This window comes from Pseudanabaena sp. UWO310 (assembly GCF_006861605.1).
Taxonomy (GTDB): domain Bacteria; phylum Cyanobacteriota; class Cyanobacteriia; order Pseudanabaenales; family Pseudanabaenaceae; genus Pseudanabaena.
In genome coordinates, this window is sequence record NZ_SELU01000030.1 from 1 (window position 1) to 57,671 (window position 57,671).

Genomic DNA, 57,671 nt, shown 5'->3' on the forward strand with positions numbered 1-57,671 from the left:
TCTTGTCCCACCAGTTCATCATTTTTCTTCCCTACTTTTACTTGCTTTTTACTACTTTAACCCCATCCGTACCATCTACCTGAAACCCCCTTCTCGTTTACCTTTCAAAGATGACGTGAAAAGTAAGAAAAGCCTATCTATCCAAATAAGTTCCCCAACGGGGCAAGGTGGCGCTTTGCGCCACCTTGCTCCCTTTGTATAGCTACAGTCACTTGACTTAGGACAAATCAAACCCCAAGAATTGATTGGCGGCGCGAAGCGCCGCCAATCAATTCTTGGGGTTTATGTCCTATTAGACTTGGCGACAGCTATAAACCTAGCGATCGCTACCATTACGAACATCTTGACAATATTGCTGGATCGCTTTGGTAATCGTGCTTTGCAGATCCGCATACTTACGGGCAAAGGGAGGTTGCCAATCGGACAAGCCCAAAACATCGTGGGTGACAAGAATTTGACCATCACAGGCAGTTCCCGCCCCAATACCAATCGTCGGCACAGAAATGATGTCTGTAATTTGGGCGGCTAATTCTGAAGGAATATTTTCTAATATCAGGGCAAAAATACCTGCCTCGACCAAAGCCTTTGCCTGAAACAGAATTTCTTCAGCAGCAGCAGGAGTGCCACCTTGAACCCGGTACCCCATGCGATGGACAGATTGGGGCGTAAGTCCTAAATGTCCCATCACAGGCATTCCCGCCTGTACCAATTTGCGAATGGTCTCCACCATCTCGGGATAACCACCCTCTAACTTGATGCCCTTGGCATCCGTCTCTTTAAAAATTCGTCCCGCCGATCGCATGGCTTCTTCGATGCTGACTTGATAGCTGAGAAATGGCAAATCGACAACGAGCAAAGCATTGCTAATGCCCCGTCCCACTGCTTGGGCATGGTGGATCATGTGATCGAGGGTAATGGGCAATGTGTTTTTGTAGCCTAGCGCGACCATTGCCATGGAATCCCCTACCAAAATCATATCTACGCCTGCTTTGTCCAGTAGTTGAGCGATCGCGTAGTCACTTGCCGTCAGCGCTGCGATGGGCTTCTGCTGCTGTTTCCATTTTTGCAATTGGGCGATCGTTATGGGCATCGGGGCATTCCTCGTAAGTTAAAGCTTCGTGGCTTATCAAAAAATTAATAGGGCTAACATCTAATGTAAACTTTTTAAAGCAATTGAATAAGGTTAATTGAGTTCGGTACGAGAATCAAAAATTATGCAAGTTGGTCAAAAAGTTCGCGTTCGTGGTTTCAAGGATGGTAGTGGCAAAGCGATCGCCAGCAAAGTCGGCGAGATCGGAGTCATCAAAGAAGAAAAAATTATGGATGGCAGCAAATGGGGCTACATTGTCAAATTCTCTGACAGTAGTAAGTCTTGGTTTTTTGCGGATGAGCTAGAATCAGCCTAAAAGGATTAAGATGTCGCGCAAAGCGCGACATCTTAATCCTCAAATAAGCCCTATGGCAGATATTAACCGTCAAGATATCATTCGGGGCATGATGGCAGAGGTTGATGGGCTAACCTATAGTATGGCTTCCGCAAGTCTTGAGGCAGTTATAACCTGTCTCTCCCAAGCCTTAGCCAATCATCAGTCAATTATGTTGAGTGATTTTGGTAGATTTTCCGTGCGCTATCGTCGCGCTCGCTCTGCCATCCATCCACGCACCCATCAACCGATGACAATTCCCGAAGTCATTGTTCCCCACTTCACACCCAGTCCCCATCTTAAAAAGCTAGTGCATAAGCCCAATGAGCCTCATTCTGACATTTCTCGGTAAAGGTGGTGTTGGCAAAACGACAGCGGCGATCGCCATTGCTCGTGCTTTTGCTAACCAAAACAAACAGGTTCTATATGTTGGACAACAGGCTGGTGATGATCTCAGCATGAGACTTAACACCGAGCTAAGTATTGAGCCCCAACTGATTGCGCCAAATTTTACAGCCGTACATTTACAGTCAACGGTTTTACTAGAAAAGTATTGGGACAAGATGAAAGGGCTGGAAACGCAATACCTGCGTACTCCCTTTTTTAAAGAGGTATATGGTCAAGAGCTGGGGATTTTGCCAGGAATGGATTCAGCACTGGGGTTAAGCTTTTTACGCGAGCGCGATGCTGAAGGTAAGTATGACGTAATTATCTACGATGGTCTTGGCGATCTAGAGACATTACGGATGCTAGGAATGCCAGAAATTCTAGGCTGGTATCTGAGGCGCTTTAAACAGGTGTTAACAGGATCGGCGATCGGACAAGCCATATCGCCTTTTGTCGAGCCAATTTTAAGAAGTATTCTCCAAGTCTCTAGCAGTGATGATATTTCGCAACAGGCTGGGGAAATGTCATCGGTATTAACACGCGGTCAAAAAGCGGTGAACGATCCTAGCCGCGTAGCCGCCTATCTAGTTACGACTGGCGATCCCTATGCGATCGCCACTGCCAAATATCTATGGGGTAGTGCCCAACAGGTGGGATTAACCGTTGGTGGTGTCCTTTCTAGGGCTCCCATTAGTGACGAAATTTTTGAACCCCTTGGAGTATTGTCCATTCCCGATCAGGTTACTGAGTTAAGCATTCCCGATCACCTTGCCAATCTCGCCCCCAAGCCCATTGAAATAAATCCCGTAACAAAGCAAGTCAAGCTATTTTTGCCTACATTCAATAAAAAACAAGTCAAATTAATCCAGTTAGGGCCCGAAGTCACCATCGAAGCTGGCGATCAACGCCGTAATATTTTCTTGCCCAATGAATTAGCAGGCAAGCAAGCCACAGGCGCAAAATTTCAAGATTCTTATTTAATTATTTCATTCGGTTAAAAACTGAATTGTTAATATGGTAAGTAGTTCAGCATAATTAAAACCTAGAAGGAAGTACCGCCCGCTTAGCGGGCGGTACTTCCTTCTAGGTTTTAGGTTTTAATTAGCTACTTAATTAGTTAAGTAATTACAGAGTTTTAATCTAAAGATGACTACTAAAACTATATGGAATTGGGGATAGAAATAAGCTTATATGCAACTTAGCCCTCGTTTTAAATTATTATCACAGCCCCTCGATCGCTATGCCGTTGGCTTAGTTGTGTTACTTAGCATCGCGATCGCCATATTATTATGGGTAGGCGATCGCACGGCCCCTCAGGTGAAGGAATTTAGTTGGCAGGGGCAGTGCATTGATTCCACCAATATATCCTTTGCACTGACCTTCAATCGTCCAATGGATCGCGATAGTGTCGAAAAAAATCTTAAATTTGAGCCACCCCTCGCAGGCAAAATCAGTTGGTCTTCACGGCGGATGTCCTATACTCCCATAGCCCCAGCTACCTATGGCAAATCCTATCAAGTCAAACTAGAAAATGCCTACGATCGCTTTGCAAGTGAATCGGGACAGAAAAAGGCGATCGAACCCTTTACAGGGAGTTTCACAACTCCAAATCCATATTTTGCCTACATCGGTTCGCAGGGAGAAGACAAAGGTAGACTTATAATTTACAATACCTTACAGAAGGAGAAACGGGTTTTAACGCCCGCCAATCTATCGGTATTAGATTTTCGCGTTTATCCCGATCGCCAAAAAATTCTATTTGGAGCGATCGATGGGGTGGGACAAAACTTACTCGATCAAAAACTTTATGTGGTAACGACAGGAATCGATCGCGAAGATCACCTAACTTCTAATCAACCCACAATCAAACCTATTCTTGGTAGTGATGATTATCAAAACTTCAAATTCGATCTCTCGCCCGATGGCAAGAACATTTTGGTACAGCGTCTCAGCCGTCAACAGGTCGGGCGCTACGGACTCTGGCTCATCCAAGAGGACAAGCCCGCCCGATCCCTTGACAATCAACCAGGGGGCGATTTTATGTTCACGCCCGATAGCGCGTCGGTGGCGATCGCTCAAGGTGAAGGAGTTGCGATTTTGCCCCTTGAGCCGCAAGCCCCGCCGTTGGACTTTCTTCCAAGGTTCGGCACAGTCCTAAGTTTTGGGAGAAGTGGTACGCAGGCGGCTACGGTCAAATTTAATAAAGACTACACGCGATCGCTATATTTAGTGAATAACCAAGGACTACAAAAGGAACTCACCAAAATTAGTGGGTCAATCCTTGGCGCTCAATTCGATCCGCAAGAAAAAACGATCTATTGTTTGCTTACCGATGTCGAGCAGGATGCCACTAAAAACATCTTCCGTGAAAAGCCCTACCTTGCCGCGATCGATCTGGAATCCGCTCAATTAAAAAGGCTTTTAGAACTTCCATCCCAAAGGGAAATTCAATTCAGCATTGCCCCCGATGGACAATCAATTATCTTAAATTCCGCAATTCCCAGCAGCGAGACAACTAATTCTCAAAATAATGCCGATGATTCGGCTCAAGCTACCAGAAATCCCCGTACTCCTAAGGCTCCAACGCAGCTAATCATATTACCTCTTAACTCTTCCAGCACGGCTTCAGCACAACCCGAAGTTCTTTCCATGTTCGGTACATTTCCGCGATGGCTTCCTTAATATCGATGCAATCTGGGAATAGACAATCTGGGGATAGACGCTCTGGGGATATAGCCATAAATCCGCCCACAGTGGTCGTTACAGGTATTGGCATGATTACGGCGATCGGTCATAACCGTGAAAGTACTTGGGAACATTTACTGCAAGGTATTTCAGGAATCCAATCCGATCGCCAATTCCAAAGCCCAGTTGCCAAAATCGCGCAGTTGGAAATCGATCGCTATGCATCCCGATCTCAAAATCTCCTCAAAAAAGCCGTCTTAGAGGCGATCGCTGATGCCGATTTGTCTATACCCTTACCCAATTGCGGTTTGGTAATTGGTTCTAGTCGTAGTAATCAGCGGGAATTAGAATTACTGCTAAATGCGCCCCAACAACTCCAAAGTGAAAATCACTGGTGGGCTTGCCAGCCTGCCCATCTCTCCGCCCAAATAGCCCAGTTATTGCAGACCCATGCCCCAGTTTTAGCACCTATGGCAGCCTGTGCTACGGCAAACTGGGCGATCGCTCAGGCTTGTGAATTAATTCGTTCGGGTCAATGCGATCTGGCGATCGCAGGTGCAACGGATGCCGCAATTACCCCCTTAACGATCGCAGGATTTCAAAAAATCAATGTATTAACTAATTCAGGCGTACATCCCTTCAGTCAAGAACGTGATGGCTTTGCCCTAGGTGAAGGGGCGGCGGTAATGGTGATGGAGTCCCTAGCATCCGCAAAGCGGCGCGGCGCAAATATTTATGGTCGAGTGTTGGGCTGGGGCATTACCAATGATGCCTATCATGCCACCAGTCCCCATCCCGACAATCAGATGGCGATATGGGCGATCAAGGATTGCCTAAGGCGATCGCGTATCAGTGCCACCAACGTGGGTTACATTAATATGCATGGTACTGCTACCCCTATTAATGATGCCCGTGAGGCAGAATTAGTCCAAAAGATTTTTCCTGATTGCAAAGTTAGTGCGACGAAAGGGGCGACGGGTCATGCTCTGGGCGCAACAGGGGCGATCGAAGCCGCATTTTGTTTGTTAGCCTTGCGCGATCGCCTTTTACCACCCTGCGTGGGTATGAAAACGCCAGCCTTTAACCTCAATTTTGCCCGACAGGTCGAGCAAGCGCCCAATCTGTCTTATGCTCTCAACTTCAGTTTTGGGTTTGGCGGACAAAATGCGATCGTAGCCTTTGGTCAGCCATCCCATGACTAATCATGCCAAGTTAAGAAATGGCTACGCCATTTCTTAACTTGAAAACCCTTACTAGGTTACGTGAGTTCGGGATAATTTGAAACTGGCTTTGAGAAAGGGTTTGCTACGCAACCCCTTTCTCAAAGCCCAAAAGTAAAGGCGTTAATATACTTGACACACCAAGCCTAATTTTTTAGGCTTTTTTCGTTTTAGCCTGATAAAAGAAAGTGAATTTAATGTGATTAAAAAATCGTTTTAAGCTATGCTTCTGAGACAAAGCCTGAAAAACAAATAAAACATGAAGAATATCCCGTACATTCTTTTTACGATTCTTTTAACACTTGCTTCTTGCTCAACAAATGGAAGGTCATTTGCAGATAACCATCTGGGATTGATTAAAGCTAATAAATTAAGAGAAGCTAATTTACAGTATTGCTTTCCTACTGTTAAGTTGTGGCTACATAATCTAGGTGATTACAAAATCATATCTTCTGAAGAAAAGTCAGTATCTGAGCCTAAAACGCCCTTGTATTACACTGATGTTGTTGCAGAAATAGAAAATTCAAGCCAAGTCTTCATTTATAAAGGAAAAACCGTAGCAATATTAGGGTAAGGTCGTATCTCTATCCAAGTGTGGAAGTCTAATGACTTCTATCAATTGTATGCCCAAGAACAAAAAACAAATAAAAAATCACCACCTGACAGAAGTGAAGTAAATAAAGATGATTGGTGTGTGTATCTAAAGGAGGATCAGATACAACGATAACAGAGAGGTATACACCACTATCGTATATACTAAGCTTTATGTTTTTTTGCTTGGATAAACTATGGCACGACCAAAGAAAGAAAAAACTTTTGCTAGCGCTTGCCCTCACACCGATCGCGTAGCTTACTCAAAAGGTATGTGTAAATCTTGCTACAACAAGTCAAAATTGACGACTGAGGCGATCGCTAAGACTAATGCTAGTGATGCTGCCAAACAGGCTAAACAACTGTACGAAGACAAAAACAGAGAAGAGCGCAATAGTCAGCGTAAGGAGTACGCTAGGCGATCGCGCTCTTCTGAAGGTTAGCTTGCTTTGTATTCTTTTTTTAAGCGCTTAAAGAAAAACTTAAAAAATACAATGAAGTTAAAAACTTATATGACTATATCAAATGTATATATGGCTGTGATAAAAACTATTTTTACTTTAACCACTAAATGTAGTGATTTATTGCCTTGTCAAAAAACACGCTAAAAGTTTTTTCGTTGCAAACTAAAAGATATGTGCTAAGCTAAAAAACAATAAAGGAAGGTGCGCTAACACCTCCCTTTAGAAAAAAGAAAATCACTGTACAACTTAACTGTTTTAATTTGCTGGCTTAATTTCAGCTCAGTTTCTTGTTGCGTACATTATTTATATTGCCTTCTTATGGTATACGAATCCCCCCCCGATTGTCAAGATTCCGTGCTCTCCAATCAGCTAAATTCATTTAGCGTTACTGAAATTCGAGTTTTACCCCAGAACAGAATAGTAGAGATTTACCTTTCTTTACCTAAGCAATTTGCTCCAGAGTCAATTCCCAAAAGTTTAAAAGACGGGATTTTTACACTAGATGTTAACAATCTCCAAATTTTAAGATCTGTCAATGAAGGGAAATGGTTTACAAGTAAAGAGCTAGAAGAAGCGTGTCGTTTGAGTAGATCCGCCACTTTAAAAAGAGCTGAAGTACTTACTGAAATTGGCTTTTTGCAAAAAGAAGTGGCTCCCGGAACTGAAAATCGACATAAACCACCCTATCAATATACTGCGGGAAATCTACTAAAGGCGATAAACGCAGAAAACCTACTAAAGGCAATAAACGCGGGAGAAACTGAGAATGCCATTCCGCCCAATTTTTCGGAGTTTCCTTACTCTCCCGAAGAAACTAATAACTCAGAAGTGAATGTAGCTGCTGGTTTAAAGGCTGAAGAAACAACGCTTTTACCGCTTAAACAAGATATTGATACAGCATTACAAAATGAAGCATCACAACAAATTATTGAAGATGACGAAACTCAAAAATTAATAGAAATTGGTAAAAGCTCTATGTTGCACAAGACTATAACTCTTGATCAAATCTGGTCAACCCTGCAAGAAGTCTCAAAAGTCTTTATGGACAAAATCACCGAGCAAAACAATAGAATTAGTGAACTTGAGGAGATGCTAAAAATTAGCACAACCACTGATACCGATCCTCAAGAATTCTTGAATGATATTCGCTCTAAGCTCAAAAGAATAAGTGTTGATGAGAATAACGAGACTGAGGTATAAACCCTAATCTCGTTATTCCCTTGTCATGAGCAGCGCTTGGATACCAGTCGTGTTTCCTACACTCGGTGCTGAGGGAATCCCCCCTGACGTTCAACTGTTAATTTTACCCTAGCTATATAAATTTAACTGAATGATTAAAGTTCGTGTTTCAAAGGAGGATTTTGAAGAAGCTACTTCAAAAAGCATAATATATGGATTTTACAACGGAATAAGTGGCAATCATGTTCGATGCGAACTAGCTAAGGAAATTGAATATAATTGTAATAAAAACGATGACAAAAACACTTCATATAAGATGTTTTCAAACTGTACATTAAAATTTGCAGTAAACATACATGACTTACATAACAATCAATGGAAAGCCAAATTAGATGGGGAGATGGTAAAAATTTATTTCTAAGATGTCAAGCGGTATTAAGCACTCATTAGTTGAATAAGCTCATCATGTTCTCTTAGATAATCAAAGAGAACATCAAGACCAACTTCTATATCTTCACCACTTTTCAATCGAACTGTTGCAGTAGGGGATAGAGGGTTCTTCATATTTAATTCCTTAAACTGTTTTTCATAAAAAGCTTTCATGTCTTTGGGGAGAATTGGTTCTTTTGATGAATCTTGATGATTTACATTTGCCCTTTTTCGAGCTTCTTGCCAAGGAGATTCGTTATGGGTTTGCTTTTCCAATTGTCTTCCACTTAGATGTTTGTACTTATCCCAGACCTCTCTAATAATTAGAGCTTCTTCATCTCCAAAGTTAGGGTAAGCAATAGCAAGAGTGCTGATTTTTTTATAACCAAATTTTTTATACTCTTGATACACTTGAGAAACAACAGGCCCATGAGTCCAAGCTTCAATTACGTCGTCAAAAATTGGTTCGCCTTTAAAGACCAAACTCCACGATTGAACATAATAAACTAATTTCCCTAGCTTAAGAGGGTCAAGAGATTGACCTTCATGATTTGCAATATGCAATATATATTGCGCCACGTTTAACGCTGTATATTGGCTAGCCATATTTTCTCCATTTATTAAAGTCTTTTCGCTTTTTTGCCTTGCAAGTTTTAGCAAAACAAATATATTGACATTACATAGCGAAAGTGATAAAGAAATTTTCTTCGTAAAACTATATATCTATAATTATGCACAATATTGATAAAGAAATTTCAAATATGAGGCATTTCTTTATGCAAAAGACCAGCACCTTGTAGGTGTGCTTAATTTAAACAAAGTTATTTTTTTCTAAAGTATGCTAAGCGATTGCAATTTTTGTTATTTAATTTAGATTCTTAAGGCTATATACTTTGGGACGTACTCACACTTGCAATTAAAAAATGGACAATCAAGATAAAAACTTGGATAAGCCGTTGTCTGAATTTGATAAATTTGCTGAATTTACCAAGAAACTATTAGCAGTACCAAAATCAGAAATTCAAGCAAAAACAATAAAGGTAGTTAAACACAAACCAAATAAGGCATAAAGCCTTAAGCCTCTTTCCCAATCAAACTTTTATAAGTGAGTCTTTTGCCACTTAAAGAGCTAGCAGCAAAAACAAATCTTTCGCCATCGTTAGCTTTGCGATAGTTGAAGCGAAAGCATTGCTCATCCAAATAGCGGAATAAGTGAAAAGGTTCTACGCTGATGTAAGTACCCTTTAAAGCGCGTTTGAGTAAGCTCCAGAAGTTCTCAATTCCATTAGTAGAGATGTGACCATCTACATAAGCTTTAGCGTGATCAATAACCATGTGGATATATTCTTCTTGAGTTAGTAATTCATAGCCAGAATGAGCGTCTGTATAGACGGTAGAGCCTGTTTCTACAACTTCTTTAACTTCTTCTGTTAATACTTCTCTTTTGGTACTAGAGATGACTTTAGCCTTTACTTTGCGAGTAGTTCTATCTAGTACACCTAAAACGATAGTTTTACCAGAAACACCACGACCGCTGATCTTAGCGCGTTTAGCTCTGTGTATGAATCTAGATTTACCGCCAACATAGGTTTCATCAATTTCTACAGCACCAGACATCTTCTCAAAACTGCCTGTTTGCATTGCTAATCTAATTCTTTGTAATAGAAACCAAGCTGATTTTTGAGTAATACCGATCGCTCTATGGATTTCATAGGAGCTAACACCATTCTTACAATTAGCAATCATCCAGATAGCGATTAACCACTTGTCAAGACCTAATGGACTATCTTCCATTACAGTACCAGTCTTAATAGAGAATTGCTTGTGACATTCTTTATTCTTGCACTTCCAGATTTTACGAGTGCTAGTATATCCAATTTCTTTAGAGCCGCAATGAGGGCAAGTTACACCATTAGACCAACGAAGATTTACAGCCGTCTCAAATGCTTTTTCAGGATTTGCAAAGTAGATAATTGCTTTTTGCAAGGTTTGTGGTAAGTCGCTCATTTAATTCTTTTAACCCCTCGTTTATATAATTGATTATATACGATAGTGGTATTAAATGCAATACACTAAATGAGGGTTATTAGAATATTTAGCTTTTAATTGCCTACCGTCTTTTTCACTAAAATAGCAACTAATAAACCAGTCATAAGATATCCAATAAAAGCTTCTATCAAAGATAATAGTTTTCCTAGAACTGATACAGGCTGAATACTAAAAGTAACAGTTACAAATGTTAAAGCTGAAAAATATAGCGATTCCCAAAAGCTTTCTGTAGTCAATGATTTAGGAGTGATCCAGTATCCAATAGCAAATACAAAAACAATCGTTAAACACCAAAACAGGAATAAATTTAAAGAACGTCCGTAATCACATGAAATCCTTAGCAAAAAAGCTAAATTTGGTCGCGTTTTTTCTAAATTAATTATTCTTTGTTGCCCCAAAGCTAGATCTTGCAGCAAAACGGCTAAATTAAAATTAATAGAATTTAAATCGACACCTAAAAATCTTGTTTTACTATTGTATTCAACGCTATCTATTAAAACTTTTTCCATTAAACATCTATCAAATCTAGTTCCCTTAATATTTGATTCTGATAGCCAACTGCCAATCAATCTAGAATCTGTAAAATCTGTATTTTCTAAATTTGCACCATAAAAATCAATATTATTCAAGTCTAATTTAGTCAGGCTTTCGTTAGAAAGCCTAATACCTCGTAAATCAGTTTGTCCGTAATATTTGCCAACTAATCCATCTAAAACAGATCTATCAAACTTATTCCCTTTCCATGTATTTAATATTTGTTTACCTTCAGCCGTATCCCATCTCTCCTTGAGCTGGGTTTTACTAAGATTTACCATCGTAAGTAAATCAATTTTGTATTGAGGATCGTCTGTTAGATCTACATTAGGCTTGATAAATAAATTTTGAGTTGTATTCCCTGTTGACACCATGACACAATAGCTAAGAAATTTTAAAGATTAAGTATATAAAATATTAATAGCATCCTAACAACATTTTTCGCGGAATACGTCTAAAATATGATAAACACATGAGATTTTATGCTTGGTGTGCCAAGTATATTAACGCCAAAGTAAAAGCCTTGCTACGCAAGGCTTTTACTTTGGGGCTTTTAAAATTTGCCAGCTTAACCCGAACGGACGTTAATTATAAAGCTGTAGCGCACGCGCAGCGTGCGCTACAGCTTTTGGGTTTTATATTTAATTGCGCCTAGCTACTTAGGAGTCCAAATTCATGTACGATTCTATTCTGTTCTATTCTGCAAAATATGCAGAGCAATCACCTATTGCATCTATTTTCTGACTGAGATACTCGTGCCAAAAACGTTGCAGCTAATGTGGGCCTTATCTGGACTGTTGCTAACAATTGCTAGCACCTTTATTCGCCCATCCATGCTTTTGCCATCCCTCACCAATCAAGGAAATAATGTAGCGATCGAATCGATCAGCGTCACCATGCAGATCGGCGCAGTTCTCTTGACAGGTTGTCTGGGCGGACGCTCGGCAGCGCTCCTATCGCAAACCACTTACATTATCTTGGGATTGAGCGGTTTTGGCGTATTTTACCAAGGCGGCGGCTTGAGCTATCTCAAATCTCCAGCTTTTGGATATCTGTTAGGATTTGTCGCGGGTGGATGGCTCTGTGGGTTTCTCGCTTTTTTGAGACCACCGAGCTTAGCTCGTATGGCTATAAGTTGCTTTGGCGGGCTATTAGCAATTCATCTGGTGGGAATCTTCTATTTAGTTGCCATCCAAATACCTAATTTTAGTGCTATTCAAACTTCATTCTGGCAATATTCCGTCCAAGTTTTATCAGGACAGTTTTTAGTTGTATGTGCCACTATCGTGATCGCTACTATTTCACGGAAGTTATTATTCTACTAATTTTACTTATAGCTACAGTCCCTTGAATGAGGACAAATCAAAACCCAAGAATTAATTGGCGGCGCGAAGCGCCGCCAATTAATTCTTGGGTTTTATCTAGTACACTTGGCGACAGCTATAAGATTCAATTACAGCGATTTACGCTCAAATCCAAACCAAGGGAATTTTTGAAAGCGTTGCGAAGCAACGCTTTCAAAAATTCCCTTGGGGTTTGTTTGCTCGATAATTGCTGTAAGAAAAAACGCGGTGCTTAACACCGCGTTTTTATTGGATGACAATAGATTCAGTACTGAGGTTAAAATTGCTCTTAAGCAGCTACTAAGCAATCAGATACTAAACAATCAGATGCTAAGCAATCAGAATCTTGCCGTTGTTGGTTAGATTGGTTCATAAATGTTTCAATACTAGGCAAAACAGCAAACAACTGATCAACTCTGGTAATTTCCAATACAATTCTTACCGACGGCTGGAGAGAACAAAGCAGTAAATTACTCTTTTGTGAGTGCATTAATCTGAGAGATGCTAACAGTTTTTGCAGACCTTGACTATCGATAAATTCTACATTCTCCATATCGACAATCAGGACTGGAACTTTTTTATTATTCATCATCACATTGGCGGAAATCCATGACTCAACTTTGCCAAACAGTTCAGAGCCTGCAAGATGATCGAATTTACTATTTGTCAATTTGATAGTAAAAGCAGATTCGCTATTTGAGCCTTGATGAAAAGATAGCTGATTAACTTTAGTAATTGTATCCATTGTTCTACCTTTTAATTGCTTCGAGAGAGTAATACTCTTGTTTCCGATCGTGTCATCTACTAAAGCAATAAATGTGGATTGATTGACAACACAAACTACTTTCTTGCTTCATGTGCTCAATTATTCCCTTTTTTGCAACTTATGAAATCATTAATAGATATACAAAGGTTAGTAAAAAGAAGTGATAAAGTTATATAAAAGTTATTTTTATCATCTTGCTATAAATTTGGTAAAAACTATGTAGTGGCATATACCAAAAAGCATAAGTAATCATTATGGGCAATGGATCACCGTAGAAAATACCATTGCATTTTCTACGGTGAATTCCAAGGGCTTAGACGATTTCCCCAAAGAGGTCGTAGTGATCGGCAGCGGTAATTTTAACCGAAAACATCGTCCCAAGGGTTGCTTTACCCTGCGGATCGCGTACATAGACAACTCCATCGACATCGGGAGCAAATCTTGCCGATCGCCCAATTAGTTCGCCTGTATTGGGATTTTCCTGCTCGATCAGTACCTCCACGGTTTTACCAATTTCCAGTTGATTTTTTCGGAAGGAAATTTCCTGCTGGGCAACCATAATGCGATCGCGCCGCTCTTGCTTGACTTCTTCGGCAATCTGGTTTGGCAGATCAAAAGCAGGAGTGCCCTCTTCGGCAGAAAAAGTAAATACACCGACATGATCAAACTCATGACGCTTGACAAATTCGAGTAAATGCTCGAACTGCTCTTCTGTTTCCCCAGGAAATCCCACAATAAAAGTGGTACGGGCAATGGCATCAGGCAGTGATGCTTTGATTTGTTCCATGATTTTGTCATTAACTCGCCCTTGCCAAGGACGGTTCATCGCCCGCAGCACATCAGGATGGGAATGTTGCAAAGGCAGATCGAGGTAAGGAACCACATTAGGGGTAGACTTCATGGCGTTGATTACCTTGGGTGTCAAGCCCGTAGGATAGGCATAATGCATCCGAATCCAAGGTACATCCACTTGACCGAGGGCAGTTAAGAGTTCGGCAAGGCGAGGTTGACCGTAAATATCCAGTCCGTAGTTAGTCGTGATCTGGGAAATGAGAATGATTTCTTTTACGCCTTCGGAAGCTAGGCGATCGCATTCAGCGACAATCGACTCAATCGATCGCGATCGCTGATCGCCTCGCAGATGGGGAATGATACAAAAAGCACAGCGATAGTCACAGCCCTCGGCAACGCGAACGTAGGCGACAGCCTCGTTGGTAGTGCGATAGCGCGGCACGGTGTCATCGGCAATATAGGTAGGAATTTGGGTAATTTCTTTGACCCGTTCGCCTTTTTCCGCCCTCTCGATGACATCGACAATTTTTTGATAGTCACCAGTACCAACGAGAGCCACCGCTTCGGGAATCTCATCCAGCAACTCCTGTTGGAAATGTTGCGCCATGCAACCAGCGATCACAATGCGTTTGCCCATTTCGGCAAGTTCAACCAATGTCCGCACCGATTCGCGCCGAGCATCTTCGATAAAACTACAGGTATTGACGATCACATAATCTGCCAATTCCTCATTGCTATCGACTTGATAACCTGCTTGCACTAGCAAGCCCAGCATATGTTCCGTATCGACGCGGTTCTTTTCACAACCCAAGTGAGAAAATGCGATCGTGGGTTTGACGGGTTGAACCAGATTGACCATATTTGTTAATGACGCGATTTACGATCGAGCATGAAATTTCCGACATACTAGCTTAACAAATCTTTAGGCAATGCGATCGCTATGATTGAATTTCTGATTCTTCAGGAATAGGCTTTGGTTTTGGTTTCAGTCTCTCCGCACAGCTTTTAGAGGTAGCCTGTAATAGTTTTGCCGTTGGTCCCAAGGTAACATCTTGATAAAGGCGATCGTATTCCCGCTGATAATGGGTGGCAACGATATCGCTTTGAATGGCAACTAACACTTCGTCATTGGTGTGATTTGCCGCATGAGTCCAATTGTGGGAACCCGTCAAAACTAGATTGCGATCCAGAATGGCGAACTTGTGATGTAGGGTATCGCCCGCGACTAGATTTGGAATCCCCACAGTTTTTAGGGGCTGCTTCCATGAACTGTTTTTCCCTGTTTTGCAATCTTGAGTAGACTGTAAACCCCACATGTCAAGGGTAGAAGAATAATCGCGGTAGGCAAATTGGGGCTCCACTAAAGTCCGAATCTGCACATTTTGTTGTTGTCGCTCTTCGAGGATTGCCGAAACAAATTCATCAGAATAGACAAATAGAGCCATATCAACCGTTTTCTGCGTTCCTGAGACCGCCGTAGCAATCAATCCATTACTTGTCTGTTCGCGGGGTGTATCTTCTGGATCTGGCGAAAACTTCAGACGAATCTGCGCTCCATCAACGATCAGATATTCAATTTTACGCGAGGGTTTTTTAATACCAAAGAGGCTGTCAGGTTTGCCTCCTGGTCCATCACCCCACATAGTATTAAATTCCTGTTTAAACTTAGCGGCAAATTCCTTGTTCTCAATACGTAGGAGATTATTGGCATTGCCTCTCGTTTCGGGTTTTGTAAAATCACCGTGGATATCGCTCATCGTGTAATTTGCCGAACCAAATAAAACGACTCGATCATCAATCACCATAAACTTATGGTGCATTAGTCCACTTCCCTTAGAGCCATCCGCCGTGTCATCGAGCCAAGGAACATTAGTTGTCTTGATTAACCTCAAGCCATCACGGCGATCCAATTCCTCTTCACTTAAACGACCGTCGTTATTGATATCGGCAAACTTTTGAAATTCTTTATAGCGATCGCGATCGCGAGGATTCATTTTCTCGATCTGATCGGCAGTAAATTCGCTCCAAGCCTTACTATAGTTACTCTCTAAAATTAAACGGACATTTACACCGCGCAATTTGGCATCCACAATCGCCTTAGCTATATTCGGTAAGCGTAATTCTTGAACGGCAATATCGATCGTTGTTTTCGCTTTGGTAACGTTATCAATTAATACTCTTTCCAGATTGTCGCCAAGTCGTTCGATATTGCGGTAGGGATCGGTGTATCGATTAGCTTGATTGTAATTAAAAAATGCTTGAATGTTCGGATGTTGGGGTAAGGCAGGGACTATACCTGACTGGATCTGACAGGATTTAATGGCGATCGCCACTAGGAGCGTTATCCCGCAGAGAAAAACCCAATAAGCGATTTGACGAGGCAGCAGTCGGAATTGATGATATAGCCGAGAATAGGCTAGATAACCCATACAGGCAAGACTTCAAATTTTGCAATTCTAGTCTACAGCCTTAGCAATGAAATCCTATGGTCAATTTAGCGATTTGCATTAAATAGCCATCACCTAGCTAACCTGACGGACTTTGCCCTGATCGACGGCTTGCATGAGATATTCCAAAGCTTCATAGTCGGGATCGGTAATGTATCCTTGTTCGGAAAGCTCGTGGTTAATCATATTTTCCATCTCAGGGGTGAGTCTTTTAATGAGGAGAGCACGATTCACTAGGTTTCTAATTACACTCTTGTTATTCATCATCTTTGATCCTTGGACGTATATTTCAGTAGCGATTAGAGTTAGAAAAGTAGATCTTGCAAGGGATATCGCACCGCGCTTTGACTGATGCCTCATCACTTTTTTAGGACTACTTCTATAGGAATAAGTTTCCTCTGAAATCAAGGATCTGGATGTGACTTGTATCCGTGGTTACAGGTGATTGACATCGAAATTTTAAGCAGGCTAAATCTCTAAGATCCTGTGATCTCTATCACAGTTATCCACCCCTTGACTTAGGACAAATCAAACCCCAAGAATTGACTGGCGGCGCTTCGCGCCGCCAGTCAATTCTTGGGGTATTCCCCAAAAACCGTCAAGTTGCGCCCCTTAGGGGCGCAACTTGACGGTTTTGGGGAATTTTTGCACAAGTACTTAATCACCATTAACGGTCTGATTGAAGCGCAATAACTCTAAGGAGCGATCGCCATAGATCGACGCGATAGTTTCTTGACAGCAGGAGATCGCAAACTCATCAAGGTCTTTTGGTTCTACACCAAACATATCGTAAAAGGTATCGGTTGCGACTCGGCAGAATCTCGGTCTTTGGTCGTAAATCTTGCATTGGCGCTGGATATGGTCAAAATTAATACACCACCCATCCTGCCCCACCATGCTCAAGTACTGCTGTAGCTCAACTGGGGTTAGGTAATCTGCGAGATCGGGGCGATCGCTAGGAGTGAGGTTACAGCAAGCACCACAGCCGCTAATACATTGCCAAGTTGACATTATTTCTAGTTTTTACTCTATACAGTTTATTTATATCAATTCACGAAAGTGTGACAACACTTTTGTGAATTAAAAACCAAACCTAGTAAGGGTTTGAAAAACTAAAAATGGCTACGCCATTTTTAGTTTTGGTATTACCCACTTTATAGCAACGTAAGGTTTGCTAGTGAGAAGGATGGCGCTCTGCGCCATCCTTCTCACTAGCACTAAATCTTAGTTCCACATGCCTTACAAAATTGGGCATCATGGTCATGCAGGGATAGACCGCAGCGAGTGCAAACAATCTCTTTGAGCAGATCGTTAGGGCGATCGCCTTGATTAGCCGTTTTAACTAAACGCTTAAATAATTCGCCTAGCTGCACGGGAATGAGGGCGATGCCCGTGAGTACCATTAACACCGTCGTCAGTTTCCCCGCCTCCGAATGGGGCATGATATCGCCATAGCCCACAGTAGTCATTGTAAAAATTGAAAAGTAGAACGCATCGAGAAAGTTGTGAAACTGGGGATTATTCGGATGCTCGATTTGATAAACTAAGCCCGAAAAGACAAACACGATCGCGAATAACGTAAAGATCACCCGCAAGAGAATCGCAATATCTTCATTCTTATTAGGAAACAGCGATCGCGACTCTACGAGGCGAATCAATCGTAAAATCCGAAACCAGCGCAGGAGACGGAGAAAAGCCACATCAATCGCCCCCAAAAAGAAGGGCAAAATCGCCACCAGATCGATGATCGCATAAAGGCTAAATAGATGCTTGAGTTTCTCCTCCGCGCACCAAAGCCGCAAAAAATATTCCAGTACAAACAGCCCTAAAATGATGTCGTCTAGCAGGTTGAGGCGGGTACGGGTAATCTCGCTAATTTCAAAGGTTTGGGCAACAAAACTAGTAGCAGAAGCAAGGACAAGAATCGCGATCGCTATATTAATTGACTTACCAATTGGTGTCGCAAGGTCATCGAGATAAAAGCTAATTTTCTGTCTTAACATAACGACCTAAGTAAGTGGGCTTAACTAAATATAAAACCCTAAAACCTACGGCGCACGCTGCGCGTGCGCCGCAGGTTTTACACCAAGTTAAGAAATGGCTACGCCATTTCTTAACTTGGTGTAAAACCCTTACTAGGTTTAGTTTTTAATTGTGAATTGGGATAAGGGTTTTCAAAGCTGAAAATGGCTACGCCATTTTCAGCTTTGGTATAAATCCATTCTCTAATTAAAAACCAAACTCAAAATCTGTGGCGCAGGCGCAGTTTGTGCCATATAGCTGTCGCCAATTGTACTAGGACATAAACCCCAAGAATTGACTGGCGGCGCGAAGCGCCGCCAGTCAATTCTTGAGGTTTGATTTGTCCTGAGCCAAGTGACTGTAGTTATAGATTTTGGATTTTAAGTAATTCAGCATAACGAGAAGAGCGTACTGCCCGCGTAGCGAGCGGTACGCTCTTCTGGGCTTTAAGTTTACCTATGCTTAGCTACTTAAAATCGGGATAAGCATAATGTCGCAGTCTCTACTAAAGTTACATTAGCCCTCTTGTAGATTAGATTTTTTTGGTAAAAAGTGGAAATTTTATGTATCAGTAACGGACATGGTGAAGATATCATCGCCGCACGTATCTGCATTGAACTAGAAAAATTAGGATTCTCAGCGATCGCCTTACCCCTTGTTGGTGTAGGACATGCCTATGTTAAGGCAAATATACCAATAGTCGAGCAGTTTACTCAGGCGATGCCATCAGGGGGCTTTGTCAGGATGGATAGCCGTCAACTAGCCCGTGATGTCAAAAGTGGCTTAGTCGGGCTGACCCGCAAACAATTGGGCTATGTGTGGAACTGGTCGCGCGATCGGCGAAGGGGAAAAAGACTGATTTTGGCTGTAGGGGACATTGTGCCACTGCTGTTTGCTTGGCTACCCTCTAAGTTTGGCGGGTGCGATTTTACCTTTGTTGCCACGGCAAAGTCAGAGTATTATTGGCGCGATCGCAAAAGTGGATTACCCCACGTTAAAAAGCCCTTTGGTGGCTCTATCTTCTTTCCTTGGGAACGCGCTTTAATGAATAGCGATCGCTGTAAAGCGATCTTCGTCCGCGATCGGTTAACTGCGGAAATTTTAAACCGCTATTTTAAGCTGTCTGCCGTTTATTTAGGCAACTCCATGATGGATGGATTGGAGCCTCAGGGCCTAGATTTTGGTATTGGGGAAAATGATTGGGCGGTGGCAATTTTACCTGGATCGCGATCGCCTGAAGCCTACGAAAATTGGATGACCTTAATGCTTTGTGCCCAAGTAGTTTCCCGCACAATTCCCCATAACGTGCATTTTCTAGTAGCGATCGCTCCTGATTTAGATCTCGAAATTATCGGACAGAGCATTATCCAAAAAGGGTGGCTGCGGATTGATGAAACCACCTTTAAGGTGCAAAACGCTCGGCTAATTCTTCTGCAAAATGGATTTGGCGATTGTCTCCACCAATGTCATTTAGGTTTAGCCATGGCTGGAACCGCTACCGAACAAATGGTGGGTTTAGGGAAACCTGTAATTACGATCGCTGGTAATGGTCCCCAATTTACGCGCAAATTTGCCGAAGAACAGGCTGATTTATTGGGTTGTTCGATTAATTTGATTGACAAGCCCGCTCAGGTTGCCGATGTGCTTAATGAGATCTTGCAAGATCCCGATTACTTTCAAGAAGTAAGTCGCAATGGGGAAGAACGGATGGGAAAAGCGGGAGCATCGGCAAACATCGCTAAATATATCGCTGAAAAAATCATCCTTTAAAGGTTTTGAGATTCCCAAAATGGCAACGCCATTTTGGGAATCTCAAAACCTTACTGGGTTTGGTGTTTAATTCACGAAACCAGAATCGGTGGCGCGGCTCCGCCGCGCCACCGATTCTGGCAAATCTGGATTGGTATCTTATTCTCTCGCAAGTCCCTAATTGGAAGGTTACCGCAAGATAATGATGCCTAAACTTAAGCTAGTCAAGTTGGTGAGTAGACTGATTAGACTGGCTTGAGCAAAGGATAGCTGTCTTTGACTGAGCGACGATATAACCCAAGCCTCATAGACGATCGCAAAGACTTCAGAAGCAGGCATGGCAAAACGATAGGGAATTCCTTGGGCAAATAAATCCCATCTTCCATAACCACACAAAATCGAAATGAAGCCCCCAAGGATATTTCCGCCGATGAATATAGTTAAGGCAGAAAAAACTAATTTGGAGGAGGAGGCTGGGGGATCTACCTGCATAGTCAAACCAAAGAGCAAGGCGATCGCCAAGGAGCTAATCCCAAAATAGCGCGTCATAGCGCTTTGAAATGGCTCCAGCGAAGGAAAGAAAGACCAGACCACAGGATAGCTAAAGAGATTAACCATCACGATCGCAAGCAGGATTTTCCACAAAAGAGGGAACGATGTCTTTCGCCACCACATATAAATGGCTGCGATCAGCAACTCCGAAAGGATTGTCAATAACCAACCGCGCCAAAAGATCCGATCTTTATATTCTTGAAAGGGAGAATAACTGCCAAAGGAATAGGAATCTTTGTCGGCATTCTGCACAATCCGCATGGCATCATCAGTTACTTCCACTTGCCACGATCCGTTACTGGGGAAAGACAAATTTTCATTCTTATAACGAACGGATGTATTTTTGGGAATGGGCGGACTCATACGCACGCGATCACTGAATTGCCCGATCATGCGGAACAATGGTTTCGGTGGCTCTTTTGATGGAGGTTCGTTAATGGGAAAGGAATTTAAAATGTCATCAACTAGGAGACAGCGATCGTCAAAACAATCTAATCGCTCTCCTCTCGACGATGCCTGCGCCACATTAGTTAGACAACCCGTATCGCGACATTCGCCATATTGAACCACCAGAACTGGGCGATCGCATTTAGCATCGCTACACTCAACAATCTGTAGCCCTTGCAAAGTTTTATGTCCCGAGGTCTGAGTCAGCGTAAACCAGTTCATTTGCGGTAGCGGCGGCGCATTAGCCCTGACGGGATTGACAAAACAGCTAATGGCAAGGAACAAACTCATCAATGCGATCGCCAAGATATGCATTGATTTTCTCGGTTTCCAGATCTTCCATGCCATCAATACATATCCGTCTTTTGTTAACCACATCACTTCACATAAGTAGTTAGACGCAATTAAATATAAAACCCCAAAACCTGTAGCGCATTCTGCGCGTGCGCTACAGGTTTTGATTTTGGATTTTAATTATGTCTAGGTACTTAATAATACCAATTCATGAAAGTGTTGTCACACTTTCGTGAATTGGTATTAAAGAATAAAGTGAGAGTCTGTAATACCCGCGAAACAAGTATTACAGACTCTCACTTTATTGATTTTTATGAGAACAAATCTTTGAAAAAGAGACTTATTTCAGCACGATCCCGCACTTCAAAGAAATCAAGGGGGACAACCCCATCTAAATGACGGCTAACGACATTAAATCCTAGCCTAGCCCGCCGATAGTTCAGCACTAAGGGACTATTAGCGGGTAAAGGCGATCGCAACCAAGCATCAAAATTAGGGGATTGATTCATGCGATCGCTCATGGCTTTAACCGTAAAGACTGATCGCTCATCGGGCAAACTACTGGTCGCAAATACATAGGCTCGTTCTAGTAATTTGTCCCGTAAATTTGGATTTAACCAAGCGGAAATCACCATTTCTAGGGGTGTTTGCGGGTTTTGCTTGACCGCTTGCAAAGCATTGGTATCATTGGCGATCGCATTGGCTAACAGGATTGCCGTTGAATTCCCCGTTTGTTTGAGTTCGTCAACAGCATTGGGATTGCCATTCCACCATCTTAAGGCAGCTAGATTTACGGCTTTGCTGGGACTATTCCGATAAGCATTTTCCAGATTGGCAACTACTTGGGGGTAAAGGGATTGAAAGGCGGGATCTGACCAGATTGGACTGGTAATAAAGCTAGGATCGTTCAGAACTTCGGCAACCATCGCGGCGATCGCCTCAGGATTTTTGCCCTGTCGCAACAGACTAATTCCCAACCCAAAGGAAAGCGATCGCTTAGTGGGAACGAGTTCGAGTCCGCGCCGAAAATAGGACTCTGCGGCTTGTACGGCACTTAATGGATCGGTGGGTGATGCATCGCGGAGACTGAGCCATGCGGCGGCATTATATCCCGCTTCATTATTGGGGTTAATGGCGATCGCGGCTTTAATCCATGCCAAGCCATCCTTTTGCCATGTAGAAGACTGGGGCAGGTTGGGATAACTGATGGCGAGATCCGCCAAATTCCAACCGAGCTGATAGGGATAGTAAGGCTCCCAAGGTGCGAGCTGCTGGGCAAGTTTGAGCCGATCTTGGAACTTATCGATCGCTGCGATCGCTTCCGTTACGGTTTCCTGTTTCGCGATGGCTAAGTCATTTCTTGCCCTTGCTAGGTAGATAAAACCCACGCTAGAAGCTTGCCATGCCGTATTGACGGGAACTAGCCAAGCGATCGCGATTACCAAATAGACTGTGGCAAGGATGGACAACCATAAACGAGGTTGCTTTTGATGACCGAGGCTAATTAATTGCCCGCTATGCACTTGACCAAGATAGGCGAGACTGGCAAAGACGATCACCAAACTGCCGCTAATCGCAGGCACATCAAGCTGATAGTCGGTAATCGCCAGCATTCCATAGCCGATTAAGCTAGCAAACAACCCATAGGCGATCGCCTGTTCTTGAGGATTGGCATTCCAAGTAGGAGATTTGTGTAATTTCACAAATAAACTAGCGATCGCGACCCCAAGCAAAACCACGACAATCACAGCGCCGATGCCTAGTTCCGCCCACAGATGCACGGGCGTGCTATGGAGTTGAAATAACAGCTCGGCTTCTCTGCCAGCCCATGACGGACGATATTGTTGATAAAACAGGATCGCCGAACCCGCCCCCGCCCCAAATAACCAATGGTCTAAGCCGATCCGCCAACCCGTATCCGCCGCGATCGCTCTAAAAAATAATTCTCCCGAACCTTGGGCGGGATTGGCAAAACTCGAAACTAATCCTGAAATTAAAGATCGCAACCGATTGTTGGTAGCAATCAACAGTGCGAAGATGGCGATCGCTCCGCCACCACCCCCGATCGCTAGCCAGCGATTGCCCCGACTCTTAAATAAAGCCACCAAGATGCCATAGAGAACGATCGCCCCCAGCCCCAAAAAGCCCCCCCGCGAACTGGTGGTATATAAATCGACTAGACCCAAACCGATCCCTACCAACCAAAGCGATCGCCATAGTCCCCTTTGGGCGATCGCCAAGCTTGCCAAAATTGGCAAAACCAACATCAAAAAACCCGCCACATAATTTTGATGCCCCATCGGAGCCCAATTACGCGACTGCAAATCCGAAAAATCGTAACTGAGATTTAGTCCCCATTGATTGAGCTTGGCAAAATTAGCCAACTGGGGCAACCAAGTTTGCGTAGTCCAAAAAACTAAACTTTCAATAATTACCGCAATCCCCAATAAGCCCAGAAATCGTAAAATCGGCAAAAGTCGGGAATCCTTGCTTGCTGTTTTTGGGGAAAATACTTCATGGGATTGGGAAGATACCCCATGCAAAAAATTATTAGTCACGTACAGCGCGATAAAATAGCCAAATGCCGTCAAGCTATACCACATCCCCTGATTGGGAAACTGAGCAAACATCGTCGATAAGCACAATGCGATCGTACTAGCACCAATCCCCCAGTCAAAGCCGCTACCCAATAGATAAAAAGGTTTCTGTTGCCGCCATAAATTTAGCAACCCTGCGATCGCAAAACATAGCAAACCTACTTGCCATAGCATCACCCAAGGAAAGGCAACCATCTGGGTACTACTATCGGGCAATAGCGTAAATAAAATATAAGCAGCAATGCCTAACTGGACGATTAATCGACCTGTACTCATAAAATTTGGGAAATCCAATTTAGCAAAATAATCAGTGACTTGCTCAGCGACTTGTTCAGTGACTTGTTTAGTAATTTGCTTAGTGACTTGCTCAGCCAATAAGGTAGGCTCCAATTATCTCAGTATTTTCGGCAAGGAAACCAGATTTAGAGTTTTTCAAGCCTATACCCCAGAAAACCTTAAAAAGAGATCCTTAAAAAGAGATATTATGGCGATCGCATATATTTTCGTAAATTATGGATGGGGTTTCATCTTCCTTTGACCGTAGCAAAACACTCGAATATGAATCAATTGCGGCAGAAATGTTTGCTAGTCGCAGCCCTGAAGAGTTATTAAAAATTTTTTTAACTAATTTAGGAGAACAATTAGGTATCAGTCGTGTTGCCATCTATCAATTAACCAATCAAGATGAAGGGCTTGTATTAGTAGAAGCCATTGCCCCCAATATCCCAACTATTAAAAACCAGCCCTATCCTGTTACTTATTTTGGCGTAAGATCTCTTGCCGATTACCCCCAAGATCGCGCGGTGCGGTTGCCAAATGTCGCTCAGACCCAAGCAGTTTTGAGCGTACATCAACTTTGGCAAAGGACAAAGGTAAAGGCGATGATGTCCGCCCCAATTTTATTTGATGCATTGGCAGGAGACAAAAAGATTTGGGGCTTAACGTTTGTCCAACAATGCGATCGCCCAAGGTGCTGGCAACCCCAAGAGGCAAATTTTTTGTATGAGTTGTCACAAGTCTTAGGGCAATGTTTGCAGTTTTGGGAATTGAGTCTGCGCTCCAATCCATATTCACCAGCTTTGCTGACCAATATTAATCACTACAACGACAGCTATAACGATGGCAATAATGATGGCAATAATGACGGTAATAGCAAATACGATGCCAACCAATATACTTACAATAATTACGGCAACTACGATCGCCAAGAGGATGACGATCAAGAAGAATTTATTGCTAGAAGAGTAGAACTATCTCAAGATTTAGAGGTTCCCCCAGCCCCCATTGACCTCTCTACGGACATCATTGCCATGTCCAACAACTTTACGTTATCCGATGATGAAGAGAATGAGATCTTAGAGAGACTGTGCGTTAATGAGAAAGAATCCTCTATTTATCATGCTGTGAATCACGCGATGCAGCAACTTGATCGATCGCTACCCCCTAGTTCTGGACTATACTCTCCCCTTTTTGATACCTTAGCCTTAGATACAGAACAAAATATGTCCGCCATTGACCTAGAATCAATCACCCTTGAGGATGTCTTAGAAAGTTTTAATCAAGAATCAGATAATGATCCATTCCAAGCCAAAGTTGATTATCTGCAAAAAAGGGTTGGGGAATTGATTGAAAGTATGCAGCAAAAACTAGAAGAAATTGAATCGCTTCAATGTCAAGTTAAAAATTTAACCGCATCTCAACAGGAATTTCGACGAATATTACTAGATTTGCAATCTGAAAATCTAACCCAAAACATCAAAGATACAATTATCGCCATGTATCAGTCTTTTTTAACTAAGTAGCTAGGCATAATTAAAAAACAAAACCAGAGAGTTTACCGCCCGCTACGCGGGCGGTACGCTCTTCTAGGTTTTAAGTTTACTTATGCCTAGCTACTTTTAGCTTCGGGTTACAACTGCCTCAACATGGGCAACTTGAGTCGTTACGCCTGCTTCATCCCCCTTGTTTTCGACAGCAGCGATCGCCCAACGCAATGGTTCACCCTGTTTGGCTAGCTCCTGCTCGATGGTTTGGGCGATCGCTTCTTGATTTTCATTTATCTCAATTTCCGCAGTGATAAAATGGGTAGTCATAGGATTAGATTTACTAATTTAATTAACAGAAATTGTATAGCGTTTCCCCATCTAGTGAAGTAACGAGTTATTTACCCGCCAAAGGCGGGTAAATAACTCTAGATCGCTCGCTTGCTTGCAAAGCGATATATAAGTAAGTAGCTAAGGAGAGCGTACCGCCCGCGTAGCGGGCGGTACGCTCTCCTTAGCGCCCCCCATACCCATACATAGAAGGTCGGTAAAGTTGAGCGCACATCATCATAAATGGCAATTTTGGATCGATCGCGGTGGCACATTTACGGATATTGTCGCGCAGCGTCCTAATGGGGAAATCATCATCCATAAGTTACTTTCGGAAAATCCCGATCACTATGCTGATGCTCCAATCCAAGGGATTCGCGATCTACTTGGGCTCGAACCGAACGAGCCAATTCCCATGCATAATATCGCTGCCATCAAAATGGGGACGACGGTAGCGACGAATGCCCTTCTAGAGCGCAAAGGCGATCGCACGGTTTTATTGATCACCAAAGGGTTTCGCGATGCTTTACGCATTGGCTACCAGCATCGCCCTAATATTTTTGCAAGACAGATCGTTTTGCCTGAAATGCTTTACGAGCAAGTAATCGAGGTGGAAGAACGCCATAGCGCCCATGGGGAAGTCCTCGTACCTTTGAATGTAGATTTAGCGATCGCCAAATTACAAGAAGCCTATGATTCGGGGATTAGAGCCTGCGCGATCGCCTTAATGCATAGCTATCGTTATTCCCAGCATGAGGAACATTTAGCCGCGATCGCTGCACAAATGGGATTTACCCAAATTTCCGCATCCCATCAAGTTAGTTCGCTCATCAAATTTATCAGCCGTGGTGATACTACCGTAGTAGATGCCTATCTATCGCCAATTCTGAGACGCTATGTAGATCGGATCGGGGCAGAATTATCAGAATCCTCAGAATTAGAGAATGCGGAACCAAGCAACGCCTCTAAGTTAATGTTCATGCAGTCCAATGGTGGACTGACGAAAGCTCAATCTTTTCAAGGAAAAAACAGTCTGCTTTCGGGACCTGCGGGGGGAATTGTCGGTGCGGTGCAGACTAGTTTGCGTGCAGGTTTTAGCAAAATTATTAGCTTCGATATGGGAGGCACTTCGACGGATGTAGCCCATTACGCAGGGAGCTACGAGCGATCGCTATCCACGGAAGTGGCTGGGGTTCGCCTGAGTACGCCCATGATGTCCATTCATACCGTTGCCGCAGGTGGCGGATCGTTGCTGGGGTTTGATGGAACCAGATATCGTGTGGGTCCCGAATCCGCAGGAGCCTTTCCGGGCCCTGCCTGTTATCGCAATGGCGGGAAATTAGCCGTAACGGACTGCAATGTGATGTTAGGGAAATTACAGCCCGATTTTTTCCCCAAGGTATTTGGAAAGAATGGAAACTTGCCCATTGATGGGGAGGTTGTCCGCCAAAAATTTACGGATCTTGCTCTAGAAATCGGACAGGTCACAGGCAGAGCCATTTTACCCGAAGCCGTTGCCCAAGGTTTTTTGGAAATTGCGGTCGAAAAAATGGCGATGGCGATCAAAAAAATATCCGTACAGAGGGGCTACGATGTTTCGGAATATGTGTTGTGTTGCTTTGGTGGAGCGGGCGGACAACATGCCTGCGCGATCGCCGATTTATTGGGCATGACGCAGATTTTCATTCATCCCTATGCAGGCGTACTATCCGCCTATGGCATCGGGCTAGCCGATATTCGCACCATCCACGATCGCACTGTCGATTCCGTCCTAAATCTAGAGCTATTGCCCGACTTAGCCGCGATCGCCCAAGAATTGAGTCAACTTGGCAAAACGGAACTTCTACAGGGAGGGGCGCTTGATGGCAATTTGGCGATGGAAACCAGCTTGCGTCTTCGCTATGCGGGTACGGATTCCTTCTTAACTTTAGCGATCGACTTTACGCAAATATCTTTCGAGAAATTACCCCATGAGGAATCCTCCTGCGAGAGATTATTAAAAAATCTAAAAACCAACTTTGAATCTTTGCATAGGGAGCGGTATGGTTTCATTTTTGCGGATAAAGCGCTCATCGTAGAAGCGATCGCCGTTGAAGTAATTATCTCAAGACCGCAGCAGCAAGTACAAAGGAAACAGATTGATTTAGAGCGGAGGGAAGAGCAACATAAAGCGATCGCCCATGCGCAAGTATATATGCAGGGTAAATGGCATCAGGCAGCTATTTGGCGGCGAGAGGATTTGCGAGTAGGCGATCGCATTGCAGGAGCCGCATTGATTATCGATACGACAGGAACTAACGCGATCGAACCCAACTGGGAAGCAGTATTAACGGCAGATGATTGCCTGATCTTACAGCGATCGCCCCAAAGCCAAAATCCAGTCAGGGAGAATGGAGAAGCCCAAGTCCATCGCGTCGAGCGAGAAAATCCCAGAAATATCCCTGCCGATCCGATTAAATTGGAGATCTTTAATAATCTTTTTCAATCCATTGCCGAACAAATGGGATTCACGCTCCAAAATACTAGCGCTAGCGTGAATATTCGCGAACGTTTGGATTTTTCCTGTGCGATTTTCGATCGCGATGGGGAATTGATTGCCAATGCCCCCCATATTCCCGTCCATCTTGGCTCTATGGGCGAAAGCGTTAAGGCGTTAATTCGCGATCGCGATCGCATTAATATTGGTGATGTTTTTGCCACCAATAATCCCTATAACGGTGGCACGCATCTGCCCGATATCACGGTGATTACGCCCGTATTTATGACCTCGAATCAGCCGATATTTTATGTGGCTTCGCGGGGACACCATGCGGATATTGGCGGCATTACCCCAGGTTCAATGCCTTCCCATAGTCAGAGCATCGAACAGGAAGGCATTCTATTTGATAATTTCCATCTAGTGCGGAGTAGTAAACTGTGCGAAGCGGAAACCCTTGACCTCCTGAGTTCCAGTCCCTATCCAGCCCGCAATCCTTCCCAAAATCTTGCCGATCTGCAAGCCCAAATTGCCGCGAATGAATGCGGTGCAAAGGAACTTCAGCATATGATCGCTCGTTATGGCGGAGAAGAAGTCCATGCCTATATGGGTTACGTGCGTGACAATGCCGAAGAGTCAATTCGCAAGGCGATCTCGCAACTGGGCACAACATGGGGTCAAGATTCCGAACGCAAATTTGTGTATCCGATGGATGATGGTAGTCAGATCTGTCTCTCAGTCAGGCTAAACCCGATGGAACGCACCGCCGAAATTGATTTTACAGGCACTTCATCGCAACTTCCAAATAATTTCAATGCTCCCCTCGCCGTTTGTAAGGCAGTAGTTCTATACGTTTTTCGGACTTTAGTGAATGATGAGATTCCCCTTAATGCAGGTTGCCTCGTACCTTTAAAAATCATTGTACCAGCAGGTTCGATGCTCAATCCCATTTATCCAGCGGCAGTCGTTGCGGGCAATGTCGAAACCTCCCAAGCGATCGCCAATGCTCTCTATGGAGCCCTAGGCGTAATGGCAGCTTCTCAAGGCACGATGAATAATTTCACCTTTGGTAGCGATCGCCATCAATATTACGAAACCATCTGCGGTGGATCGGGGGCAGGGATGGATTTCGATGGTACTGACGCAGTCCAAACCCATATGACCAATTCACGATTGACCGATCCTGAAATTCTCGAATGGCGGTTTCCCGTGCTTTTAGAAGAGTTCGCCCTTCGCCCCCATAGTGGCGGTAAGGGCAAATATGGCGGCGGCAATGGCGTTATACGGAAGATTCGGTTTCTCGAACCGATGACCGCAGCGATTTTATCCAGCAGTCGCGTCATTCCGCCCTTTGGATTGCATGGCGGTACTCCTGCCGCCACTGGAGAGAACTATGTCATTAGGAACAATGGCTCAATCCTTAAATTACCAAGCACCGCTACGGTACAAATGGAAGCTGGTGATACCTTCGCGATCGCCACGCCTGGAGGTGGCGGCTATGGCGAAATGTAAATAAAAGTCCCTACTTAACGCTGACTTTTATTTTTCAGTCATAATGAAGGCGATTCCTAATTTTTGCATTGGAGCGATCGCCCATGCCAGTTGAACCCGTGCAATATTTGCGCCTCGATCTGGAAATTTCGGTTCCCTATGCTATCGTTCTCGAAGGCTTAGATGCTTGGTTTGAGTGGGAACTAATTTCTGAGATAGATTTTAAATGGCGGAATAATCGCAAATCAGGCAACCGCCTCACCATTGTAGCCGTCCAAAATGAAGCGATTCTCCAAGGGCTAGATCTTTGGCTGGAGTTAGGACTAATTAAAGAAGAGGCAGTAAGGCTAATTGGTTCAACTCGCCTTGTCTGTGAAATCAAACCTGAAATCAAACGTGAAATCAAATCAGCATCGCCCCTCCTCGCAAGCACAAGTGCCAAAACTCCCCTGACTAGAGCGAATTTGCCTCCAGCAAATCTAGCAGGTTCAGTGGGTTCGCAAGTTCGCCGATCGCCCAGCCCCGTCACCCCAAAAGCGATTCCCGCCAAAAGTCCCGCGCCGAGTAAAGTCGCCCAAACGGTGCAATCACTCTTGTCGGAATTCAGCACGATGTGGTTGCTGTTTTTGGGCGTGTTTATGGTGGTAGTTTCATCTGGATTGCTGGCGGCGAGTCAGTGGCAAAACTTTTCGGCGGAAACTCAATATTTATTATTACTAGGCTATACATTGGGCTTTTTTGGCGTGAGTTTCTGGACGAGCAAAAACGATCGCTTGCGCCTCACAACTAGAGCCTTGCAATTGGTGACCTTACTCCTCGTCCCAGCCAATTTCTGGGCTATGGATGGTTTGGGAATTTTAAAAAACCCGATGGGCATAGGATTGGGCGCGATCGCAGGTTGCCTACTTTCAGGGATTGCCATTTTTTTATTACAAACATCCTTCGTATTTCGGAATGCTCAAGGCGCAAATCTCAATTCACAGCTCAACAAATCCCCAAAGCAACTTAGTCAACTCTCGATTTTGGCGATTCTCTTACTTAGTTGGTTGCATCTTGGCTGGTTTCTATCAACATACTATCCATTAATCGCCGTTTATATAGGCATTGGGGCGATCGGGCTTTCGACCTTTCTCAACCGCCGCCAAGATTTAAATACCGCCGACAGCTCGACATTTCCCCTAGCTCTAATCGCAGGGGCTTACAGCACGGTTTTGCTCATCAGTCGAGCGCTTCTATTTGGGAATGTTTCCATTTTTAAATTGGGCTTGGCGTTTGGAGTCTGTGGCTGGATTTTGGTACAGATTGCCCATAGAGCCGAAAAATGGCGATCGCCTGCCTTACCCCCCACCCCCATCGCTCCAGAGTCCCCAGACATCGCTTTTCAGGCTAATCTCGGCAAAATCTTACTGGGTTTAGGTTGGCTGGTATCGGTCTGGGATCGTTATCCTTGGCAGACTTTTGCGATTAGTTTGTTAATTGCTTGGCTACTCTGCGATCGCCTCGGCAAACTTGAGCAGCCTCTTGATTTGACCTATCTATTTTTCTGGGGTTTACAAATTCTGTGGTTAGGGCAGCGCTTAATCCCTGAAGTATGGCAAGCCAATACAACCCAACAGTTATTAAGCTTCTTACAAACCAAGTCCGAAATTAATTTATTGGGGATTGTATTATTTCCCTATCTAATCCTTGCCCTAGTTGTAGCGGCAATGTATCGGGATCGCCAAAAATATTCCTTAGCAATCAGAGGCGAGGTTCTTGCCCTCGGTTTTGGATTTCTGCTGACTTCCCTTAGCTTTGGCTCCGTCCTAACCCTATTCGTGAATTTATCCCTGTCGGCAGTGACGCTATTAATCATTCAAGCCAAGCGATCGCCTCAGAGCAAAGACTTAGAGAATTTGGTTTACTTTGCCCATATCATTACCCTTGGTGCGATCGTCGCAGGGCTTTACTTTTTTACCCGTACTAGTTCGATCTTTACATGGGCGGGTTTCCTTTTAGTCGCAATGCTGATGGAATGGATTACCGTTCTCATCATTGGCAAACTCATTGCTGGCGCTCTATTGGGAACAGCGCATTGGCAAGCGTGGCGGGATAGTTCTTGGCATATCGGGGCAAGCTTAGCGGCTCTCAGTTATATCTTGCTCAGCAATGCCCCATTTACAGGGCTGGGTGACAATAGCGCCCTACTGTTTCTCACCAGTTATTGGGGCTTGGGCTGGATGATCGTGCCTTTATCGCTCACTTTTTTAGGTACTTGGCGCGAATTTGCCGATCGCGATTTGGCGATCAGATTGAGCATCGCAGGACTAGCGATCGCCCAGTTTTTAACATGGCAGGGCGACCTCCCAAGGCTGATGGGATTAGGGATTGCCTTTGCTTTAATGTTAGTCAATACTCGCCGTAGCAAATCGTTCCTAACCGCCTTTAATACCGTCGGTTATGGCTTGCTTTTTATTGCTTTTTTGCTCTGGCAATTCAAGTCTGGCGATGGCAAGATCGCCCAATTTACGTTTTGGACCAATGGCATGGTTTGCAGTGCCATTTTGCTATACGTTCTCAATCATTGGCTTAAATATCGTCGTGAGCAACGGGTTGCTAATCTCAATTTGTCCTTAAATCAGTCCTATGCTAAAGCCTTTGATGCTTGGGCTGCCATACTTTCCACCTCGTTACTGATTTTGCAAACCTCCCTTGCTGCCCTTGTATTCGCCTTCAATCAAGATGCCCATCTATTTATCAATCTCTTACCAAGTACGATCTTGGTAACGCTGGGGCTAGGCTATCGCCTGTGGCAAGAAACAGGAAGCTCTCCATTTTGGGTGGAATGGGGCATCGCTTGGGGAATTGAGATCCTCACCTCAGGCGCGATCGCCGTTACCAAAGGTTCTGCCATTGAATTAGCGATCGCCAATATCGTTTTGGGCTTTGCGACGCAATTACTGGGTGATTTATGGATGCAAAGGAATGGTCAAAAGAACTATCCCCGCAGTTGGGATCTGATTCCTTTAATTTACGGCGTAATGGGGTCGCTCCTGAGAATTGGCAGTTTTAGCGGGCTTACGGGTTTATTTTCCCTCAGTACTTCTTTGATCGGCATTGGTATCGGACGCAGAGCATCCCCATCGAATCCCTTATTTAAAACCCTGACCTATCTCTCCATGGTCGTAGCGACCTTCTCAGCCTACGAACTACTTTTCTATCAGCTAGTCGCCAATGCTAAGGGTGGTAACCTTGGCGATGGTTTAGTTATTCTTGCCTTACTAGGTTGCGCGATCGCCTATGCCTACAAGCTCTTTGCACGATGGCTCGTTCCCTATTTAAAGCTCTCCGTTTTGGAGATTGGCATTTCCGCCCACTTGCACTGGGTGGCGAGCACCATCTTGCTCTGGTCAGGTATTGCCTTCAATCCATCGATCGCAGGGGGGAGTCTTGGTGGTGGGATTGCGATCGCTCTCGCCGCCTATGCGATCGCTCAGGCCAAGGACTTGGCAAACTCCACAACCGATCACGAAGAAGAACTCTGGGTCTATGCAGGGATAACCGTCGCGCTTGGGGCGATCGCCTATGCCATCTTCTTCGCCTTCCCCAGTCCTTGGACGATCGAGAATTTAATTCAACCCTATGCAGCCGCGATCGCCTGCTTCATTGCCATGATTTTATATTTTCCCCCTTGGGAGGAATGGGGCTGGGCTGAACGCCCTTGGCACAATTCGGCTTTTGCCTTGCCGTTGATTTTTACTTTCATTACCAGTAAGACGATCGCCATCCCTTGCTTGCTAGTCGTGGGCTTTTTCTATATTATCTATGCCAAAATCCGAGAACAGATTCGGATTACCTACATCACAGTTCTGTTATGGGATTGGGTAATTTTGCAGAATGTAAATCCTCACCTCCATGAATTTTCGAGCTTCCAGTTTCTGATTAATGTCTGCATGATCGGCTTTTCTGGTCTGTACTTCGCCCAAGTGGAACCCAACCTGCGATCGCCTCTCGCCAAAACCTTGCGTCATGGAATGCGCCTTCTACTTGGGGGCGCGATCGGGCTAGTCACGTTTCTCTATTCCTTCTCAAATCCTACTATTGCCCTATCAACTTGGGGTTTGAGTTTTGCTTTCATTGTCATAGGGCTAGCCTTGCGCGTCCGCGCCTATCTGTTTATCGGAACGCTTACCTTCATTTTGTTAGTAATTACCCAAGCTGTGATTTTGGTAACCCAATATTCTTTCTTGATGTGGGCTTTAGGAATCGTCGCAGGAATTGGCTTTATTTTGATTGCGGCAAATTTTGAAGTCAGACGCGATCGCATTCTGGCTCTATTTCGCAATGTCGCGATCGAGCTAGAGGCTTGGGAATGATATCAATTATACCAAATCACAAAATGGCGTAGCCATTTTGTGATTTTAAAACACTTGCTGGTTTTGGTTTTTAATTCCCAAAAGTGTAGCCACACTTTTGGGAATTGGTATTATTCACTCGGCAAGATAAAGTTCCATTATCACCATCCAGTTCGGCGATGCAACCTACGGGCAAGGGAGCATTCTCTCCATCATGACCAAAGGGCAAATTCATCACGATCGGAATTCCCAGATCGGACAAGCGATCGCGCCATACTTCTTCCATCGTCAAACTCGGAGTAGATACCTCCGCCTGACTAAAACGCCCGATCGCAATTCCCTTAAGTTTGCGTAAATACCCTGTCCAACGCCAATGGGTTAACATCCGATCAACGCGATAGGGGGCTTCCGCCACATCCTCGATCGCTAAAATAACATTTTCCAGATCGGGACAGTTTTCCGTATTAATGGTATTAGTTGCGAGGGTGAGATTGGCAGGCAAAAGTACGCCCGTTACCTTACCAGTTCTTAAGCCTTCTCCCGCCAAGGTAATCGCATCAATCTTTCCTTCTAACAAATCAAATAACTGCTGTTGCGATCGCGCAGGTTCATTGCCCAAAGTCGTGAGTACGGGAGCATGTAACCCGCCAATCCCCTTATGCTTGGCAATTGCCCATAGCAGAGCCGTAATATCGGAGAAACCTATTAGCCATTTAGGGCGATCGCTTAATTCTTGCCAAGTTAATTTTTCGAGCAATCGCATCGAGCCATAGCCACCCCGCGCACAGGCGATCGCCACGCATTCGGGATCGTTCCATGCCTCGACAAATTGCTGACAGCGCTGCTCGTCGGTTCCCGCCAGATATCCCCAAGACTGACTGAGCCGATCGGGAATCGTTAGTTCATAACCGCGATCGCGCCATACCTTTACCCCTTGTTCAAAACGTTCCCATTCGCGCAATGCACCACTGGGAGCGATAGCACAAATTTTTTGCGATCGTGAAATAATTGGCGGAAATTCAACTGGCTGCATCTTGATTTTTTACGAACAGAATCCTCACAATTTTAGAATGGATGGCAAGCATCCTTAGGGCAAAATCAAAGCCAAAAAGAGAAATGCGACGCGAAGCGCCGCATTTCTCTTTTTGGGTTTAGCTAGGGTGCAAGGCAATATAAACTAAAACATAAGCAATAACCACAAGCAATTAAGTAAGTGGGCATAATTAAATATAAAACCCTAAAACCTGCGGCGCACGCTGCGCGTGCGCCACAGGTTTTAGATCTGGATTTTAACTATGCCCAGCTATTTAAGCAATCAATTGCTGCATCCTACGTCAATACTGGTATATGAGAAAGCTACTAAAGGGTTTACATAAGTTTCAATCGTCCTATTTTCCTGCCAATCAAGAGATTTTCGAGCAACTCGCCGACGGACAAAAACCGCGCGTATTATTTATTACCTGCTCGGATTCGCGGATCGTACCGCATCTCATTACCCAGTCAGGGGTCGGCGAACTATTTGTAATTCGTAATGCGGGCAATTTAGTCCCTCCCTTTGGTGCGGCAAACGGCGGCGAAGGTGCAGCGATCGAATATGCCATTCACGCTCTCGGCATCGAGCAAGTAATTATCTGCGGTCATTCCAACTGTGGCGCAATGAAAGGCTTGCTAAAACTGGAAAAGCTCAGAACCGAGATGCCCTTGGTCTATGAATGGTTGCAACATGCGGAATCCACTCGCCGCTTGATTCAAGAAAACTATGCCGAAACTAAAGGGGAAGAACTTTTAGCAATTACGATGGCGGAGAATGTGGTTACCCAGATCGAAAACCTCAAAACCTATCCCGTCATCCGCTCTAAGTTACATCAAAACAAAATGTCAATTTACGGCTGGATCTACGATATCGAAACGGGTGAAGTCTTGGCGTACAATCCAGATACCGATGATTTTGAAGTTCCTCAAACCCTGTTAGCGTCTGCAACCAACGAACATTTTATTCATACCGATGCTCCCCCTATTCCCTCGGCATATCAACAGAGTTCCCCATCTCAACCGAAAAATTCAGGTGATCTACCCTCATGGTTGCCTTTCGAGCAAGCCGATCGCATCTATCGCGGTTCTGCTCGATAAATATGACAGTAATACCAAAGCTCAAAATGGCGTAGCCATTTTGAGCTTTAAAAATCCTTACTGGGTTTGTGAATTATAGCTGTCGCCTGTACTAGGACATAACCCCCAAGAATTGATGGGCGGCGCGAAGCGCCGCCCATCAATTCTTGGGGGTTGATTTGTTCTAAGTCAAGTGACTGTAGCTATAAAAAGCAGTATATGCCACTGCTTTCTAGTCAGCATTTTTTAAAATTGCTTCTAATAAATTGGGGAATCTAGCATCTAGATCTTCGCGTCGCAAAGAATTGTAATGCTGCGTTCCCATTAGCCGCGTGTGCATGATCCCCATATCCCGCAACACTTTAAAATGGTGGGATTGCGTAGATTTACTGAGAGCCAAACAGAATTCCCCACAGGTAATCTCTTGATTTGTTGCTAACATTTTGACAATTTGTAGGCGCGTAGGATCGCTGAGTCCGTAAAGCACCCCCGTTAAAGAGATATGTTCGCGATCGGGATGTTGATATTGACGCATTCCAAACTGTTAATTACCAATAAGTTAATAGAAAAGGTATTACAACCATTCCCTTAATTATCGCACATTATGATATTTAATTCTATTGTTCGCGTATGACCAAATTATAGCTGCCGCCAGTCTTGTTATACCAAGTTATACCAATTTCAAAAATGGCGTTGCCATTTTTGAAATCTCAAAACCTTACTGGGTTTGGTTTTTAATTCACTGAAGTGTTGGCTCACTTCAGTGAATCGGTATTAAGAAATGGCGTAGCCATTTCTTAACTTGAAAACCCTTACTCGGTTGATTTTTTAATCCACGAAAGTGTGACAACACTTTCGTGGATTGGTATTAGGACAAAATTAAAACCGCAAAATATTGTTGCCGCGTGGAGCGCGGCAACAATATTTTGCGGTTTATGCCCTCGGAAACTCTTGCGTCGCTGCATCTCTTTTATTGCTATGTAAGCATCACTATTTCTCTTATAGCGAATAAAATACAGCAAATAAAATTACAGCTAAAATTACAGCGAAATTGTTACAAAGCTGCACTTCATATTACTAATTTATTCACTTTATAACACCTATTTCTTTTAGAAAAGAATAATATAGCTGTTGCTAATTGCCTTAGTTGAAGGAAAGGATGGAGCGATCGCATAATCACTTGTATCAAAACCTACTTTACTAGCAATTGTTTTTCAAATAGTATTTGAAAGCTGTCGCAACCTACTATTAAATATTAAAATGCTTCAACGCTTTGCAAAGTATTTCCTACTGCCAGTTTCAGTTTCTGTAGCAGTGGCTTCATGTCAACAACCTCCAAGTGCGACGACTCCTCCACCTGCGACACCTGTAGCGGCTGCACCTAAAAGCACTCCTTCAGAAGCTCCTAAACCACCTGAAGCTCCTAAACCTTCAGAATCGGCTAAACCTTCAGAATCGGCTAAACCACCTGAAGCTCCTAAATCTTCAGAAGCTCCTGCTGCTGGTTCAGATAACGCCAAAAAAATTGTTGATTTGATCCAAGAGAAGCCTGAGTACAAGGAAATGTATGAATTAACGGGCGGGGACAAGTATGTGAAAGAAGCGGAAAAAGTAACCTGTCAATCCCTAGATGCAGGTATGCCTCTACCCGATCTATTGAATCTGCTAGAAAAGGAATTTGACAAACCAACTAGTTCTGGCAAGACGATTCCTCCAGCGATGCTCAACAAGTTGAAAGAATATACGGGGGCTCTTATTGGGGCTAGTGTAATCGTCTCTTGTCCACAACACAAAGCGAAGCTGCAAGCACTGTAATAGTAAGTAGATAACCAAAAGCCTTAAAGTTGCGCCCCGTAGAGGCGCAACTTTAAGGCTTTTGGTTATCTATATTCACTTAAGTCAGGACATCAAGCCCAATAGAGAGTTGCGGCGCGAAGCGCCGCAACTCTCTATTGGGCTTGACTAGAGCTATAACTTGGTATTATACCAAATTACAAAATGGCTACGCCATTTTGTAATTTTAAAACCCTTACTGGGTTTGGTTTTCAATTCCCAAAAGTGTAGCCACACTTTTGGGAATTGGTATTACCATACAAATCATCAAGGGCTATTGCACAAATTTCTGTTATTCGCATATAATCGAACAATAGAAACGTACATCCTCTTAAACTTGGCGTTAATTTATGAGTGTTAATCTTCTATCCACGGTCAAGCTTGGACGTTATACCTTACCCAATCGAATTGTAATGGCTCCTCTCACCCGCAATCGGGCTGCTGCGGGAAATGTTCCCACAACTTTAAATGCCCTGCACTACGAGCAAAGATCGTCAGCGGGTTTATTGATTACAGAAGCTTCGCAAGTTTCCCCACAAGGCTTAGGCTATCCCAATACCCCAGGCATTTATTCTTCCGAACAAGTAGAAGGTTGGCGCTTGGTGACCAATGCAGTTCATGCGAAAGGGGGCAAAATATTTTTGCAACTATGGCATGTCGGCAGAATTTCCCATCCAGATTTGCAACCTCATGGGGAACTCCCCGTCGCACCATCGGCGATCGCTCCTGAAGGTGAGGTAGCGACCTATACAGGCATGAAACCTTACGTCACGCCTCGCGCTCTGGAACTAGAGGAAATCCCTCAGATTATCGAGCAATATCGCCTTGGAGCCAAAAATGCCCTCGAAGCTGGCTTTGATGGCGTAGAAATCCACAGTGCCAACGGATACCTTTTAGATCAGTTCTTACAGGACAATACCAACCATCGCACTGACATCTATGGTGGCTCTTTAGAGAATCGCGCCCGTCTCCTATTAGAAGTAACGGCAGCCGTAGTGGATGTCTGGGGTGGCGATCGCGTTGGGTTGAGGTTATCACCTAGCGGCACATTTAATAGTATGTATGATTCCAATCGAGCCGCTATTTTTGGCTATGTCGCCAAGGAACTGAATCGTTTTAATCTTGCCTACCTCCATTTAGTTGCCCCTAGAGTAGAAGGATTTGGGGCTGCTGAAGATCAACCCGATTTAAATGCAGATTTCTTCCGTCCAATTTATAATGGAACAATTATTACGGCGGGTGGATATAATTTTGAGACTGGTAATGAGGCGATCGCTTCTGGCTCAGCCGACCTCGTTGCCTTTGGTCGTCTCTATATCGCCAATCCCGATCTAGTGGAACGCTTTGCGGCAAATGCACCATTAAACAAGCCCGATCGCAATACATTCTATGGTGGAGATGCCAAAGGCTATACCGATTATCCCACTATGTAATATCAATTCCCAAAATGGCGGCGCTATTTTGGGAATTGATATTACCTTACTGGGTTTGTTTTTTAATTCACTGAAGTGTTGGCTCACTTGGCAAACCAATGAATTTATTTAAATTATCGATAAATTCAACGGCTTTTTGACGATCTTTAATGCTGCCCAATCTAATCTCGTATTCATAATTGATTGTGATTCTAGGAATGAAAGATATTTGCTCGTTTTTATCAGGTGGAGTAGGCAAAAGATCGATCTTCGTAATATCCACAAATGAATACTGTTTAACTTTTTCATCAAAAACTATTCTTTGCTTGTAGGTAAGCTGCGTTTCTAATTTATCTAATAATATCTCCTCGTAATAAAAAGGAGATGATATAGCCGAAGCCAAAAGAAATAATCCAAGGATAAATAGAATTAGATATAAAAAAAATGAAAAATTATTATCTAAGCCATAGCGATCATACGAGACGATTAAAGATGGTTCGTTTGAGCGCAAAAAATTGTTTATGAATTCAAATGCTTTTTCAGATTCACTTTGATAATCAAAATAATATATAAACATATTGTCTTTTTTAAATAACTTACTAACAGTAAAACTAATATAAAATCTACTCGAATTCTTGGTTTTATATTTATCTAGTTTTACCCCTAAGATCCTTTGAATCGTAACCAAGTTGCTGTCTGGAAAACTCGAATCTCCCGATCTGAATATCTTGCAATCAACTCCGTCATTTTTAAAACGTATGCAATTAATTTTAATAACTCCGATTTTGGAATAACTCCTAGTGTAATCAGCAATAGAAATACTTAGGAATATTATTCCAATCCCTAAAGTGCCAACTAACAAAGAATTTTTAAATTTCTGAAATAAATTCCACGATGAAAAAAATATTTTTGTATCGTTACATTTTTTTAAGACTAGGATTTCTTCATTTATCTGTTTATTAACTTGCATTAATATCTCACCAGTGTATTCATATTTAATATTTGCAATAGAAATAAAGATTTCTATTAAGACTAACAAAGTTGTTTGGGAAACGCCAAAGGTTAATTATTTAAGTAGATAAGCATAAGTAAACTTAAAACCTAGGAGAGCGTACCGCCCGCTACGCGGGCGGTACGCTCTCTAGTTTTGGTTTTTAATTATGCTTAACTGCTTAGTATTCTTTTGAGGGGATTTTCAAAATAAAATGCCGCGATCGCTTTAAAAAAGAGTCTTGGGTCTAATGCGGTTAGCTTCATCTACTAAGCGGATTTTCTCTTCTCCAGTTGCCAGATGTGCCATCGATCTTAGCGCTTTTTCTAGCCCTTCGCGCAAATGAATTTCCGCTAATGGTTTACCCAAAAGGGTAAGACTGGTGCTGGGCGCTAACGCTTGGGTCGTAACTAAGGTAAGCGCTGTTTCCAAAACCTGTTTAGTGAGGCGATAGCGCTCCATCCCTTCTAAGGCGATCGCTTCAATTGCATTTCCCGCATCCTTTAATTCTTGGCTACTGGGATTCGCTACCTTCGTATTAATCAAAGTTCTAGTCACTTCTACCCGCGATCGCGCAAATAGGCTCGAAGATTGGGGAACTCGCTCTAGAGCCGCGACCGCACCATGGCGATCGCCCGTCGCCAACAGACAACGTGCTAAGCCAAAGGAAGCCGTTACATAGCTCGGATCGGTACGACAGACTAGCTCGTACATTTTGATCGCGAAGGGATAGCGATGGGCGCGTTCGGCGGCAAGGGCAAGGGCTAATTTCGGAGCTAGCTCTCCAGGGAGATCGAAGTAGGTCTGATCGAATGCAGTTTGTGCTTCTTGATATTTTCCCTGCGCCATGAGCGATCGCCCCCGATACCAGAGAATGCGCCAATCCCAAGCGTCGAGTTCTTCCACTTTCGCTAAAATTGATTCCGCTTCGGTATAGGCTTTTCTATCGATCAGTGCATTTACCAATCTGAGCTTGGCTTCGATGGATTTGGGAGTCTTGTGAACTACTTGCCGCAAATTTTCAACGCGCTTTGCGGAATCGGTGATCGCGCCTGCGTTCAGCACTGCATTAAAGGCAGGATCGCTACCGTCAAGATTTGGCACTGGCAGTTGATGATAGTCCGCCAAGATTGGTTCAAAATCGCCACTGACAGCGATTGCCAACATATCCCCACCAAAAAGACTGCTAGAGGCGGGACGAGGCGTATTTGTTTGGAGCGCAACAATTTCGCGCAGCACGCCCAGCAATTGATCCGCCATCTCATCGGCCGATTGAAAGCGATCGTCGGGATTCTCGGCAGTAGATTTTAAGAGAAATCGATATAGCGATTCCTGTTCTTTAAAGAGAGGTTCTTCTTCAGGACTGGGTAAGGAATAGAGATGCTCTTTCGTAAACCCGCGAATATCGGCAAGTAAAACCGCTAGGGTTCTCCCAATTGTAAATAAATCTGACACGACCGTAGGACCTTCGCCAGCTTCAGGAGCGCTATAGCCAACCGTGCCATAAATATCCCCAGTCAGATCGTCAATGCGCCTCACCCCACCCATATCGATCAATTTGACATCGTTCCCTTCTACCATGGCATTGTCAGGTTTGAAATCGCAATAGACTAACCCCTGTTGGTGCAAATAAGAAAAAGCAGAGAGAATGCGATGGATATAGGCGATCGCTTCGGTAACTGGTAAAGCCCCCCGACTCTTCCGAATTTCCTTGAGGGTTTGACCACCCACGTACTCCATGACAATAAATCCTTCGGAACCATGCTTGACAAAGTTATAAATTCCGACAATATTGGCATGTTTGACGGAGGCAAGAAATTGACGTTCGGCAACGGCAACAGCAGCGCTGGAAGCATCTTCCGTATTTAGAAGCCCCTTCAGTACCACATAACGCGATAGAGTGCGATCAAAGCCCAAATAAATCCAGCCCAGACCACCATAGGCGATCGCTCCTTTAACTTCGTATTGATCGAGAATCAAATCATTTGGTTGTAGTGAAGCGATAAAAGAATATTTTTGACCGCATTGACTACAAAATCCTTTTTCGCGCTTAAGAGCCTGATTACAATTAGCACAAAAGCGTTTGTTTTCAGGCACTTTTGCTTCCAGCATGATTGCCTTTTCTGGCTCAGTGGAAAGTAGTTCGGGAACGGAAACTAACCCTGCTCCCAGTTGTTTGCGACTGCTGCGTCCTGTGGGGCTAGTGCGGCGCGATCCCTTCGAGCGATTGGTGAGCGGCGATGAACCTGTTCCCGTCGTAATTGGCGAACTGCGCCCAGTAATTCTTTCGGCGGTATATGGGCGGGATTGCCCTGTCGTGGAGGATTTAAGTGCTGCGAGTCCACAGACATTGCAATAGCCATCTTCTAAAGTGCCATTACAGCCATTACGCTTACAAGATTCACCGTCCATTAGTACCACTCCGTTCTAGATTAAAAATCTAATTGTTTAATACTAGACCCAATCGCTAACAAAATCGCAAAAATGCGATCGGCGATCGCATTTTTTTAATTGGGACGATAGCGGATGCCATAGAGCATCAGGTTTTCGTACATAACGAGGACATTAGCGATCGTGCTGAAGGTTTTCAATTCGTCAAATTTTTCGCCCCTTGTCATTTCTAGAAGTGCTTTGGCTTCGTAGAGGTTGTTGATAACTGGTGTGGCGCTCATGCCTAAGACGCAGAGTTCAGGATTTTGGGTTGATTTCATATATTTATTAACCTGTCCTTAGCTGATCAATTAATGCAAATCTGTTAGCTCCCATAAGATCTGTTATAGAACGCAGTGATGTAGTTATTGGATGTATAAGCTTATTGGGCATTTTTTGATATATCAATGGTTTAGGTAAGTGATAGAAAGACTTTCCAGCACCTTCATATACTTCTCCTCCAAAAATACCGATCTCCTGTGAGTGAGTAGGGAGTGGGAAAATAAAATCATTTTTTCTTTTTGTTGCTACAAAAATCAACCTTCGTCTAAGTTGAGGAGTTCCAAAATCTGCGGCAATTAATTCTTGATGTTTTACCTCATAACCAATATCTTCAAAAGATCTATAAATTTCTTTGAGCATATCCGATCTTTTCACTTGCTTCAACCCATAAACATTCTCCATAATTACAATTTCTGGCTTTAAAATTGAAATGTGGTCAATATAATTTCTATATAGTGTTCCAAGCGGATCTTGAGTTGCTTTTTGCTTTCCAGCAACACTAAACGGCTGGCAAGGAGGTCCACCAATAACAACTATTGGATGTCCACCAATTTGGTCTAATACAATGTCACCCGAAAAGCAAGTAATGTCACCTAAGAAAAAATTCCAATTCGGTCTATTTGTTTGAATTGTATAACCACAAGATTTATCGATATCTGTCGCAAAAACTGTTTTAAATTTTAAATTCTCTGATGATGCTTTTTCAAAACCTAAATCTAATCCACCAGCACCACAGAAATACGAGGCTACAGGTATTTCCCCATAGATACCGATATTCGCAAGAAAGCTAGCAACTGATGAAGCGATCGCTTTTGCCAATTTAACTGGAACAGCGTTACCTATTTGTTGATGAGTTTCTCCTAATCCACCAACAAAAGTCCAATCATCTGGAAAATCTTGAAGACAAGCTGCTTCCCTCGGAGTAATATATCTATGCTCGGAGGGATGAACAAACTTATTGAAGATATATGCGGTAACTGTGAGACTAGGCTTATCCATCTCAAGCCGCAATAATCTCATATTAGGACCACCTGTATTTTTTGCTCCAACACGAACAAAACTTTCGTGCTGTAGATGAGATGGTAAGTCACCCATCTTTCCCCCAGAAGGTAAATGCTTAATTCTTTCAAGAACAATACCTGTGTATTCTCTCGTAATATGGTTGCAAATCATAAAACTTCACCTCTTGTGAAAGCATCATCCAAAGCGATGATGTAATCAAAAGGTCTTTTTAAGTTCTGTTTTGCACAGAAATATTTGTTTTGATTCTCTTCAATAAATGAACTTTCTTCTGCCCAATATACGCTTGAAAATGGAGTGATATAATCTTCCCCGTGTCTATAAGCTGGTAGATTTGAGATTAATGCTGTCTTAATATTTTCTTGCGGAAAAGCCTTGCTTGATTCAATGCTAAGTCTAAATGCCTGATAAATTCCCTTCTTGATATCATCAGTTCTATCTAGACCAGCACTTGTTTTTGAATCAGAAATTGATTCTTTAGCTGGCCATCCAAATTTTTCTTTTGCAATATTCGGTGGATTTCCTGAAGCATTTGCCACATAGTAGAGTAGATTATCCCGATTTTTATTGCGGTAGGCTGTTCTTATCGATTCCCACGTATCTACATAAATGTCTACTATGTGAGAATTTTCATCCTTTGTTAGATAATCTACCGCAGGAGCAAAAGGCCATAACTGATCATTAACCTTGCCAAGCGGAAGTAAATGATCGCCATGCATATATAGACAGCTATCTAAACTCCCTACCTGAATTCTTGTAAGCTGTTCAAGATTCGATTGAAGTTCGAGATCAAGTTCAAATAAGAACGGGAATGTTGTTAACGGTGATGCTTTAATCTCACATAAAATTATTCTTCCATCTCTATGCCGTAAAACAGCATCAACAATTTCAACTCCACCAATAGATTTTACGGTTATAAAGTCATCAAAAATGATTTCTATAAATCGCAAAATAATCTCACTTGTTAATTTCCCAATCACGCCAGATAAAGGCTTAGCTGCTTTCTGAAAATGCCAAGCTTGTTTACTTAAAAGTAATGGCACACATAGGTTTACAAAACCAAAGTGAATATTGTATGGTTGAGGGAGATCTTCAAATATCTTAAAATTTTTTTGAATATTGGGAATTGTATCGACATAGGCTAGACTCATTAACACATCAAAGGCGAAAGCTCTATGAGAACAACTTCTTTCTTTAGCCCAATAGATAAGCCTATCTGCACATTCTTTCCATGGATAGGATTTAAGAGGTTCTTTCCCAACATTTCCGTTAATTATCTCTCTTGTAATTCCGCTCATTCTTTTTATTATTGGGCAATAGAAACCATTTAGGTATATATTAAATACAATATGTTTTATCAATAATACCGTAACTAAATGTGATTTATCTACTATTCATGTCAATCGCTGGTTGATGTTGAGATTTAGGCGATCAGGTTTGTGGGTGGTGAGGGACGATCAGGTTTATGAGTGGTGTAGGGTGATCGATGTTTGATTTGAGATTTAGGCGATCGGGTTTGTGGTGGTGAGGGGCGATCGCTGTTTGGTGTAGAAAATAGGCGATCAGTTTAATGGGTGTTAAGGGGAGATCGCTGTTTGATTTTGAGATTTAGGCGATCGGGTTTATGGGAGTTAGGTGTGATCGCTGTTTGATTTGAGGGGAAAGGCGATCGGATTTTATGAGTGTTGAAGGGCGATCGCTATTTAATATTATATAAACTCACACGAATCATTAATTGATATAACAACTCCTGCGGGTAAAGATGTAATCACTTCACTTATTCGTTCCATCAATGGAAGTAAATAATCAGGTCTAGTACTACGAGCATCCAAAACGACGATCCTCAAACGCTTCCCAAAACCCACGCCATCCCATATCATCAACATTGTAAACTTCATGATCTCTAGATAGAAAAGACTGCTTGAGTTTTCTACTCAGAAGATTTTCATCCAATAATATAATCATCAAGCAGAACGTTCCTGAGCAATTAATAATTTGGCAGCACTTTCCAAAACTCTCATGACTTGTGACTTTAGGTAGGGAAAATCATCAATAAATTCTGCTAAACCTCCATCACCTTCGAGATAGTCAAAAAAAGTTTGCAAAGGAACCCTCGTCCCCTTAAAAACTGGAACTCCACTCATAATATCGGGATCGCGATGAATAATCCCTTTCATTTCCAATAAGTTATTTAGTGTCATTACATTGCACGATATAACTCATTTCATTATAAAACAAAAGCATAGAAACGTGATTGGGTTTATATGTGGTGATGGGCGATCGCTGTTTGATGTGGGGAAATAGGCGATCGGGTTTGTGGGGGTGAGGGCGATCGCTGTTTGATGTTGTAGGAAATAGGCGATCGGTTTTGTGGGTAGTGAGGGGCGTTCGGTTATAATTATGACTAATCCAGTAAGTTATATTGGCTGCTATGACTAACGCATTACAATACATCTGTGATTCAGAAGGGCAAACTATCTCCGTAGTTGTCCCTATTGCCTTTTGGCAAGAACTAATGGCGGAAAGGGAAACTGCCTATTTACTCAGCAGTCCAACCATGAAAGAAAGACTGCTTGCAGCCAGAAAACGTCGAGATGGAATCTCTTTGGACTCAGCCTGTGAAAAACTTGGAATTTGATGCAGATGCTTTTGAGGACTTAGCTTGGTGGATTGAAAGTGATCGTAAAAAAAGCATTGAAAATCATTAAACTGATTCGTGAAGTCCAACGTAATCCATTTGAAGGTACAGGACAACCTGAAGCTTTAAAACACGATCTATCTGGTTGCTGGTCACGCCGTATCGATCAAGAACATCGTCTAGTTTATGAAGTTCTAGACGATAAAATTAGAATTCTTGCCTGTCGCTTTCACTACTAAAAATCGCTATTTGATGTGGGGAATAGGCGATCTCATTTATGGGTGTTGAGGGGCGATCGCTATGCAACTCCTATGATTTACAAATAGCTTTAAGAACTTTAAGAATCTGTATAGAAGGCTCAGATTCGATCAACGATAGAGAAGGAAATAGCTGATAACTCGGTGATTCTCCTGCACAGATGCGGATAAACTGAAAATGCAAACCATTTGTTGCTAAACCCCAAACTGAAGACTGAGACTGCAAAGACTCATTAGCATAAGTTAATAATTGCGGAATCCCTGTAAAAGGTTCAATCCCTGCTCTCTTTGCTTCAACTATCAGCACCCAAAGCTTGGTTAAATTTGGAACTCCAGATTTTTTAACCGCCAAAATATCGTATCTACCTGTAATGCTAGTATCCGCTTCGAGAATGTCAATACGCTGAATATTTTCTTCTAAAAGTAACTCGATCGCTTGATTATAGTAACCTGTCAAATTCATTAGAGGTGCAAGCGCAAGAAACTTAATTTGTCCTTCGGAAACTCTACCTGATAAAAGGTATCGACGAAAATTAGTACAAATCTCAGTTAGTTCAGTTTGCTCAAAATCAGAAACAGATTCCAGATCAAGATAATCAGAAAAAATACCCATCTCTCCAGACTCGTGAAAGCCTAACAGATGCTGTACATCTTCAAAATTTAAATTTTTCGCGGCAAGTGTAACCATCTTGACCTCTTGAAAATTAGCAATATTTTCTATCTTAACATGTGAACAATCACTGTTTGATATGGGGAGAAATAGGCGATCGGGGTTTGTGGGGCGATCGGGGTTTGTAGGGCGATCGCAGTTTGATGTAGAGATTTAAGCGATCGCGATTTGATTTTGAGATTTAAGCGATTAGGATTGCTGAAAGTCAATATTTTCATAGATGAGTGATAGCGGAAGACTAAGATCGATGCTAGTTAGTTGAACTTCGGGATCGTTAATGGATAAATCAGAGCTATTGATTGTTAGATATTCCCAAACCTCTGTACGATCACTACGACGATAGAACTCAATACTCGGAGAATCTGAATTGATGAGCATATATTCTTGCAATGAATCGATCTTGAGATAGTTGCGTAACTTAATCCCGCGATCGCGATTTTCTGTAGCAGGGGACAAGACTTCCGCAATTAAACAAGGATATTGTAAAAATTCCCTAGCATTGCGATCGCGAGAATCGCAACTAACAACCACATCAGGAAAGTAATACACATTGCTCGGAATGGTCATGAGTTTCGCATCACCACCAAGGATACGACAACCTTGACCACGTAAATGACTTCGGAGCAATACAATTAAATTAAGGGCAATTTCATTATTTTCCAGCTTCCCACCTGTCACCTCAATAACTTCTCCATACTCATACTCATATCTACCTTCTTGTGTTACTTCCCAGTCTAGATATTCTGTAGGTGATAGACTAGGCGATAAAGTAGCAGAAATCATACATTTTGCCCACAATTTTTATATTTATTATAATCAAAATTTGATTTTTATTTAATCTTGTGGGTTGAAACTCAAATCCTTCTATTTAGCAGAATCTCATATTGCTTGATCATTTCTTCGGCTTGTTTTAAGGGCGTTGGGCTTGTATAGAGAAGTTGCTTTGCTTGCTCGGCTAACTTGGCTAACTGGATATCTTCAGCATGACCCTTAGCGATCGCTTTTGCCTTCAGCGCATCAAGCCTACCGCGCAACTCTTGACGAGTTTGGATTGGCAGGCGATTTGCGACGATCGCCTTTTTCGTGATCGCGATATATTCGTTGATTTTGGTTGTGAAATTCTCTAAGCCCACATGGATGGGAACAGTCAGCCCTTCTTTCTGCTTAGTTTCTAATCTTTGTAACCACTGCTCCATCGCGGTAATTTGTTCACTCGGTAATGGAGGGATTAGGCTAGAACAATCGCTAATTTTTGCTTGGCTTTCCGTAAAGGAAGCGATCGCTTCTTGATTTAAGGTAATTAATTGCTGCAATAGTCCATTCGCCTGAGTAAAAGCATCTTGAAGCTTTACTTTTACTCGGAGAAATTGTTCTATATCTCCACGCATCCTATCGATTTGGCGATTAATTTCATCGAAACTCGCAGAAGTTCCTAAGGGATCGGATTCAATGCGATCGCGCAAAAATGCGAGGGTTTGCCGAGATAGTTCTAGTTGGCTAGTATCAATTATCCCTAAAGACTCCCCTTGTCTCTGTAGATTGCCAATTTCTATTTCAGCGATATCCAGTTGTGGTTCTAAATCCGCCCATACGCGATCGACTTCTAAAATAACCTCTTTGGCAACCTGATAGGTCTTGATCATCGCGACTAACAGTTGTAGAGGCGTAATTTTAAGACTGGTTTCGGCAGCAGAGAGTAATTCTCTTTTGGCTAGAGGAGTGATGACCGATGGTAACTGGATTGATGCTTGATTCAATAGATTGAAGATTTCTTGTACCTTTTGATCGGCTCCTAAAAAACGGGGAATAGAGGCTCTGAGGCTTTTCGCTTTATTAATAGTTTGCGTTAACAAATCGAAGTGCTGCAAAAGTTCACTAATTGCTGCCAATGCAGGTTCAACTTTAGTTTTGCTGACACCCGTAAGTTTGATAGGTATAAATCCCGAACTGCCCGTCAGTCGTTGATAAGCGATCAGATCGCATAGGTCATAGATATTGAGGCTGATGGCTTCGAGATTTCCCTTCCAATCAGCTAGCATTCGATCGACTTCTTCTAAGATCATGGCGATCGCCTAAAGCTCCAAGTGTAGTATTATAGCGGTTTTCCAATGCCCACAGGTGTTACACCAATTTCCGAAAGTGTGGCTACACTTTCGGAAGTTGAAAACCAAACCCAGTAAGGTTTTTGAAAACACAAAATGGCGTAGCCATTTTGTGTTTTGGTATAACTAATTATTCTGGTTGTTCTGGTGTTTCTGTCTGATTATCTCCTCTAAATTTTGGAGAAACTGCTGTCCCGACTGTGTGAGTTCGCAATACTTGACCAAATCTATCGCGATACTTCCATAGTTACTAGCTTTCTCTAAATCGCTAATATTTTGAAAAGGTGGAACGATCGCAATCAGGTTGGAATCTCTCAACCTCCTCAATTCGGAAGCCGCATCTTTGCCCACATAAAATTCATGCATGGAATTGTCTTTAATGCCCTTGAGCTTTTCAATTTCTTTGGGCGTTAGAATCAAGCAATACATGAAGTTTTGCAGTTTATTCATGCGATCGATCTGTTCCTGCTGGCGTTTGTCGAGATCTTCTTTGGTTTGGAGCATTTCACTCCGTAGATCCTTAAATTCCGCTTTCAGTCCACCCGATGAGAAGTCGATGCTTTTAAATATGTCCGATGTTTGGGGTTGAAACAACAGAATGATGGCAATTAACGTAATGTCAGGGAAGGTAAAATCTGGGACTTTGGCAATATCGCCAACGACCTGATCACGTTGGGTGAAATTTACCGCTGTTTGTACAATCGGCACGGCGACAAATTTAAGTGCTAGGTACAGCAGGATAACAATAGAGGCAAAGTCTAAAAAATTTAGCTTTCTTTTGGGTTTGTTTGGAGCCATAACTAAGATTTAGTGTAGCGAACGGCGGCGAGAAGTCCATATTCTAAGCCTTCTCCCAATGCTTTACAGGAGGCTGCAATAATATTGTCAGATACTCCCGCCGTTGTCCATCGTCTCTTGCCATTACTGAATTCAATTAATACCCTCGTCGTTGCTTGCGTGCCCGAATCGCTATTGAGAATTCGCACCTTATAGTCGGTGAGATAGAAATTAGCAATTTCAGGATAGAAGCCGATTAAGGCTTTGCGTAAAGCGATATCAAGGGCGGCAACTGGTCCATTACCTTCTGCGGCTGTGAGATGCTCTTCGCCTTTAACCATTACTTTCACCGTTGCTTGGGAATTAACGCCTCCATCAATGGATAAGGATTCAGTAGTGCAATACACATGGAAACTGCTAATCGTAAAAAACTTGGGGCGATCGCCTAAGGCCTCGCGGACTAATAATTCAAAACTTGCCTCTGCGGATTCAAATTGATAGCCGACCCGTTCGAGATCCTTCGTCATCTGCAAGATCTGCCTACAGGCCGCATCCTCTTTTCGCAGGCAAATGCCAAAGGTTTCTACTTTGGAGATGACATTGCTAATCCCTGCTTGCTCGGAGATGACGATGCGCCGATTATTCCCAATACTTTCGGGGGCGATATGCTCGTAGGTGAGGGGATTGCGCTGGACGGCGCTGACATGGATGCCACCTTTATGGGCAAAGGCTGAAGCGCCCACAAAGGGCGCATGATCGTCGGGGGCAAGATTGACGATTTCACTGACTTGGCGGGAGACTTCGGTGAGTTGGGACAGCTTGGCGGTAGCAATGCAGTCATAGCCCATTTTTAGTTGCAAGTTGGGGATGACGCTACAAAGATTGGCATTGCCACAGCGCTCGCCATAGCCATTAATCGTTCCCTGCACCATAGTTGCACCATGCCGAACGGCGGCGATCGCATTGGCAACGGCTAAACCTGCATCGTTGTGAGTGTGAATGCCTATTTGGGGTGAATTGCTGCCCCATTGCCTGAGGGATTCATCCACAATTTTGGTGATTGCGGCCACTTCATCAGGTAAAGTGCCACCATTGGTGTCACAGAGCGCAAACCATTTTGCTCCAGCGTCATGGGCAGCTTTGAGGGTTTTTAGGGCATAGTCGGGATTATTTTTGTAGCCGTCAAACCAATGTTCAGCATCGTAAATAATATGGCGATCGCAACTTGTGAGATAGGCGATCGTATCGTCGATCATCGCGAGATTTTCATCGAGGGAGGTTCTCAAGCCTTCAATGACATGGAGATCCCAAGACTTACCAAAAATAGCGACCCACTTAGTCTTGGCGGCAAGAATCGGCACGAGCATGGGGTCATCCTTTGCCTTTAGTCCTGCGCGTCTGGTCGAACAAAACACCACCAGTTCGGCATGATTGAGGGGACGCTGCTGCATTTGCCGAAAAAATTCATCATCCTTAGGATTTGCCCCTGCCCAACCACCTTCGATAAAAGCAACCCCCAATCGATCAAGGCGATCGGCAATGAGTACTTTATCTTCTACTGACAGTGACAACCCTTCGCGCTGAGTGCCATCGCGAAGGGTTGTATCGTAAATCAAAATGTTCTGATTTGCCATTTTTAATTGTTTGATAGATAAGGCTGCGGTGCAAAGCACCGTAACCTTATTTACCCATAGCCTTAACTAAGAAAATGCCACCAAAGTACAAAATGCCCACGGCTCCAGCCAGTAAACTCTGAGTCATCGGATCGGTCGATGGTGTCAGCACGGCTCCAAGGATCACCGCCCCCAAAACGACATAGCGCCATCCTGCGAGCATCTTGCTGGAGTTAACAATACCTGTCATTGCTAATAGGGCTTGAATTACGGGAATCTGGAAGGCTAACCCAGTACTGAATAACAACAACAATACAAACTCAAAATAGCGATCGATCGACCAAAATTGTTCGACAACATCCCCACCATAGCTAATAAAGAAATTGAGAGCGGCGGGAATCAATAGCTCGTAGGCAAAGACAATACCAAGCACAAATAAAATGCTAGAGCCAAAGACAATGGGGGCGATCGCCCGTTTTTCTTTGCGGGTGAGTCCTGGCAAGATAAACCGCACGATCTGGTACAAAATGGCAGGACTGGAAACTAGCAAGCCACTGTAGCCAGCTACTTTAATGGATACAAAAAAGTATTCCCCCGGTGCAAGTTGCAAAAATTTCACGCCTTGTGCGGGAATTTCCAAAAGAGCTACTATTTTGTTCACTACGGCAAAGCAGCCAATCACACCGATGACTACGGCGATCAAGGCATAGAAAATACGCGATCGAAATTCTTCTAAATGATCGAATAATGACATTTCCACATCATCGATCTCGTCTAGTTCATCAATCTCATCTGGATCGTCGATATTATTATCGACATTATGGACAGGAGGATCGATGGTGGCGATCGCTGTCTCCGCTATGTCCTCATCGACTGGTGGAGGAAAATCCTTTGGTTGCTCTGCTTCACTTACCGTCTCTAGCATGGTGTCGTTATTAAAGTCTACTGGTCGATTGCTTAACCCGATTGCTTAACAAACCTATCAAATAATCGAAGTATATCGATACTATAGCAACCACTATAGCAACCAAACCCAACTTTCGATTTTTCCACCCCTTTCTCCCGATGGCAGTTGATATAGAAATGATTGGTATTATGACAAAAAACAAGAGGAGAAGGTTGGCGCTTTGCGCCAACCTTCTCCTCTTGTTTTTTTATTTGTGTGTTAACGCGAGAAGCGACAGCTATACAAGATCACACCCACAGGGTGCTCCCTTTTACAAAATCGAAAGCCGCAAATAATTTAGAATTACGATAAGTATCTGGGCATAATCAAAAAAGTAGAATCAAAAGCTGTAGCGCACGCTGCACGCGTGCAGCGTGCGCTACAGCTTTTAGGGTTTTATATTTAATTGCGTCTAGATACTTATATGAACTTTCTGACATTTAGCAATGTCTAAGGAATAAGGATGCTAAATTCAGTAATGGGGTTGGCGAAATGGTTCATGTTGATATTCACCATGTAAAATTTCAGGAAAAACAAATGGCTTCATTAAAGTTTGTGGGATTGTTGGCGATCGCAGGTGCAATGTTTTCTTTAAATCCAGATTGTTTGAAAGCACAGGTACTGATCGGCAACAATCAGTCTAATGCTACATCTCCAGCTCAACAGATGCTTCTAGACATGCAACAAAATACCCCTGCGATCGGTGGCGGTAGTATGCAGTTGCTACGATTTACCGACAAAAATGTTTCCTTTGCCCCCTTAGAAGGATTAGACCGACTGTTTAATTGGCAGGTCACGCAGGACGATGGAGTAATGACAGCTCAAACCCTAGGCGATCGCGTTGAAAAGTTTAAATTAAAACAACGCCAGCAGATAATTTCCGATAGTCAGATGTTTGCAGCAATTAATCGGATGAACAATAAGTAGCTAAGCCAAAAACAGAGAGCGTACCGCCCACTAGATGGGCGGTACGCTCTCTGTTTTTATTCTGAGCAGCAAGAGTTGCAAAGCCCCATGACAAATTTATGGTGATTGATAGGAAATTACTTGGTTGACATTATTGCTTATCCCTTCACAAATCTCATCAATTGGGAGATCGTTAAAGTCATGACCAAAGGGGTTTTCGATTTCATTGCCAATCTGTTCGACTCCCAGCAGAATAAAACTAACTAGTCCCACAGCGATCGCCGTTAACCAATGGATATCAATGACGAGATGGAATGGCAAGCCAAAGCAATAAATCAAAATTAACCGTTTTAAGTAAATGCGATAGGCGATCGGTAATGGAGTCTTGAGGATGCGTTCACAACTGGTTAACCCTTCCACTAAAGCATTAATTTGGCTATTCATAGTGACAAAATAATTAGTGTCAAAACGATCGTTTTGCATTTGTTTTTGCAGATAGCTACTTAACCATAGAGTCAGTTCGAGCGGAACATGTTTGACGTTGTTTAGTTTTAGAACTTCATCCTCAGTAAGAATTTGATTAAGATGGGTGGAAATCTCTTCGTTGCGGAGGTGTAGTTTGGTAGCGATCGCAAAGGCTGTTAATAACTGTATCGATTTCTCTTTATCCTTTTGTTCTTCGTCCTTTTGTTCTTCTAATGGAGGAGAATGGATCGCGATCTGCATTAACCTCGATAAATTGCGGATATTGACTACTAAAGTTCCCCAAGCTTTACGTCCTTCCCAATAGCGATCGTAGGCGGTATTTGTCCGAAATACTAAGAGCAATCCTAAAACTAGATTAAAGACCACATTGTTAGTCATATCCCCAAAGACTTTGAGCGATATTTGTGGCTCGTAGTAGTGAAACACCGAGATCCCCAAGGCGAATCCCGCAAAAATCAGAACCCTCGGCAAGATGATCGGCGCAACAGAACCTTGAACCTTAAATGCAAGATCGAACCATTGAAAAGTCATAATCTGGATGATCGTGAAAATTGATTGCCTCAGAAATTGTATACCGCATCATTCCAAGATCAACTTAAAACCTAAAAGATCGTAACGCTCGCATAGCGAGCGTTACGATCTTTGCTTACAACAGAGCCTCACCTCGAAGATAGAACTCGCGAGCGTAGTCTGTCCACCTTCCTTGTCCCCAATAGCGAAAGCAACTAGTTTGGACGAGGAAATTATAAAGTAAGGCTTGCTGATAATCTGATCGCTTTGTCACTGTGGGATCCTGAGCCACCAGATCGTCATATTTTTCATGGAACTTGGCACTGAGTTGATTCATCGGTTCTAATACATTTTCGTAGCCATGTACCCAGCTCATGCTGTTTGTCCATGAGGCTCCATCCATATGGAACTGGTGATCGCTTGCTTTCAGTTCGGCGATCGCCTGCTCGACTTCAGCAGTATTGAGATTTTGGAATTCGGTAGTGATATCGCTACTGCGATCATCAGTGCGTTCATCAGCGCGATCGCGATTTTGAGCTACCTTTTGCCAGACCTTATGTTGTTGCACGGCTTGAATGGGAGGATAGTCCGCAGGATGAATTCCTGCATCTTCAAGCATTTCTAGATATTCCGTTCCATTTAAACCAACAACACCCGAACTTCCCCGTCCGTTGTTTTTTATTTGTTCCCACACCAATGGATAATCGCGGGGAAATTCATTCATCATCACGCCACCATTCTCCCCATCCGCGATCTGAGAAACTAGTGAAGGAATTAATGCTTGACCGAGCATCTGTCTGCCGCGACTTTTTGCCTCGTGGTAAGGCTGCATCTGAGCGACTAGCTTCGTATCTGAACCTTGGGTTTTAATCAGTGCTGTGATACTAAGCAATTCGCCCTTGGAGTTCTTCGCCACTAAACGATTAGGGATGTATTTTTGATCTTGAGTCAGCGCCGAACCATCGAGTTGCTCCACGGAATGCTCCTGCACCATGAGCCAGCGATAACCACATTCCCGAAGAGCCTTGATATATTCATAAAGTGTGTCGGGATGGTTGGGAAGATGCATCTCTGGCGGAGAAAAGCCCTTCACGCGCTTTAGGGCAGCGATGCCAAAAATAGAAGCAAAATGACTTTGCCAAGCTTGGATGTGGAGCTTAATATCGGGGATCGGAGTTGAGGGAATGACCGCATGACTCCACATCGTGCCGAGCCATTCCACGTAGGGCTGATATTGGCGATCGCAAGTAATCCGCTTGAGATTATCCAGAATGTCGTGACGTTGCATCTGCTGCAATCCCCAGAGCAAGTTTCCCGAATAGTCGAGCATAATGCGAGGATTACTCCCCTGCGCGACTAGTTGAGGGATAAAATCGCCCATACGACTATAGCACCATGCAAAAGCGGAAGCATTGTGATTGTCGCCTTCGCCTTGGTGCTCGAACATATACTGGAGATTGCAGATCGTTGCTCCATTTACCCCAGCAGGAATAGTGGGCTGGTGCATATGTAAGGCACAGGCAAAGGCAGAAGTAATCTCCTCAAGTCGAAGATTGTTTTCATTGGAACCGTTATTAAAAAATACAGGAGCATCATCCCGTACAGCCTGTTGAATTACATCTTCATTTCCACAGATGGGAGGGAAATCAGAGGTGACAAAGCTTGACGATGTAGTTGTAATCAAAACTTGTAAAATCTCAATATTAATAAATTTACAGCGACTTTCCGATTCGCCCACACCTTAGCCTACATTGCTTTACAGAAAAATAGCACTATGTAGCTGTAGTCAAACATATTAGTACGGCAGAGAATGGGAGCGCGAAGCGCCCCCATTCTCTGCTTGAAGGGTATCTTCTAAGCAAAACTCGCATTACTATAGCTAATCGACATCTCGATTAATACCAATTCCCAAAATGGCAACGCCATTTTGGGAATCTCAAAACCTTACTGGGTTTGTTTTTTAATTCACTGAAGTGAGACAACACTTCAGTGAATTGGTATAACTACCTGTTATTAGGTAATTTTGATGGATTGATTTTTGTGTTTTTAATGATTACCCCATCCATAGTTGCATTTTTAAGTGTTGTTTGGGTCATGTCAGTATTCGCTAAATTAGCATTATCTAAGTTAGCGTCAATGAGATCTGCTTGAGATAGATCCGCAGAATTTAAGTTAGCATAGGAGAGATCGGAGCCAGCCATTTTGGCTTGGATCAGTCTAGCTGATGTCAGATCTGCGCGTGTAAACATTGAGTTTGGTAGAACAGATTGGATGAAATTCGTACATTTGGCACGACTTTCAGAAAAATCTGCATTTTTGAGAAC

Annotated in this window: 54 protein-coding genes and 1 pseudogene (1 of these 55 running past the window's edge); 22 read left to right on the forward strand and 33 right to left on the reverse strand. The window is 43.3% G+C overall.

The annotated features are described in order from the left end of the window. Positions 1-202 (forward strand): hypothetical protein (locus tag PseudUWO310_RS23305; protein ID WP_223805632.1); only part of this gene is annotated, 202 nt, incomplete at its 5' end. A 114-nt stretch (positions 203-316) separates the two neighbouring features. Here PseudUWO310_RS23305 and panB read toward each other — a convergent pair. After that, positions 317-1,090 carry a 3-methyl-2-oxobutanoate hydroxymethyltransferase gene (gene panB / locus PseudUWO310_RS11575; RefSeq protein ID WP_142601353.1) on the reverse strand — a complete coding sequence of 258 codons (774 nt, stop codon included), beginning with the start codon at positions 1,088-1,090 and terminating at the stop codon, positions 317-319. Positions 1,091-1,214: 124 nt separating this feature from the next. On the opposite strand from panB, the gene PseudUWO310_RS11580 reads away from it, so the two are divergent. The 9 genes from PseudUWO310_RS11580 to PseudUWO310_RS11620 all read left to right on the forward strand — a co-directional run bounded on the left by PseudUWO310_RS11580 (position 1,215) and on the right by PseudUWO310_RS11620 (position 8,371). After that, on the forward strand, positions 1,215-1,406 hold the full coding sequence (locus tag PseudUWO310_RS11580; protein ID WP_009627756.1) for a DUF2862 domain-containing protein: 192 nt from the start codon (positions 1,215-1,217) through the stop codon (positions 1,404-1,406). 52 nt (positions 1,407-1,458) lie between these two features. Then, complete coding sequence (locus tag PseudUWO310_RS11585) at positions 1,459-1,776, forward strand: HU family DNA-binding protein (RefSeq protein ID WP_142601355.1); 318 nt, start codon at positions 1,459-1,461, stop codon at positions 1,774-1,776. Next, positions 1,748-2,809: an ArsA family ATPase gene (locus PseudUWO310_RS11590; protein ID WP_142601357.1), complete on the forward strand. Its 1,062-nt coding sequence runs from the start codon at positions 1,748-1,750 to the stop codon at positions 2,807-2,809. The genes PseudUWO310_RS11585 and PseudUWO310_RS11590 overlap by 29 nt, the downstream gene beginning before the upstream one ends. 193 nt (positions 2,810-3,002) lie before the next feature. Then, positions 3,003-4,493 carry an Ig-like domain-containing protein gene (locus tag PseudUWO310_RS11595; protein WP_142601359.1) on the forward strand — a complete coding sequence of 497 codons (1,491 nt, stop codon included), beginning with the start codon at positions 3,003-3,005 and terminating at the stop codon, positions 4,491-4,493. Next, a complete protein-coding gene (locus PseudUWO310_RS11600; RefSeq protein ID WP_223805633.1) occupies positions 4,481-5,698 on the forward strand; it encodes a beta-ketoacyl synthase N-terminal-like domain-containing protein in 1,218 nt (405 codons plus the stop codon). Before PseudUWO310_RS11595 ends, PseudUWO310_RS11600 begins: the two co-directional genes overlap by 13 nt. A gap of 277 nt (positions 5,699-5,975) precedes the next feature. Next, on the forward strand, positions 5,976-6,290 hold the full coding sequence (locus PseudUWO310_RS11605; protein ID WP_142601361.1) for a hypothetical protein: 315 nt from the start codon (positions 5,976-5,978) through the stop codon (positions 6,288-6,290). 214 nt (positions 6,291-6,504) lie between these two features. Further along, entirely contained in the window at positions 6,505-6,750 is a 246-nt protein-coding gene (locus tag PseudUWO310_RS11610) for a hypothetical protein (RefSeq protein WP_142601364.1), read from the forward strand. 375 nt (positions 6,751-7,125) lie between these two features. Next, on the forward strand, positions 7,126-7,971 hold the full coding sequence (locus PseudUWO310_RS11615) for a hypothetical protein (protein ID WP_142601367.1): 846 nt from the start codon (positions 7,126-7,128) through the stop codon (positions 7,969-7,971). Positions 7,972-8,101: 130 nt separating this feature from the next. Then, on the forward strand, positions 8,102-8,371 hold the full coding sequence (locus PseudUWO310_RS11620) for a hypothetical protein (RefSeq protein ID WP_142601369.1): 270 nt from the start codon (positions 8,102-8,104) through the stop codon (positions 8,369-8,371). A gap of 14 nt (positions 8,372-8,385) precedes the next feature. On the opposite strand, the gene PseudUWO310_RS11625 is transcribed toward PseudUWO310_RS11620, so the two are convergent. Beyond that, positions 8,386-9,039: a Panacea domain-containing protein gene (locus PseudUWO310_RS11625; RefSeq protein WP_142601372.1), complete on the reverse strand. Its 654-nt coding sequence runs from the start codon at positions 9,037-9,039 to the stop codon at positions 8,386-8,388. A 263-nt stretch (positions 9,040-9,302) separates the two neighbouring features. Between PseudUWO310_RS11625 and PseudUWO310_RS22910 the strand changes: the two genes are divergently transcribed. Next, complete coding sequence (locus PseudUWO310_RS22910) at positions 9,303-9,449, forward strand: hypothetical protein (protein ID WP_190315993.1); 147 nt, start codon at positions 9,303-9,305, stop codon at positions 9,447-9,449. Between the two features lie 4 nt (positions 9,450-9,453). Here PseudUWO310_RS22910 and PseudUWO310_RS11630 read toward each other — a convergent pair whose 3' ends face one another. Both PseudUWO310_RS11630 and PseudUWO310_RS11635 read right to left on the reverse strand, forming a co-directional pair. Continuing rightward, on the reverse strand, positions 9,454-10,386 hold the full coding sequence (locus PseudUWO310_RS11630; RefSeq protein ID WP_142601374.1) for an IS1595 family transposase: 933 nt from the start codon (positions 10,384-10,386) through the stop codon (positions 9,454-9,456). A gap of 95 nt (positions 10,387-10,481) precedes the next feature. Then, entirely contained in the window at positions 10,482-11,336 is an 855-nt protein-coding gene (locus tag PseudUWO310_RS11635) for a pentapeptide repeat-containing protein (RefSeq protein WP_142601377.1), read from the reverse strand. A 402-nt stretch (positions 11,337-11,738) separates the two neighbouring features. On the opposite strand from PseudUWO310_RS11635, the gene PseudUWO310_RS11640 reads away from it, so the two are divergent. Beyond that, entirely contained in the window at positions 11,739-12,287 is a 549-nt protein-coding gene (locus PseudUWO310_RS11640; protein WP_040688646.1) for a biotin transporter BioY, read from the forward strand. A gap of 307 nt (positions 12,288-12,594) precedes the next feature. Here PseudUWO310_RS11640 and PseudUWO310_RS11645 read toward each other — a convergent pair whose 3' ends face one another. From PseudUWO310_RS11645 to PseudUWO310_RS11670, 6 genes are all read right to left on the reverse strand, one after another. Beyond that, positions 12,595-13,050: an STAS domain-containing protein gene (locus PseudUWO310_RS11645; RefSeq protein ID WP_142601381.1), complete on the reverse strand. Its 456-nt coding sequence runs from the start codon at positions 13,048-13,050 to the stop codon at positions 12,595-12,597. Between the two features lie 334 nt (positions 13,051-13,384). Further along, the gene (rimO, locus tag PseudUWO310_RS11650; protein WP_009629460.1) at positions 13,385-14,722 is read right to left on the reverse strand and encodes a 30S ribosomal protein S12 methylthiotransferase RimO; all 1,338 of its coding nucleotides are present in this window, start codon (positions 14,720-14,722) and stop codon (positions 13,385-13,387) included. A gap of 79 nt (positions 14,723-14,801) precedes the next feature. After that, positions 14,802-16,292, reverse strand: coding sequence for a phospholipase D-like domain-containing protein (locus PseudUWO310_RS11655; protein WP_142601384.1), 1,491 nt, complete (start codon positions 16,290-16,292; stop codon positions 14,802-14,804). Positions 16,293-16,385: 93 nt separating this feature from the next. Then, positions 16,386-16,574, reverse strand: coding sequence for a hypothetical protein (locus PseudUWO310_RS11660; protein WP_040690096.1), 189 nt, complete (start codon positions 16,572-16,574; stop codon positions 16,386-16,388). A gap of 393 nt (positions 16,575-16,967) precedes the next feature. After that, positions 16,968-17,321, reverse strand: a complete 354-nt coding sequence (locus PseudUWO310_RS11665) for a YkgJ family cysteine cluster protein (RefSeq protein ID WP_142601386.1) — start codon at positions 17,319-17,321, stop codon at positions 16,968-16,970. 206 nt (positions 17,322-17,527) lie between these two features. Beyond that, on the reverse strand, positions 17,528-18,313 hold the full coding sequence (locus PseudUWO310_RS11670) for an ion transporter (RefSeq protein ID WP_009627230.1): 786 nt from the start codon (positions 18,311-18,313) through the stop codon (positions 17,528-17,530). 571 nt (positions 18,314-18,884) lie between these two features. Here PseudUWO310_RS11670 and PseudUWO310_RS11675 point away from each other — a divergent pair. Next, positions 18,885-20,102, forward strand: coding sequence for a lipid-A-disaccharide synthase-related protein (locus PseudUWO310_RS11675; RefSeq protein ID WP_142601388.1), 1,218 nt, complete (start codon positions 18,885-18,887; stop codon positions 20,100-20,102). Between the two features lie 168 nt (positions 20,103-20,270). On the opposite strand, the gene PseudUWO310_RS11680 is transcribed toward PseudUWO310_RS11675, so the two are convergent. Together PseudUWO310_RS11680 and PseudUWO310_RS11685 are read right to left on the reverse strand one after the other, a co-directional pair. Continuing rightward, positions 20,271-21,458, reverse strand: a complete 1,188-nt coding sequence (locus tag PseudUWO310_RS11680) for a hypothetical protein (protein WP_142601389.1) — start codon at positions 21,456-21,458, stop codon at positions 20,271-20,273. Positions 21,459-21,685: 227 nt separating this feature from the next. After that, the gene (locus PseudUWO310_RS11685) at positions 21,686-24,346 is read right to left on the reverse strand and encodes an O-antigen ligase family protein (RefSeq protein WP_190315994.1); all 2,661 of its coding nucleotides are present in this window, start codon (positions 24,344-24,346) and stop codon (positions 21,686-21,688) included. A gap of 137 nt (positions 24,347-24,483) precedes the next feature. On the opposite strand from PseudUWO310_RS11685, the gene PseudUWO310_RS11690 reads away from it, so the two are divergent. Continuing rightward, complete coding sequence (locus tag PseudUWO310_RS11690) at positions 24,484-25,773, forward strand: GAF domain-containing protein (RefSeq protein WP_142601393.1); 1,290 nt, start codon at positions 24,484-24,486, stop codon at positions 25,771-25,773. Between the two features lie 96 nt (positions 25,774-25,869). On the opposite strand, the gene PseudUWO310_RS11695 is transcribed toward PseudUWO310_RS11690, so the two are convergent. Continuing rightward, complete coding sequence (locus tag PseudUWO310_RS11695) at positions 25,870-26,064, reverse strand: hypothetical protein (protein ID WP_142601395.1); 195 nt, start codon at positions 26,062-26,064, stop codon at positions 25,870-25,872. Positions 26,065-26,287: 223 nt separating this feature from the next. Between PseudUWO310_RS11695 and PseudUWO310_RS11700 the strand changes: the two genes are divergently transcribed. Both PseudUWO310_RS11700 and PseudUWO310_RS11705 read left to right on the forward strand, forming a co-directional pair. After that, a complete protein-coding gene (locus PseudUWO310_RS11700) occupies positions 26,288-30,052 on the forward strand; it encodes a hydantoinase B/oxoprolinase family protein (protein ID WP_142601397.1) in 3,765 nt (1,254 codons plus the stop codon). 83 nt (positions 30,053-30,135) lie between these two features. Further along, positions 30,136-34,386 carry a hypothetical protein gene (locus tag PseudUWO310_RS11705; protein WP_142601400.1) on the forward strand — a complete coding sequence of 1,417 codons (4,251 nt, stop codon included), beginning with the start codon at positions 30,136-30,138 and terminating at the stop codon, positions 34,384-34,386. A gap of 70 nt (positions 34,387-34,456) precedes the next feature. On the opposite strand, the gene PseudUWO310_RS11710 is transcribed toward PseudUWO310_RS11705, so the two are convergent. Further along, a complete protein-coding gene (locus PseudUWO310_RS11710; protein ID WP_142601402.1) occupies positions 34,457-35,398 on the reverse strand; it encodes an LD-carboxypeptidase in 942 nt (313 codons plus the stop codon). Between the two features lie 314 nt (positions 35,399-35,712). Here PseudUWO310_RS11710 and PseudUWO310_RS11715 point away from each other — a divergent pair, with 314 nt between their 5' ends. Beyond that, positions 35,713-36,495 carry a carbonic anhydrase gene (locus tag PseudUWO310_RS11715; protein ID WP_142601404.1) on the forward strand — a complete coding sequence of 261 codons (783 nt, stop codon included), beginning with the start codon at positions 35,713-35,715 and terminating at the stop codon, positions 36,493-36,495. Between the two features lie 211 nt (positions 36,496-36,706). On the opposite strand, the gene PseudUWO310_RS11720 is transcribed toward PseudUWO310_RS11715, so the two are convergent. Continuing rightward, positions 36,707-37,009 (reverse strand): ArsR/SmtB family transcription factor, encoded by a 303-nt coding sequence (locus tag PseudUWO310_RS11720; RefSeq protein ID WP_142601407.1) that lies wholly within the window; start codon positions 37,007-37,009, stop codon positions 36,707-36,709. A gap of 725 nt (positions 37,010-37,734) precedes the next feature. Between PseudUWO310_RS11720 and PseudUWO310_RS11725 the strand changes: the two genes are divergently transcribed. Together PseudUWO310_RS11725 and PseudUWO310_RS11730 are read left to right on the forward strand one after the other, a co-directional pair. Next, on the forward strand, positions 37,735-38,289 hold the full coding sequence (locus PseudUWO310_RS11725; RefSeq protein WP_142601409.1) for a hypothetical protein: 555 nt from the start codon (positions 37,735-37,737) through the stop codon (positions 38,287-38,289). Between the two features lie 368 nt (positions 38,290-38,657). After that, positions 38,658-39,740, forward strand: a complete 1,083-nt coding sequence (locus tag PseudUWO310_RS11730) for an alkene reductase (protein WP_142601411.1) — start codon at positions 38,658-38,660, stop codon at positions 39,738-39,740. A 67-nt stretch (positions 39,741-39,807) separates the two neighbouring features. Here the strand turns inward: PseudUWO310_RS11730 and PseudUWO310_RS11735 are convergent, their stop codons facing one another. The 8 genes from PseudUWO310_RS11735 to PseudUWO310_RS11770 all read right to left on the reverse strand — a co-directional run bounded on the left by PseudUWO310_RS11735 (position 39,808) and on the right by PseudUWO310_RS11770 (position 46,896). Further along, positions 39,808-40,689 (reverse strand): hypothetical protein, encoded by an 882-nt coding sequence (locus tag PseudUWO310_RS11735; protein ID WP_142601413.1) that lies wholly within the window; start codon positions 40,687-40,689, stop codon positions 39,808-39,810. Between the two features lie 249 nt (positions 40,690-40,938). Next, on the reverse strand, positions 40,939-43,122 hold the full coding sequence (locus tag PseudUWO310_RS11740) for a serine/threonine-protein kinase (protein ID WP_142601416.1): 2,184 nt from the start codon (positions 43,120-43,122) through the stop codon (positions 40,939-40,941). A 95-nt stretch (positions 43,123-43,217) separates the two neighbouring features. Next, complete coding sequence (locus PseudUWO310_RS11745; RefSeq protein ID WP_142601419.1) at positions 43,218-43,421, reverse strand: hypothetical protein; 204 nt, start codon at positions 43,419-43,421, stop codon at positions 43,218-43,220. Between the two features lie 7 nt (positions 43,422-43,428). Then, positions 43,429-44,595, reverse strand: coding sequence for a DNA (cytosine-5-)-methyltransferase (gene dcm / locus PseudUWO310_RS11750; RefSeq protein ID WP_142601422.1), 1,167 nt, complete (start codon positions 44,593-44,595; stop codon positions 43,429-43,431). Next, entirely contained in the window at positions 44,592-45,740 is a 1,149-nt protein-coding gene (locus PseudUWO310_RS11755) for a hypothetical protein (RefSeq protein WP_142601424.1), read from the reverse strand. The genes dcm and PseudUWO310_RS11755 overlap by 4 nt, the downstream gene beginning before the upstream one ends. 411 nt (positions 45,741-46,151) lie before the next feature. Further along, positions 46,152-46,328 carry a hypothetical protein gene (locus PseudUWO310_RS11760; RefSeq protein WP_223805634.1) on the reverse strand — a complete coding sequence of 59 codons (177 nt, stop codon included), beginning with the start codon at positions 46,326-46,328 and terminating at the stop codon, positions 46,152-46,154. 78 nt (positions 46,329-46,406) lie between these two features. Next, positions 46,407-46,643 carry a DUF433 domain-containing protein gene (locus PseudUWO310_RS11765; protein WP_015167485.1) on the reverse strand — a complete coding sequence of 79 codons (237 nt, stop codon included), beginning with the start codon at positions 46,641-46,643 and terminating at the stop codon, positions 46,407-46,409. Next, on the reverse strand, positions 46,630-46,896 hold the full coding sequence (locus tag PseudUWO310_RS11770; RefSeq protein ID WP_142601426.1) for a hypothetical protein: 267 nt from the start codon (positions 46,894-46,896) through the stop codon (positions 46,630-46,632). Before PseudUWO310_RS11770 ends, PseudUWO310_RS11765 begins: the two co-directional genes overlap by 14 nt. Between PseudUWO310_RS11770 and PseudUWO310_RS11775 the strand changes: the two genes are divergently transcribed. Both PseudUWO310_RS11775 and PseudUWO310_RS23925 read left to right on the forward strand, forming a co-directional pair. Next, entirely contained in the window at positions 46,874-47,080 is a 207-nt protein-coding gene (locus PseudUWO310_RS11775) for a prevent-host-death protein (protein WP_142601429.1), read from the forward strand. The two genes, PseudUWO310_RS11770 and PseudUWO310_RS11775, sit on opposite strands and share 23 nt — an antisense overlap. Next, a pseudogene (locus PseudUWO310_RS23925) lies at positions 47,037-47,319 on the forward strand (Txe/YoeB family addiction module toxin). Before PseudUWO310_RS11775 ends, PseudUWO310_RS23925 begins: the two are co-directional and overlap by 44 nt. A 70-nt stretch (positions 47,320-47,389) precedes the next feature. On the opposite strand, the gene PseudUWO310_RS11785 reads toward PseudUWO310_RS23925, so the two are convergent. The 7 genes from PseudUWO310_RS11785 to tatC form a co-directional block, all read right to left on the reverse strand. Then, the gene (locus PseudUWO310_RS11785; protein ID WP_142601432.1) at positions 47,390-48,025 is read right to left on the reverse strand and encodes a type I restriction enzyme HsdR N-terminal domain-containing protein; all 636 of its coding nucleotides are present in this window, start codon (positions 48,023-48,025) and stop codon (positions 47,390-47,392) included. A gap of 29 nt (positions 48,026-48,054) precedes the next feature. Further along, positions 48,055-48,225, reverse strand: coding sequence for a hypothetical protein (locus tag PseudUWO310_RS22915; RefSeq protein WP_190315995.1), 171 nt, complete (start codon positions 48,223-48,225; stop codon positions 48,055-48,057). After that, positions 48,197-48,790 carry a Uma2 family endonuclease gene (locus PseudUWO310_RS11790; RefSeq protein ID WP_142601434.1) on the reverse strand — a complete coding sequence of 198 codons (594 nt, stop codon included), beginning with the start codon at positions 48,788-48,790 and terminating at the stop codon, positions 48,197-48,199. Before PseudUWO310_RS11790 ends, PseudUWO310_RS22915 begins: the two co-directional genes overlap by 29 nt. Positions 48,791-48,861: 71 nt before the next feature. Continuing rightward, on the reverse strand, positions 48,862-50,070 hold the full coding sequence (locus tag PseudUWO310_RS11795) for a hypothetical protein (RefSeq protein WP_142601436.1): 1,209 nt from the start codon (positions 50,068-50,070) through the stop codon (positions 48,862-48,864). 165 nt (positions 50,071-50,235) lie between these two features. Continuing rightward, positions 50,236-50,817 (reverse strand): hypothetical protein, encoded by a 582-nt coding sequence (locus tag PseudUWO310_RS11800; protein ID WP_142601439.1) that lies wholly within the window; start codon positions 50,815-50,817, stop codon positions 50,236-50,238. A gap of 92 nt (positions 50,818-50,909) precedes the next feature. Next, a complete protein-coding gene (gene cimA, locus PseudUWO310_RS11805; protein ID WP_142601441.1) occupies positions 50,910-52,520 on the reverse strand; it encodes a citramalate synthase in 1,611 nt (536 codons plus the stop codon). 46 nt (positions 52,521-52,566) lie between these two features. Beyond that, a complete protein-coding gene (tatC, locus tag PseudUWO310_RS11810) occupies positions 52,567-53,253 on the reverse strand; it encodes a twin-arginine translocase subunit TatC (protein ID WP_223805635.1) in 687 nt (228 codons plus the stop codon). 729 nt (positions 53,254-53,982) lie between these two features. Here tatC and PseudUWO310_RS11820 point away from each other — a divergent pair. Then, a complete protein-coding gene (locus PseudUWO310_RS11820; protein ID WP_190315996.1) occupies positions 53,983-54,372 on the forward strand; it encodes a hypothetical protein in 390 nt (129 codons plus the stop codon). A gap of 96 nt (positions 54,373-54,468) precedes the next feature. On the opposite strand, the gene PseudUWO310_RS11825 is transcribed toward PseudUWO310_RS11820, so the two are convergent. The 3 genes from PseudUWO310_RS11825 to PseudUWO310_RS11835 form a co-directional block, all read right to left on the reverse strand. Next, positions 54,469-55,368: a bestrophin family protein gene (locus PseudUWO310_RS11825; protein WP_142601447.1), complete on the reverse strand. Its 900-nt coding sequence runs from the start codon at positions 55,366-55,368 to the stop codon at positions 54,469-54,471. A gap of 115 nt (positions 55,369-55,483) precedes the next feature. Continuing rightward, positions 55,484-57,031, reverse strand: a complete 1,548-nt coding sequence (locus PseudUWO310_RS11830; protein WP_142601456.1) for a glycosyl hydrolase family 57 — start codon at positions 57,029-57,031, stop codon at positions 55,484-55,486. A 319-nt stretch (positions 57,032-57,350) separates the two neighbouring features. Further along, positions 57,351-57,671, reverse strand: the 3' portion of a protein-coding gene (locus PseudUWO310_RS11835; RefSeq protein WP_142601449.1) for a serine/threonine-protein kinase. Its footprint extends 1,236 nt past the window's final position; 321 of the gene's 1,557 nt are visible here — the last part of the coding sequence; its start codon lies beyond the right edge, outside the window; it ends in the stop codon at positions 57,351-57,353.

Coding starts and splice junctions, on each gene's coding strand:
- PseudUWO310_RS11670 (WP_009627230.1), bottom strand. CDS start 18,313: ATGTTAAGACAGAAAATTAGCTTTTATCTCGATGACCTTGCGACACCA.
- PseudUWO310_RS11690 (WP_142601393.1), top strand. CDS start 24,484: ATGGATGGGGTTTCATCTTCCTTTGACCGTAGCAAAACACTCGAATAT.
- PseudUWO310_RS11730 (WP_142601411.1), top strand. CDS start 38,658: ATGAGTGTTAATCTTCTATCCACGGTCAAGCTTGGACGTTATACCTTA.
- cimA (WP_142601441.1), bottom strand. CDS start 52,520: ATGGCAAATCAGAACATTTTGATTTACGATACAACCCTTCGCGATGGC.
- PseudUWO310_RS11820 (WP_190315996.1), top strand. CDS start 53,983: ATGGCTTCATTAAAGTTTGTGGGATTGTTGGCGATCGCAGGTGCAATG.
- PseudUWO310_RS11825 (WP_142601447.1), bottom strand. CDS start 55,368: ATGACTTTTCAATGGTTCGATCTTGCATTTAAGGTTCAAGGTTCTGTT.
- PseudUWO310_RS11640 (WP_040688646.1), top strand. CDS start 11,739: ATGTGGGCCTTATCTGGACTGTTGCTAACAATTGCTAGCACCTTTATT.
- tatC (WP_223805635.1), bottom strand. CDS start 53,253: ATGTCATTATTCGATCATTTAGAAGAATTTCGATCGCGTATTTTCTAT.
- PseudUWO310_RS11710 (WP_142601402.1), bottom strand. CDS start 35,398: ATGCAGCCAGTTGAATTTCCGCCAATTATTTCACGATCGCAAAAAATT.
- PseudUWO310_RS11775 (WP_142601429.1), top strand. CDS start 46,874: ATGACTAACGCATTACAATACATCTGTGATTCAGAAGGGCAAACTATC.
- PseudUWO310_RS11790 (WP_142601434.1), bottom strand. CDS start 48,790: ATGATTTCTGCTACTTTATCGCCTAGTCTATCACCTACAGAATATCTA.
- PseudUWO310_RS11735 (WP_142601413.1), bottom strand. CDS start 40,689: ATGCAAGTTAATAAACAGATAAATGAAGAAATCCTAGTCTTAAAAAAA.
- PseudUWO310_RS11755 (WP_142601424.1), bottom strand. CDS start 45,740: ATGAGCGGAATTACAAGAGAGATAATTAACGGAAATGTTGGGAAAGAA.
- PseudUWO310_RS22910 (WP_190315993.1), top strand. CDS start 9,303: ATGGACAATCAAGATAAAAACTTGGATAAGCCGTTGTCTGAATTTGAT.
- PseudUWO310_RS11715 (WP_142601404.1), top strand. CDS start 35,713: ATGAGAAAGCTACTAAAGGGTTTACATAAGTTTCAATCGTCCTATTTT.
- PseudUWO310_RS11590 (WP_142601357.1), top strand. CDS start 1,748: ATGAGCCTCATTCTGACATTTCTCGGTAAAGGTGGTGTTGGCAAAACG.
- PseudUWO310_RS11785 (WP_142601432.1), bottom strand. CDS start 48,025: ATGGTTACACTTGCCGCGAAAAATTTAAATTTTGAAGATGTACAGCAT.
- PseudUWO310_RS11605 (WP_142601361.1), top strand. CDS start 5,976: ATGAAGAATATCCCGTACATTCTTTTTACGATTCTTTTAACACTTGCT.
- PseudUWO310_RS11680 (WP_142601389.1), bottom strand. CDS start 21,458: ATGTGGTTAACAAAAGACGGATATGTATTGATGGCATGGAAGATCTGG.
- PseudUWO310_RS11720 (WP_142601407.1), bottom strand. CDS start 37,009: ATGCGTCAATATCAACATCCCGATCGCGAACATATCTCTTTAACGGGG.
- PseudUWO310_RS11740 (WP_142601416.1), bottom strand. CDS start 43,122: ATGGACGGTGAATCTTGTAAGCGTAATGGCTGTAATGGCACTTTAGAA.
- PseudUWO310_RS11645 (WP_142601381.1), bottom strand. CDS start 13,050: ATGGATACAATTACTAAAGTTAATCAGCTATCTTTTCATCAAGGCTCA.
- PseudUWO310_RS11635 (WP_142601377.1), bottom strand. CDS start 11,336: ATGGTGTCAACAGGGAATACAACTCAAAATTTATTTATCAAGCCTAAT.
- PseudUWO310_RS11600 (WP_223805633.1), top strand. CDS start 4,481: ATGGCTTCCTTAATATCGATGCAATCTGGGAATAGACAATCTGGGGAT.
- PseudUWO310_RS11580 (WP_009627756.1), top strand. CDS start 1,215: ATGCAAGTTGGTCAAAAAGTTCGCGTTCGTGGTTTCAAGGATGGTAGT.
- PseudUWO310_RS11760 (WP_223805634.1), bottom strand. CDS start 46,328: ATGTTGATGATATGGGATGGCGTGGGTTTTGGGAAGCGTTTGAGGATC.
- PseudUWO310_RS11745 (WP_142601419.1), bottom strand. CDS start 43,421: ATGAAATCAACCCAAAATCCTGAACTCTGCGTCTTAGGCATGAGCGCC.
- PseudUWO310_RS11595 (WP_142601359.1), top strand. CDS start 3,003: ATGCAACTTAGCCCTCGTTTTAAATTATTATCACAGCCCCTCGATCGC.
- PseudUWO310_RS11630 (WP_142601374.1), bottom strand. CDS start 10,386: ATGAGCGACTTACCACAAACCTTGCAAAAAGCAATTATCTACTTTGCA.
- PseudUWO310_RS11665 (WP_142601386.1), bottom strand. CDS start 17,321: ATGTCAACTTGGCAATGTATTAGCGGCTGTGGTGCTTGCTGTAACCTC.
- PseudUWO310_RS11795 (WP_142601436.1), bottom strand. CDS start 50,070: ATGATCTTAGAAGAAGTCGATCGAATGCTAGCTGATTGGAAGGGAAAT.
- PseudUWO310_RS11620 (WP_142601369.1), top strand. CDS start 8,102: ATGATTAAAGTTCGTGTTTCAAAGGAGGATTTTGAAGAAGCTACTTCA.
- PseudUWO310_RS11610 (WP_142601364.1), top strand. CDS start 6,505: ATGGCACGACCAAAGAAAGAAAAAACTTTTGCTAGCGCTTGCCCTCAC.
- dcm (WP_142601422.1), bottom strand. CDS start 44,595: ATGATTTGCAACCATATTACGAGAGAATACACAGGTATTGTTCTTGAA.
- rimO (WP_009629460.1), bottom strand. CDS start 14,722: ATGGTCAATCTGGTTCAACCCGTCAAACCCACGATCGCATTTTCTCAC.
- PseudUWO310_RS11660 (WP_040690096.1), bottom strand. CDS start 16,574: ATGAATAACAAGAGTGTAATTAGAAACCTAGTGAATCGTGCTCTCCTC.
- PseudUWO310_RS11770 (WP_142601426.1), bottom strand. CDS start 46,896: ATGTATTGTAATGCGTTAGTCATAGCAGCCAATATAACTTACTGGATT.
- PseudUWO310_RS11585 (WP_142601355.1), top strand. CDS start 1,459: ATGGCAGATATTAACCGTCAAGATATCATTCGGGGCATGATGGCAGAG.
- panB (WP_142601353.1), bottom strand. CDS start 1,090: ATGCCCATAACGATCGCCCAATTGCAAAAATGGAAACAGCAGCAGAAG.
- PseudUWO310_RS11655 (WP_142601384.1), bottom strand. CDS start 16,292: ATGGGTTATCTAGCCTATTCTCGGCTATATCATCAATTCCGACTGCTG.
- PseudUWO310_RS22915 (WP_190315995.1), bottom strand. CDS start 48,225: ATGAAAATATTGACTTTCAGCAATCCTAATCGCTTAAATCTCAAAATC.
- PseudUWO310_RS11705 (WP_142601400.1), top strand. CDS start 30,136: ATGCCAGTTGAACCCGTGCAATATTTGCGCCTCGATCTGGAAATTTCG.
- PseudUWO310_RS11695 (WP_142601395.1), bottom strand. CDS start 26,064: ATGACTACCCATTTTATCACTGCGGAAATTGAGATAAATGAAAATCAA.
- PseudUWO310_RS11725 (WP_142601409.1), top strand. CDS start 37,735: ATGCTTCAACGCTTTGCAAAGTATTTCCTACTGCCAGTTTCAGTTTCT.
- PseudUWO310_RS11765 (WP_015167485.1), bottom strand. CDS start 46,643: ATGACACTAAATAACTTATTGGAAATGAAAGGGATTATTCATCGCGAT.